The organism is Vibrio sp. 1159 (assembly GCF_033340395.1).
GTDB classification, from domain to species: Bacteria; Pseudomonadota; Gammaproteobacteria; order Enterobacterales; family Vibrionaceae; genus Vibrio; species Vibrio alginolyticus.
This window is the reverse complement of sequence record NZ_JAWOWL010000017.1, coordinates 57,672-104,140: the sequence shown is the minus strand read 5'-3', so window position 1 is coordinate 104,140 and position 46,469 is coordinate 57,672. Positions and strand designations below refer to the sequence as shown.

Annotated in this window: 44 protein-coding genes (1 of these 44 only partly in view); 27 read left to right on the top strand and 17 right to left on the bottom strand. The window is 45.0% G+C overall.

The features are described from left to right. Positions 1-148: 148 nt before the first annotated feature. Positions 149-559 (top strand): hypothetical protein, encoded by a 411-nt coding sequence (locus R7127_RS14790; RefSeq protein WP_017633710.1) that lies wholly within the window; start codon positions 149-151, stop codon positions 557-559. 114 nt (positions 560-673) lie between these two features. Here R7127_RS14790 and R7127_RS14785 read toward each other — a convergent pair whose 3' ends face one another. Next, on the bottom strand, positions 674-1,810 hold the full coding sequence (locus R7127_RS14785; protein ID WP_172563747.1) for a multidrug effflux MFS transporter: 1,137 nt from the start codon (positions 1,808-1,810) through the stop codon (positions 674-676). Positions 1,811-1,909: 99 nt separating this feature from the next. Here R7127_RS14785 and R7127_RS14780 point away from each other — a divergent pair, with 99 nt between their 5' ends. Continuing rightward, on the top strand, positions 1,910-2,683 hold the full coding sequence (locus tag R7127_RS14780; protein WP_017820362.1) for an AraC family transcriptional regulator: 774 nt from the start codon (positions 1,910-1,912) through the stop codon (positions 2,681-2,683). 90 nt (positions 2,684-2,773) lie between these two features. Here the strand turns inward: R7127_RS14780 and R7127_RS14775 are convergent, their stop codons facing one another. Continuing rightward, complete coding sequence (locus R7127_RS14775) at positions 2,774-3,682, bottom strand: LysR family transcriptional regulator (RefSeq protein WP_005373334.1); 909 nt, start codon at positions 3,680-3,682, stop codon at positions 2,774-2,776. A 135-nt stretch (positions 3,683-3,817) separates the two neighbouring features. On the opposite strand from R7127_RS14775, the gene R7127_RS14770 reads away from it, so the two are divergent. The 9 genes from R7127_RS14770 (at position 3,818) to mnhG (ending at position 11,884) form a co-directional block, all read left to right on the top strand. Further along, complete coding sequence (locus tag R7127_RS14770; RefSeq protein WP_005373333.1) at positions 3,818-4,537, top strand: SDR family oxidoreductase; 720 nt, start codon at positions 3,818-3,820, stop codon at positions 4,535-4,537. A gap of 393 nt (positions 4,538-4,930) precedes the next feature. Continuing rightward, entirely contained in the window at positions 4,931-5,866 is a 936-nt protein-coding gene (locus R7127_RS14765) for a universal stress protein (protein ID WP_318141984.1), read from the top strand. 109 nt (positions 5,867-5,975) lie between these two features. Beyond that, a complete protein-coding gene (locus tag R7127_RS14760; protein WP_005373328.1) occupies positions 5,976-6,167 on the top strand; it encodes a hypothetical protein in 192 nt (63 codons plus the stop codon). 164 nt (positions 6,168-6,331) lie between these two features. Next, positions 6,332-9,001, top strand: a complete 2,670-nt coding sequence (gene mbhE / locus R7127_RS14755) for a hydrogen gas-evolving membrane-bound hydrogenase subunit E (protein ID WP_172563748.1) — start codon at positions 6,332-6,334, stop codon at positions 8,999-9,001. Continuing rightward, positions 9,001-9,354, top strand: coding sequence for a Na+/H+ antiporter subunit C (locus tag R7127_RS14750; RefSeq protein WP_017633704.1), 354 nt, complete (start codon positions 9,001-9,003; stop codon positions 9,352-9,354). Before mbhE ends, R7127_RS14750 begins: the two co-directional genes overlap by 1 nt. Then, positions 9,351-10,847, top strand: coding sequence for a Na+/H+ antiporter subunit D (locus tag R7127_RS14745; protein WP_172563749.1), 1,497 nt, complete (start codon positions 9,351-9,353; stop codon positions 10,845-10,847). The genes R7127_RS14750 and R7127_RS14745 overlap by 4 nt, the downstream gene beginning before the upstream one ends. Then, a complete protein-coding gene (locus R7127_RS14740) occupies positions 10,844-11,320 on the top strand; it encodes a Na+/H+ antiporter subunit E (protein ID WP_104976188.1) in 477 nt (158 codons plus the stop codon). The genes R7127_RS14745 and R7127_RS14740 overlap by 4 nt, the downstream gene beginning before the upstream one ends. Then, positions 11,313-11,591, top strand: a complete 279-nt coding sequence (locus tag R7127_RS14735; protein WP_005373317.1) for a cation:proton antiporter — start codon at positions 11,313-11,315, stop codon at positions 11,589-11,591. Before R7127_RS14740 ends, R7127_RS14735 begins: the two co-directional genes overlap by 8 nt. Then, positions 11,591-11,884, top strand: coding sequence for a monovalent cation/H(+) antiporter subunit G (gene mnhG / locus R7127_RS14730; protein ID WP_005373314.1), 294 nt, complete (start codon positions 11,591-11,593; stop codon positions 11,882-11,884). Before R7127_RS14735 ends, mnhG begins: the two co-directional genes overlap by 1 nt. Before the next feature lie 19 nt (positions 11,885-11,903). On the opposite strand, the gene R7127_RS14725 is transcribed toward mnhG, so the two are convergent. Continuing rightward, a complete protein-coding gene (locus R7127_RS14725; protein ID WP_172563750.1) occupies positions 11,904-12,611 on the bottom strand; it encodes a GntR family transcriptional regulator in 708 nt (235 codons plus the stop codon). Positions 12,612-12,791: 180 nt separating this feature from the next. Here R7127_RS14725 and R7127_RS14720 point away from each other — a divergent pair, with 180 nt between their 5' ends. Both R7127_RS14720 and R7127_RS14715 read left to right on the top strand, forming a co-directional pair. Further along, the gene (locus tag R7127_RS14720) at positions 12,792-14,120 is read left to right on the top strand and encodes a 6-phospho-alpha-glucosidase (RefSeq protein WP_005373308.1); all 1,329 of its coding nucleotides are present in this window, start codon (positions 12,792-12,794) and stop codon (positions 14,118-14,120) included. A gap of 55 nt (positions 14,121-14,175) precedes the next feature. Then, complete coding sequence (locus R7127_RS14715) at positions 14,176-15,726, top strand: alpha-glucoside-specific PTS transporter subunit IIBC (protein ID WP_064376650.1); 1,551 nt, start codon at positions 14,176-14,178, stop codon at positions 15,724-15,726. A 177-nt stretch (positions 15,727-15,903) separates the two neighbouring features. On the opposite strand, the gene R7127_RS14710 is transcribed toward R7127_RS14715, so the two are convergent. The 3 genes from R7127_RS14710 to R7127_RS14700 form a co-directional block, all read right to left on the bottom strand. Continuing rightward, the gene (locus tag R7127_RS14710) at positions 15,904-17,931 is read right to left on the bottom strand and encodes an acetoacetate--CoA ligase (RefSeq protein ID WP_064376642.1); all 2,028 of its coding nucleotides are present in this window, start codon (positions 17,929-17,931) and stop codon (positions 15,904-15,906) included. Positions 17,932-18,017: 86 nt separating this feature from the next. Next, positions 18,018-18,944 (bottom strand): electron transfer flavoprotein subunit alpha/FixB family protein, encoded by a 927-nt coding sequence (locus tag R7127_RS14705; RefSeq protein ID WP_053349217.1) that lies wholly within the window; start codon positions 18,942-18,944, stop codon positions 18,018-18,020. After that, the gene (locus tag R7127_RS14700) at positions 18,941-19,693 is read right to left on the bottom strand and encodes an electron transfer flavoprotein subunit beta/FixA family protein (RefSeq protein WP_042523555.1); all 753 of its coding nucleotides are present in this window, start codon (positions 19,691-19,693) and stop codon (positions 18,941-18,943) included. The genes R7127_RS14705 and R7127_RS14700 overlap by 4 nt, the downstream gene beginning before the upstream one ends. A gap of 155 nt (positions 19,694-19,848) precedes the next feature. Between R7127_RS14700 and R7127_RS14695 the strand changes: the two genes are divergently transcribed. The 9 genes from R7127_RS14695 (at position 19,849) to R7127_RS14655 (ending at position 30,589) form a co-directional block, all read left to right on the top strand. Next, positions 19,849-21,486: an electron transfer flavoprotein-ubiquinone oxidoreductase gene (locus R7127_RS14695; RefSeq protein WP_033906429.1), complete on the top strand. Its 1,638-nt coding sequence runs from the start codon at positions 19,849-19,851 to the stop codon at positions 21,484-21,486. A gap of 241 nt (positions 21,487-21,727) precedes the next feature. After that, positions 21,728-22,528: an ABC transporter ATP-binding protein gene (locus R7127_RS14690; RefSeq protein ID WP_005373297.1), complete on the top strand. Its 801-nt coding sequence runs from the start codon at positions 21,728-21,730 to the stop codon at positions 22,526-22,528. Continuing rightward, positions 22,528-24,480 (top strand): long-chain fatty acid--CoA ligase, encoded by a 1,953-nt coding sequence (locus tag R7127_RS14685; protein ID WP_005373296.1) that lies wholly within the window; start codon positions 22,528-22,530, stop codon positions 24,478-24,480. The genes R7127_RS14690 and R7127_RS14685 overlap by 1 nt, the downstream gene beginning before the upstream one ends. Next, on the top strand, positions 24,480-25,373 hold the full coding sequence (locus R7127_RS14680) for a branched-chain amino acid ABC transporter permease (RefSeq protein ID WP_005373295.1): 894 nt from the start codon (positions 24,480-24,482) through the stop codon (positions 25,371-25,373). Before R7127_RS14685 ends, R7127_RS14680 begins: the two co-directional genes overlap by 1 nt. Positions 25,374-25,384: 11 nt before the next feature. Beyond that, positions 25,385-26,452, top strand: a complete 1,068-nt coding sequence (locus R7127_RS14675) for a branched-chain amino acid ABC transporter permease (RefSeq protein ID WP_005382737.1) — start codon at positions 25,385-25,387, stop codon at positions 26,450-26,452. A 45-nt stretch (positions 26,453-26,497) separates the two neighbouring features. Then, positions 26,498-27,742, top strand: a complete 1,245-nt coding sequence (locus tag R7127_RS14670) for an ABC transporter substrate-binding protein (RefSeq protein WP_033906430.1) — start codon at positions 26,498-26,500, stop codon at positions 27,740-27,742. A gap of 80 nt (positions 27,743-27,822) precedes the next feature. Then, positions 27,823-28,644 (top strand): ABC transporter ATP-binding protein, encoded by an 822-nt coding sequence (locus R7127_RS14665; RefSeq protein WP_005373283.1) that lies wholly within the window; start codon positions 27,823-27,825, stop codon positions 28,642-28,644. A 9-nt stretch (positions 28,645-28,653) separates the two neighbouring features. Continuing rightward, positions 28,654-29,856 (top strand): phenylacetate--CoA ligase family protein, encoded by a 1,203-nt coding sequence (locus tag R7127_RS14660; RefSeq protein WP_033906431.1) that lies wholly within the window; start codon positions 28,654-28,656, stop codon positions 29,854-29,856. 136 nt (positions 29,857-29,992) lie between these two features. Further along, positions 29,993-30,589, top strand: a complete 597-nt coding sequence (locus tag R7127_RS14655) for a methyltransferase domain-containing protein (protein ID WP_033906432.1) — start codon at positions 29,993-29,995, stop codon at positions 30,587-30,589. Positions 30,590-30,877: 288 nt separating this feature from the next. Here the strand turns inward: R7127_RS14655 and R7127_RS14650 are convergent, their stop codons facing one another. The 3 genes from R7127_RS14650 to budA are packed head-to-tail and all read right to left on the bottom strand — an operon-like array spanning position 30,878 to position 34,151. Continuing rightward, complete coding sequence (locus R7127_RS14650) at positions 30,878-31,636, bottom strand: SDR family NAD(P)-dependent oxidoreductase (RefSeq protein ID WP_033906433.1); 759 nt, start codon at positions 31,634-31,636, stop codon at positions 30,878-30,880. Further along, positions 31,633-33,336 carry an acetolactate synthase AlsS gene (gene alsS, locus R7127_RS14645; protein WP_053349211.1) on the bottom strand — a complete coding sequence of 568 codons (1,704 nt, stop codon included), beginning with the start codon at positions 33,334-33,336 and terminating at the stop codon, positions 31,633-31,635. Before alsS ends, R7127_RS14650 begins: the two co-directional genes overlap by 4 nt. A gap of 29 nt (positions 33,337-33,365) precedes the next feature. After that, positions 33,366-34,151, bottom strand: a complete 786-nt coding sequence (gene budA, locus R7127_RS14640) for an acetolactate decarboxylase (RefSeq protein ID WP_005382707.1) — start codon at positions 34,149-34,151, stop codon at positions 33,366-33,368. Positions 34,152-34,248: 97 nt separating this feature from the next. Here budA and R7127_RS14635 point away from each other — a divergent pair, with 97 nt between their 5' ends. The 3 genes from R7127_RS14635 to R7127_RS14625 all read left to right on the top strand — a co-directional run bounded on the left by R7127_RS14635 (position 34,249) and on the right by R7127_RS14625 (position 36,484). After that, positions 34,249-35,130: a LysR family transcriptional regulator gene (locus R7127_RS14635; protein ID WP_033906435.1), complete on the top strand. Its 882-nt coding sequence runs from the start codon at positions 34,249-34,251 to the stop codon at positions 35,128-35,130. Between the two features lie 129 nt (positions 35,131-35,259). Further along, complete coding sequence (hxpB, locus tag R7127_RS14630) at positions 35,260-35,985, top strand: hexitol phosphatase HxpB (protein ID WP_033906436.1); 726 nt, start codon at positions 35,260-35,262, stop codon at positions 35,983-35,985. Beyond that, a complete protein-coding gene (locus tag R7127_RS14625) occupies positions 35,978-36,484 on the top strand; it encodes a hypothetical protein (RefSeq protein ID WP_235213037.1) in 507 nt (168 codons plus the stop codon). The genes hxpB and R7127_RS14625 overlap by 8 nt, the downstream gene beginning before the upstream one ends. Positions 36,485-36,617: 133 nt before the next feature. Here the strand turns inward: R7127_RS14625 and R7127_RS14620 are convergent, their stop codons facing one another. From R7127_RS14620 to R7127_RS14610, 3 genes are read right to left on the bottom strand one after another with little or no spacing between them, the layout of a single operon-like run. Next, positions 36,618-36,746, bottom strand: a complete 129-nt coding sequence (locus R7127_RS14620) for a DUF2474 domain-containing protein (RefSeq protein WP_017447407.1) — start codon at positions 36,744-36,746, stop codon at positions 36,618-36,620. A 20-nt stretch (positions 36,747-36,766) separates the two neighbouring features. Further along, complete coding sequence (cydB, locus tag R7127_RS14615; protein WP_033906439.1) at positions 36,767-37,774, bottom strand: cytochrome d ubiquinol oxidase subunit II; 1,008 nt, start codon at positions 37,772-37,774, stop codon at positions 36,767-36,769. Between the two features lie 28 nt (positions 37,775-37,802). Further along, positions 37,803-39,167, bottom strand: coding sequence for a cytochrome ubiquinol oxidase subunit I (locus tag R7127_RS14610; RefSeq protein WP_005477080.1), 1,365 nt, complete (start codon positions 39,165-39,167; stop codon positions 37,803-37,805). Between the two features lie 136 nt (positions 39,168-39,303). Between R7127_RS14610 and R7127_RS14605 the strand changes: the two genes are divergently transcribed. Continuing rightward, positions 39,304-40,737, top strand: a complete 1,434-nt coding sequence (locus tag R7127_RS14605; RefSeq protein WP_081107495.1) for a PLP-dependent aminotransferase family protein — start codon at positions 39,304-39,306, stop codon at positions 40,735-40,737. A gap of 9 nt (positions 40,738-40,746) precedes the next feature. Here R7127_RS14605 and R7127_RS14600 read toward each other — a convergent pair whose 3' ends face one another. Next, on the bottom strand, positions 40,747-41,295 hold the full coding sequence (locus R7127_RS14600) for a sugar O-acetyltransferase (protein ID WP_033906440.1): 549 nt from the start codon (positions 41,293-41,295) through the stop codon (positions 40,747-40,749). A gap of 338 nt (positions 41,296-41,633) precedes the next feature. Here R7127_RS14600 and R7127_RS14595 point away from each other — a divergent pair, with 338 nt between their 5' ends. After that, positions 41,634-42,500 (top strand): mechanosensitive ion channel family protein, encoded by an 867-nt coding sequence (locus R7127_RS14595; protein ID WP_005463614.1) that lies wholly within the window; start codon positions 41,634-41,636, stop codon positions 42,498-42,500. Positions 42,501-42,598: 98 nt separating this feature from the next. Here the strand turns inward: R7127_RS14595 and R7127_RS14590 are convergent, their stop codons facing one another. The 4 genes from R7127_RS14590 to R7127_RS14575 form a co-directional block, all read right to left on the bottom strand. Further along, positions 42,599-42,919 (bottom strand): DUF1840 domain-containing protein, encoded by a 321-nt coding sequence (locus tag R7127_RS14590; protein WP_005373256.1) that lies wholly within the window; start codon positions 42,917-42,919, stop codon positions 42,599-42,601. Positions 42,920-43,092: 173 nt separating this feature from the next. After that, complete coding sequence (locus R7127_RS14585) at positions 43,093-43,995, bottom strand: hydroxymethylglutaryl-CoA lyase (protein ID WP_172563751.1); 903 nt, start codon at positions 43,993-43,995, stop codon at positions 43,093-43,095. After that, the gene (locus R7127_RS14580; protein ID WP_170893168.1) at positions 43,976-46,024 is read right to left on the bottom strand and encodes an acetyl/propionyl/methylcrotonyl-CoA carboxylase subunit alpha; all 2,049 of its coding nucleotides are present in this window, start codon (positions 46,022-46,024) and stop codon (positions 43,976-43,978) included. The genes R7127_RS14585 and R7127_RS14580 overlap by 20 nt, the downstream gene beginning before the upstream one ends. Continuing rightward, a protein-coding gene (locus R7127_RS14575) for an enoyl-CoA hydratase-related protein (RefSeq protein ID WP_054702315.1) crosses the window boundary here: on the bottom strand, positions 46,017-46,469 show its 3' portion. 330 nt of this gene lie beyond the right edge of the window; only the last 453 of its 783 coding nucleotides appear in the window; its start codon lies off the right edge, out of view; the stop codon is at positions 46,017-46,019. The genes R7127_RS14580 and R7127_RS14575 overlap by 8 nt, the downstream gene beginning before the upstream one ends.

Below are 46,469 nucleotides of genomic sequence, written 5' to 3'. Positions count from 1 at the left end.
GGCGCTGGACTAAACAAAGGCCCCCTTTTAGGGGGCTCACACAAAGCCACCTTCTTTAGAAGGTGGTAATTTACTTTCTTTAAAATAAAGTATGGTCTCCCTCCTTTTAAAGTGGTAAGTGTTGAATAATTCAACAGTGGTTAGGTAAATGAATAAAATAACTAAACTCGCTTTGACTTTGTCCGTATTGACATCTGTTGTTGGGTGTCAACTGGTCTCAAATACGCCGATGCAATCGACAGCAACGAACGAAATAATTGAAAAAGCAAAGGCAGAGTTTGATGGACAACGTTTTTATAAGTTGAATGAATATGATGAAGAAATCAACGTTTCAGATGACGGGGTCATTACCTTCAAGTCTTACTTACCACGCAGCGGCGGCTATGAATGGGTACCAATTGTGATACGCGATACTAGTTTTCGTGTTTCTTGCGATTATTTCAGTGAATATGTTGAAGCTGGAATGGTTGTTCAGGTTCAGTTTGTAGGTAAACGCGGGCGCATTGAAAATTACGACAAGCAACGTTGTGAAGAGTTTGGCGAGCCAACATGGCAATAAGATCTATGGATAATTAAAGCGCCGACAGGCGCTTTTTATTTACGTTTGAGTTAACCGTTAGAAAAGATGTAGACCAATCTTCGGAAGATTAGGCAAGCAATGCGTAGTATCTGGTCACAAGTTGGTATGAACTTGCCTTTTAGAAAACGCTAATAAAATCGCTAAACAGCTACATGCTAATAGAACGACACCTAAGTTTTGTGCTGTTCCAGCCATCGCTAATCCTGTCCCGATCATGATGTAGTACATGAGCCCAAATAAAGCGCCTGCGCTACCTACCTGTTGTTTATAATCAACGAGTGCGTCACTGAGTATATTGGGTATCGCAATCCCATAAGACATGACGACTAACACCATTGGAGCAACAAACCAGATTGATTGGCTCAGAATCAACACACCGACTGATCCCAAACTAAGCAATACTGCTGAGAGCCAAAGTAGTTGGCTTTTTCGAACATTTTTAGACACTAGGGATTTGTTTAAATAACTCCCAAGCAGAGTGCCTAACCCCAGTACCATGCCACTGTATCCAAATTGTTCGGAGTTATACCCAAGTGCTGAGAAAGTAAATGCGCCAAGCTGGTAATAAGAAAATAGAGCAATGTTATACAAAGCAACCAGTAATCCTGAGCGCCAAATTCGCGCGTCTCTTACCATTTTCCAGCTAAGTTGATGCAACCGTACTGGTGTCTGTTCCTTCTGTGTTTCAGGAAGCTTAATAACGTTATAAGCGAACAATACTAACGCGATTAAAAACAAGGCAAAAAATACATAACGGTATCCACCAAGCGCTGTAAGCTGCCCGCCTAATAGCATGCCAACTACCGGGCTGATTGATATACCCATCCCCATTAAGCTGAAGACTTTACTCAGTTCTTGACCGTCAAACGCGTCACGAAGCATGGTCTGTGTGACAACGGATCCTACCGCGATACCAAATGCGCTTAGGGCTCGCGCGGCCATGACAACAGCAAAGCTTTCGGTTTGAGTTGCGAGTAAAGATGCGCAACCATAGATAAAGAGCCCAATAAGCATGGTGGGCCTTCTTCCCAGTTTATCTGCGAGAACTCCCCAAACTACAACGCCAATGGCAAAAGCTAGGAAGTAAATCGACAATGTTTGGGCTGCTTGTGCGTGGTTTACATCAAATGATAGAGCGATTGAGCTCAACGCTGGGCTATAGATGGTTTCTACAATTTGCGGAAACATCAACATAACCAGCATGAGCCATAAAGAGGGCTTAGTATTCATATTGTTACCCATCGTTAATGAAGTTGGCGGGCAGTATAAATGAGGCTATGATTGATCTAATAACAACATAAAAACAAAATACATCAATATTCGGACAAAATGGCGCTTATTAACGAAAAAACACAATTTGATGCAGACAAGATTACTAATTATGTAGTGGGAATTGCTGCGGATATTGGCAAGCACGACTCAGGTATGCATATGCACAAGAAAGGGCAGTTATTGTACGCACCTCAAGGTTGTATGAGTTTTGCTCTGGAAGACTCGATTTGTATTTTGCCACCGACAAAGGCGGTTTGGATCCCACCTAATACGCCGCATCGTGCACTAATGACGAATGTGGTGGCGTATCGATCTTTGTATTTTGATTGTGAGGAGTTTGCCTGTCCGAGTAAGATCGCGATGATAGAAGTGAATAATTTACTCCAAGCTCTTATTGATAAAATGTCATTTTGGGAGTGGGATAAGCCTAGCAGCGAGATGGTAAATACGACGGCGCTTTTTTGGGAGGAGTTTTATGCTGCGAAACGTTATTCGTTTCAGTTGCCTTTGCCATCGCATCGGCGCTTAACAACGTTTCGTCGAGAGTTGGTTGAACCTTCATTTCTAGCTCCTTCGCTTACTACTCTTGCAAGCAAAGTTGGGGCAAGCACCAAGACGGTAACACGATTATTTAAGTCGGAAACGGGTATGAATTATCAAGATTGGCGGCAACAGTGGAGGCTTTTAAAAGCAGTTGAATTGTTATCAACGGGCATGCCAGTCAGCGCAGTTGCCGATTGGCTGGAGTTTTCGTCAGACAGTGCATTTATTGCATTTTTCAAAAAGCAAACTGGACAAACACCTCTGACGTTTATGAAAACCAAGCCTTAAGAGTCAAAATGCTCACACTCTTTCTAGAACAACCCCCAGGTTCACAGGCTCAGCCTATAAAGCATACATAGACAGGTACCAACGTGCAGGTTACTTGTCTTTACTCTGCAGTTTGCGAAAGTATTGCGTGGTAAAATCAACAAAGGCTCGGATGCGTTTTGGTTGATGTCGGTCGTGATGATAAAGGAGTGAAAATTCCACACTCGGAATGCTCCAATTGGTAAACACTTCTTTTAGCTTGCCTGTCTGGAGTTCTTGTTGACAATAAAGTGCTGGCACACGGATGATGCCATTTCCCGCCAAGGCTGCTTTTATCATTACTCTGCCACTCTTACATCGTAACTGTCCACGTATCTGGTGTTCCGTTGACTGCTTTGTATTCGTGTTCTCAAATGCCCACCGTGTCACACTACCTGTCAAACAAACGTGTTTTTCTAAGTCCTTTGGATGCGAAGGATAGCCATATGTTTCTAAATAGTTTGGGCTTGCGTATGTCCCCATTTCCACATCGATCAGTTTGCGAGCGATAAAGTTGGAGTCGTCTAACTTTCCCATTCGAAAAGCGATATCGAATTCATCCGCGATTAAATCGACACGATGGCTACTAAAATCTAAGTTAATGCTCACTTGTGGGTGTTGGATTAGAAACTGAGCAACGATATCTGCGACAACGTCTTCTCCTAAATAGCCCCCCACACAGTTGATACGAATGTCACCTCTTAAGTCTTCTACATCATCAACCACTGCCATAACAGCTTGATCAATATTGTGAAGGGCAGTTTCACACTGTTTATACAGAACCTTGCCTGCTTCGGTGAGGTTCAGTGTTCGAGTGGTCCTTTGTAGCAAAGTGACACCAATCTGTTGCTCCAGATTTGTTATTTGACGTGAAACGTGTGAGCGAGAAACGCCAAGTTGCTCTGCTGCTTTCGTGAAGTTTCCTAGTTGAGCGATTAGGACGAAAGAGCGAATATCCGCAAGGTTGATGTGTGTTTGCATGATGACTTCTTCATAATTCAAAAAAGTATTGTTGCAGTATAACAACAGTGTTTCAACTAGGTCGGTATATATCAACAAACAAAGTTTTCTTAAACTTACCGCCACTGATGTAAACCGTTCGATTAAGGATTCAAAATGAAAAAGTTAATTGTTATTACAGGCGCTAGTTCAGGCATTGGTGAAGCGATTGCACGTCACTTCAGTGAACAGGGCCATGCTCTTCTTTTGTTAGCAAGACGTGTAGAACGTTTGGAAGCATTAAACTTACCAAATACGCTTTGTGAAAAGGTAGATGTGACCGACAAAGCTTCTTTTGAGGCTGCAATTGAGAAAGCTGAAGCGTTGTATGGTCCGGTAGATGCACTTGTAAATAACGCAGGCGTTATGCTTCTAGGTCAGATAGATACTCAGGAAGCATCGGAGTGGAAGCGCATGTTTGATGTGAACGTAATTGGTTTGCTCAATGGCATGCAGTCCGTCCTAGCACCTATGAAAGCACGTAACAGTGGTACGATCATTAACATCAGCTCTATCGCGGGCAAGAAAACATTCCCTGATCATGCTGCTTATTGCGGTACCAAATTTGCGGTTCATGCTATTTCTGAAAACGTACGTGAAGAAGTTGCGTCATCGAATGTTCGCGTTACGACGATTGCACCTGGTGCAGTGGAAACGGAATTACTTTCACATACAACGTCTCAAGATATTAAAGATGGTTATGACGCTTGGAAGGTGGATATGGGCGGCGTGTTGGCCGCAGATGACATCGCACGCGCAGTGCTGTTTGCTTATCAGCAACCGCAAGGTGTATGTGTTCGTGAAATTGCTTTGGCACCGACAAAACAACAACCTTAACATTGAGTTACGGCGATTTTAGGTCACTAAAGCCGTAAAACTTTGCATATCGATTCGTGATTGAGATGGCATCTTTAAACTAAGTTGCGTGAAAATTTAGGCCATCTATTTAAATCCGGACAATAAGTGTGTTATTGCTTATACCCAAGTTACTTAAGGTGAGAAAAAACTTTGAGTAATTTGGGTTTTTATTTGGTCTTAACTTTAGGTAGCGGAATTTATTTAGGTCGAAGGCGATAGTTGTGAAGAAAGGAGAGTGTGACGTAAAACAAAATGAAGCAATATCCGTCTCTTAATGAGAATTGATTTCATCAACGTCACAAGCCGTTACAATTATCCGTTAGGTATTATACTTTGTGGGTGGTTAATATTTAACCAAACAAGGAGGTGTGTATGAAACGATTCGCAAACATACTTTTTGCAACACAAGGATTGCCAGGCCATAGTGACGCCCTCGAACAAGCGATGAGGATTGCATCTAGCAACAAAGTGCCTGTCTCAGGGCTAATAGCGTGTCCTGATTTCCCAACAGACATGATCCAGTATCAGCAAAGTTATGAGCAATCGCTGCAAGACTCCCTCAAACAAAGTATTCACGAATATAGACAGAAGCTGGGACTCTCTGAAGAGGATCTCGCATTTCCTCTTACTGTGAAAAGCAGTGAAAAGCCCGCTGTCTGTATTATTCAAGCAGCATTAGCTGATAACAAAGATCTCATCATCAAAGAAGCTGAACCGCTCGGTGAAGGTGCTGAGGGTTTCAAAGCTATTGATATGACTCTGTTACGAAAATGCCCTTGTCCGCTTTGGTTGCACCGACCAATTGATAAGCCAAGAGATAAGCGACGTGTTGCTGTGGCTATCGACCCATTAACGGCAAGCGATGAACAGCACTCATTAGCCGTGCGTTTACTCGAATTATCGCGTTCGATTGCCGACACCTGCGATAGTCGTTTACACGTGATTTCTTGCTGGGAGTATTACTTAGAAAACTACCTAAATGGTAACGCTTGGATTCAAGTCGATGATGCTGAGTTGAAACATGAACTCGACAAAGCAAAAGCCGATCATAAACAAGCTCTGCAACAGCTGTTGGAGGAGTCTGGGATTACAGGTGAAATTGTGATTCACCACCTGCATGGAAAACCCGACGAAAAGATTCCAGATTACGTAGAGAGTATTGAGGTAGACGTGCTGGTAATGGGAACCTTAGCGAGAACTGGTATATCTGGCTATGTCATTGGTAATACGGCTGAAAATATTTTGCAATCGATTAACTGTAGTTTGGTCGCTCTTAAGCCCGATGGTTTTGTCTCACCGATTCAGTAATTGGGGTGTAACAAAGTTGGGTTTAAGTGATGTTTTAGGTAAAGGAGGGAGATGGATCTCTAGAACATGGAATTATCAATGTATCAATAAGTTATCAGAGGAGAGTGACATGAAAAACCTATGCCCGAAATGCCACACAGAAATGATAGAACGTTCGAATGTTTATGTTTGTCCGAGAAATGATATCGGTGACTGCACCTACGATGCATTCGAGTTAGCTGATGACGATAATCCATATACATTCAGCCAAGAACACGTAAGTAGTGACCTACGTTCTTATGCCGTAGCAGACAGCAAATAGCGGTTTGTATCGGCGTTCCTCTAAGTAGCACTCAGTGATTACTGTTTGCTACTTTTCCCTTGGTTTCATGATCGTTTTTGAAGCGCTTGGGCTAAAACAATACAGTGGAGTTTGTCATTTGCGCCGAATAGGGCGTACCTTCTTATAATAACGAATGGGCTGCGATGTTGAATAACATAACGGGTAAAGAAAACCTGCCGAAAAACCTAGATAATCAGTTGGTCTTACTGATTTTCCCTGCGCTGCCAGTTTTAATCTTCTCTTTTCTCTTCTACATCTATACTCCTGCAGGCGTGAGCTGGAATGCGGAATGGATACCAAGCCTCGATATCAACCTTAGCTTTAGACTAGATGGCCTTTCATTTCTTTTTGCGGGACTGATCAGTGGGATTGGCGCACTGATTCAAATCTACGCTTTGGCTTATTTACGAGAAAGTGATAGCCGGTTTTCCTTTCATTTGTATCTAACCCTATTCATGCTTGCCATGCTAGGGATTGTGATGAGCGATAACATTCTGTTGTTATTTGTTTTCTGGGAACTCACCACCATCACTTCTTATTTACTGATCGGGTTTAATCACGAAAATAAAACGTCTCGGAAAAACGCCTTGCAGTCGCTGATTGTTACTGGTGCTGGTGGACTAGCGTTGCTAGCTGGTCTTATCTTGCTGGGAGCAATGGCAGGGAGTTATGAGCTAAATACCATTATCGAGCAGGCAGACACTATTGCGCAGCATGAATGGTTTATCCCATCTCTAGTACTCATACTACTCGGTGCATTTACTAAATCTGCGCAATTCCCGTTTCATTTTTGGCTACCTAACGCGATGGCAGCTCCCACTCCGGTCAGTGCGTATTTACACTCGGCAACAATGGTAAAGGCAGGCATTTACCTATTAGCACGTTTATCGCCAGTTTATGCCCACAGCGAGATCTGGTTTTATGCTTTAGTCATCACTGGGAGTATCACGGCCATTTGGTGCACATTTGTCGCATTAAAACAAACTGACTTGAAGCTGATGCTAGCCTACAGCACGAATGTTGCTTTGGGTAAATTAACATTATTACTAGGTATGGGCACAGATTTGGCCGTTAGTGCAGTATTGATGTTTATTCTCGCTCACTCTTTCTATAAAGCTGCGCTGTTTATGGTGGTGGGTAATATCGACAAAGCGACAGGAACACGAGATATTGATCAATTGTACGGCCTGAAGTCAGTTCTCGTCATCAGCATGGTTGCGGGGAGTTTGGCTGCATTGTCTAAAGCGGGGTTCCCGCCGTTGTTAGGCTTTTTGAGCAAAGAATACATGTACAAGTCCGCAGTAGAGCTCAATAACTGGATCGCCTTTGTACTTTTAATCGTGAATATACTGATGGTCGCGCTAACCATTATGCTTATTGCGAGACCATTCTTTGCTCGCCGTGATCTCGTGCCGATTGAAACTAAGCCAGTTGAGACAAAAAAAGCCATGTGGATCTCGCCTTTGCTCTTGGCAGTTGGCAGCCTCCTAGTTCCGTTATTCGGTTTGAATTGGTTAGATCGCAATATTATTTTTCCGGGCTCTACTGACATTCTGCCCACAGCAACTCTTAAAGAGACATCACTATGGCATGGCGTGAATGTACCGTTAGTGTTAAGCGTTATTACGCTAGCGTTGGGGTATGTGGTGTACCGTGTTTATCCTACTGTGTCTGCATTTTTTCAGCGGCTACATCTATTCGTCCCCAAAGCGGAGAATATTTTTGAACGACTATTAGATGGCATGATGACAGTGGCGAAGTGGCAAACGGCGCGGTTACAGCAAAAGAAATTGAGTCGCTATGTCCTATTATTTTTCACGGTACTTGCCGTTGCGTTACTGAGTCAGGTAGCGCTTATTCCTCTGCCTTTGGTTGGCGAACTTTCAAGTGTCACTTTCTATGAGATTGGTATTGCCTTATTGTTGATTGGTGCTGCGCTCGTATGTACGTTGTCCCACGCAAGACTTCTTGCGATTTCTGCGCTTGGTATGATTGGCTTCATGACCACGCTTGTTTTTATGATTTATAGCGCCCCGGACGTTGCGAAGACTTTACTGTTAGTGGAAACATTAATGGTGGTCTTTCTTGCATTGTTAATGCGTCATATGCCACGTCTAACCACCGTGCCTAAGCATTCAATAAAACGTAAAGTAGCGAATATTTGCATAGCAGGTGTGATAGGTGTTTCGGTTACTTTACTTTTGTTAGGAATCACGTCTCAGCCGATGGACTCTTCGGTGTCAGATTTCTTTGCAGAAAACAGTGTCCCGGGTGGACATGGGCGAAACATTGTTAACGTTATTCTGGTCGACTTTCGCGCATTTGATACATTGGGAGAAGTTGTTGTCGTTGTTATTGCAGGGATTGCTGCAGTGAGTTTGCTTAAGACAAGAGCGAAAAAGCAAAATCGTATCCAATCATTAATTTTTGCAACCACGGCACACATTGTTTCGGCACTCATGCTCGTATTTTCAGTGTATCTGTTGTTACGTGGTCATAACGAACCGGGTGGTGGCTTTATTGGTGCGTTGATTGCCGTTATTGGTTTATCACTTCTCATGTTCGCGGAATCACCGAAATACGTTCGTTCTAGGTTGTATTTCAAACCGTTTCTCATTGCGTTATCTGGCATCGCATTGAGCTTAGTTTCTGGTGCTTTGAGCTTTGCGTTTGATAAACCGTTTTTGACCGGACTGTGGTGGAAAGACGTGATACCACTAGGGACGCCATTGGTTTTTGATGTTGGTGTTTACCTTGCCGTTATAGGTGGCGTGATGGGTATGCTGCTTCGTATTAATGAGGAGCTAGAGTGATGGAAATAGTCTGGAGTGTTGTCGTTGGAGTATTTGTCGCAGCAGGTGTTTATTTAATGCTTGAAAAGCATATCTTGCGCCTTTTGTTCGGCATCATGTTACTCAGTAGTGCGGTTAACCTTGCTATTTTTACCGCTGGAAGGCTGACGCCCGGAGAGCCGCCATTGATTGGCGATAATGCTCTTTTACCACCAGATAGCGCGGCAAATCCTTTACCTCAAGCGCTTATCTTAACTGCGATAGTCATCGGTTTTGGACTACTTATTTTTGCTTTAATGCTGTTCTATCGAGCTTATAAAGACACTGGAACTGCAAACGTCGATGAAATGCAACGTTCTGAGGAGGGTCAATGAGTTCGATTTTGCTTACGTTACCGGTTGTTCTCTCGCTGAGTACGGCGTTGACTATCTTCTTCGTCCGTCGCTCAACAAAAAGTGTTGAGTGGTTGAGCGGTGTAAGTGCGATTTCGACCCTTTTCGTTGCGGGCTTTCTCACAGAAAACATCATAAGTAATGGTATTCAAGCCGTTGCTTTTGGTCAGTGGAGTGCGCCATTTGGTATCGTGTTTGTCGCAGATTACCTCAGCGTTGCTATGGTGATGATAACGGCGGTGATTGGTGCGATATGTGTTTTCTACGCGATGGCGGACCTTCACCGAAAGCCCTCCTATAGCAATTACCATGCGCTAATGCACGTGTTGCTTGCTGGCGTTTATGGCGCTTTCCTGACTGGAGATATTTTTAATCTGTATGTTTGGTTTGAGGTCATGCTCATTTCATCATTTGGTTTAATGGTGTTAGATGCAACGAAAACTCAAGTTGATGGTGCAGTAAAGTACGTGATGTTGAACCTGATTTCGACGCTGGTATTTTTGCTTGCTATCGGTTTATTGTATGGCGCAACGGGCACCTTGAACTTGGCCGATCTCTACACCAAAGTAGGGGAAAATGAATTGAGCATCAACATGATGCTGTCCGCGCTATTTTTGTTTGCCTTTTCTATTAAAGCGGCACTCTTTCCTTTATTTGCTTGGTTGCCAGCTTCTTATCACACGTTACCAAGCGGTGTGGTGGCACTGTTTGCCGCGTTGCTTACTAAAGTCGGTGTATACGCGTTGATAAGAGTCTTTACCTTGGTATTTCCGCTCGCCGAGAGTGGTTGGCAACCGACGTTAATTTGGGTCGCAGGGCTAACCATGTTAACGGGCGTTTTAGGAGCGGCTAGCCAATTCGACATTAAGAAAATTCTTTCTTTTCATATTATTAGCCAAATAGGCTATATGCTCATGGGGTTGGCTATTTACACTCCCTTAGCTTTAGCCGGTGCCATTTTCTACATTGTTCATCACATCATTGTAAAAGCGAATTTGTTCTTAATAGGTGGATTCATCGAGCGCAAATATGGCTCTAGTCAACTTGAACATTTGGGTGGGGTATACAAAGCTATGCCTTGGTTGGCGTTCTTGTTTCTTGTCCCTGCGTTTTCTCTGGCCGGTTTTCCACCGCTATCGGGTTTCTGGGGAAAGCTATTGGTCATCAAGTCGAGCATACAGGCTGAATATTACTGGTTAGCAGGTACCGCGTTATTGGTGGGGTTGCTTACCGTCTACTCGATGACGAAAATTTGGAGTGAGGCATTTTGGAAAAAGCCATTTAGAGAGAAGCCAGAACAGACTCTGCAGGCCAAAGTACATTGGTTGTACTGCGTTCCAATTATTGTATTGACAACGTTGACGCTAATCATTGGCTTAGTGGCGGAGCCTCTTTATCAATTTTCCGTTCAAGCTGCAGAACAACTGTTAAATCCGACTGAATACATCAGAGTGGTGTTAGGAGGAAATACATGATCTATCTATTCCTCAATTTTTTCTTAGCGTTAGCGTGGATGATGCTTAATGGCAGCTATTCGAGTCTGAATTTTGTTGTCGGATTTACGGTCGGTTTTTTTGCTTTAAGGTTGAGTCAACCATTTGGATTGAAAACGAGCTATTTTCAACGTTTTGCATCTGCATTGAAGTTATTGATGTACTTCGCTTATGAAATGGTTATATCGGTTGCGAAAGTGGTGTGGGACGTCGTGACACCTACTCATTTGAGCCAGCCTGATATCGTTTATGTCCCTCTGGAGGTCGATTCTGATCTAGAAATCACATTACTGGCGAACATGGTTTCTTTAACACCGGGCACGCTTAGTTTGGATGTTACGGCTGATAAAAAGTATCTTATCGTTCATGCCATGTTTGCACCTGAACATGAAGAGGTTATTCGCGGAATTAAAGATGGGTTAGAGCATCGAATTTTGGAGGTGACGCGTGGATAGTTGGCTGCAAATAACGGTCACTTTTGCCTATTCTGGGCTACTACTCAGCTTTGTTATGGCTTTTGCTCGTTTAATTCTAGGACCAACGCTAGCTGATCGAGTTGTGGCGTTAGATCTGATTTCATTTATCACTATCGGATTTATTACGGTTTACACCTTAGACAGCGGTGAGGACGCTCTGTTAGACATCGCCATTACATTAGGTTTGGTCGCATTTCTCGGCACGATCGCATTTGCACGTTTGATCGTTAAAAGAAAGGAGAAAGAATAATGGACGTGTTGATTGGACTATTTTTATGCTTAGGAACATTGTTGACCTTGGTTGCAAGTCTAGGTGTCCTGAGGCTTCCTGATTTGTATACCCGAATGCATGCAGCGACCAAAGCTGGAACTGTCGGAGTGAGCTGCTTGTTATTAGCGGTCGCTTTCTCACTCCCTGAAGTTACCGTGATCTCTCGGGTTATCGGTACGATGTTGTTTATCGTTCTCACTGCGCCAGTCGCCTCCCACCTGCTCGGCAGAGCAATGCGAGAGGTCGGATATAAGATTTGGCGCAATGATTAACCATTAGCGTCGAATAGTACTACGCCCTAGTTGAAATAAACTCGAAGCTGTATTGATGAAGTCGGAAGTAATTGACGGTATATTCAAATGCACGACCATCTTCTAGGTAACCAGTGGACTCAACTTTTAGAATAGGGGAAGCTTCTGTTTCATTCAGGTATGAGGCCGTCTCTGCATCTAACAAATACGGTTTGACAGACTGACAGCTTTTCGCAATTTTCAATCTTTTGCTATTTTCAATGTACTCATATTTAGAACCATTCATTATGGCTATGCTCAAGTCTGGAAATAACATTGCTGGCATATGAGTGACTTCGTAAATTTCAGGCTCATCATTAATACATCTGAGTCTATGTATTTCATATGTATCATCATTGGGCGAGAGATTTAACTGCTTAGCAACCTGCTCATTCGGCTTTTTAAGTTCGAACTTTATGACTTGAGAGCTAGGCGTTTTCCCCTGTTTACTGACTTCCTCGATAAAACCCAGCAAATGTAAGGCATCATGTTGGGTTTTTAGATCGTTTACATAAGTTCCACTACCTCTTGTCCGACTAATTAAATTATTGTCGACCAGAATTTGTAAGCTTTTTCTGATGGTTACGCGGCTTACGGAAAACTCTTCTTGCAAATCACTCTCTTTTGGAAGCATCGATTTAGGTTGTAGTTCCCCATCTTTGATCTTTTTTTCTAATCGTTCCGCAATGTCTATGTATTTGGGTTTCATAATACCTCGCTAAGTCTTGGATCATGATAGCAAGAATGTGATCTGAGATGTAGTTAATACTTTTCCTTAGGATCTTTGTGTGATTTTTATCTCGTATCTTTGTGCTTACACTTTAAATGTATCATAAAAGTATTAATACTTATTTTATACATTTTCAGGATAAACATTTGAGGTAGCGAAATGAAACGTCAAAAATTAACGATTGTTGGTGCTGGCAGTACATACACACTTGGTATGATGAACAGCCTTATTGCCGAAAAAGATAACTTTCCACTCGCAAAAGTCGTGTTTTACGACATAGATGAGAAACGCCAAGAATCGAATGCATTAGCTACTGAAATTCTATTGCGAGAACACTATCCAGAAGTTGAAGAGTTTGTTTATACAACGGATAAATCTGTCGCATTCGCAGATTCGGACTTTTTCTTTATCCAGATCCGCACTGGTGGGTTGGCCATGCGCGAGCGCGATGAACAAATCCCGCTATCCAACTCTTGTGTTGGGCAAGAGACATGTGGCGCGGGAGGAATGGCATATGGACTTCGCTCTATCGGCGACATGATCCAGCTAGTGAATGAGATCCGACAAACGTGTCCAGATGCGTGGATTCTTAATTACACCAACCCGGCGGCAATTGTCGCTGAAGCTTTAAATCGTGAATTTCCGCATGATAAGCGAATTCTAAATATCTGTGATATGCCAGCAGCGATTATGGTCAGCTATGCGCAATTGTTAGGATGTGAAATTTGGGACTTCGTTCCTGAATATTTTGGGCTTAATCACTATGGCTGGTTTACCAAAATTCGTAACAAACAGGGTGAAGACTTAACGGACAAAATTAAAAATATCATCCTAAAAGAAGGGATCAGTGCGGTTGATGCGGAAATAGCGGATGACCCATCGTGGCAAGCCACATTCAAAAACATGAGAACAATGCTTGCTGATAATCCAGAGTTTTTGCCGAATACGTATCTTCAATACTATTTGTACCCTGAAAAAATGGTGGCGAAAGAGGATATCAATAATACTCGCGCAAGGCAGGTAATTAACGGCCGTGAGAAACGAGTGTTCGAATTGAACGCAAGAATAATTGAAGCGGGCACCACGAAGCACGAAACACTGCATGCCGATATCCATGGTCGATACATGGTGAGAGTCGCGGCTTCGCTAGCCTACAATTTGAGCGATGTATATCTCGTCATCGTACCGAATAATGGTGCTATTACAAATTTACAAAATGACGCCATGGTAGAAGTTCCAGCTGCGCTAACTAGTGATGGACCGAAAGCTTTTACTGTAGGAAAAATCCCAACCTTCCAAAAAGCCATGATTGAGAGCCAACTTGGTTACGAGAAATTAGTCGTGGATGCTTGGTACGAAGGAAGTCAGCAAAAGCTGATTAATGCACTCACACTTAACCGTACCGTGGTTAATGTGCCAAAAGCTAAAGAAATAACAAAACAATTACTAGAAGAAAATAAAGCCTACCTTCCTCAATTTTTTCAATAACAACTGGACGTTCGGGGCCTACTTGTAGGCTCCGTGAATGAAACAAGAGGTTTATATGAAAGACATTATTCAAAGGTTCGGGGCCGCGATGTTTGTACCCGTTCTATTATTTCCAGCAGCGGGCATGTTATTGGGTTTCTCTGTTGTGCTGTTAAATCAAGAAGTGTTCCCTTGGGCACTAGAGGGGAGTGCTTGGGTTAAAGTCTCGACGATCATTTTACAGGCATCTCTCGCTGTATTTAAAAATATGGCACTTATTTTTGCCGTTGGGTTACCTATCGCTTTAGCTAAAAAAGCATCTGGTCGCGCTGTACTTGCAACACTTGTTTCCTACATTACGTATAACTACGTTATTGGTGGAATCCTTCAATTTTGGGGGCCAGAACTGGGCGTTAACTATACGGAAGGTGAGCGAGGTTTGACTGAAGTTGGTGGCATTCTAACGCTTGATACCAACTTGCTAGGTGCCATTTTAATTGCAAGTCTCTCTGTTTGGGTTCACAACCGATTCTTTGATAAAAAGCTACCGGATTGGGCGGCTGTATTTGGCGGAACGCCATTGGTTGTGATCATTAGTTTCCCCATTATGGTCGTGATGGCAATTCTAACTTGTTTGACTTGGCCAAGTATTCAGCATGGTATTAACAATCTGCAATCATTTTTGGTTTCTGCTGGATCGTTAGGGGTATGGCTATTTACGTTTTTAGAGCGAATCATGATACCAACGGGATTGCATCATTTCGTATATGGTCCCGTTTTTTATGGGCCAGTTGCAGTCGATGGCGGGACGGTTGCCTATTGGATTCAAAATATACAGACATTCGCCCAGAGCTCGGAAAGTTTAACGACACAATTTCCTCAGGGTGGTTTGATGTTGACGGGAATGGGTAAAGTGTTTGGTTGTACGGGTATCGCACTAGCACTCTATTCAGTTGCGAAAAAAGAAAATAAAAAGATGGTGATGGGGTTAGTGCTCGGAGCCGCAATCACAGCAATTCTTACAGGGATCACCGAACCAATAGAGTTTACATTCTTATTTATCGCACCTGCGCTGTTTGCTTTGCATGCGTTGTTATCTGCGACAATGGCAACGATCGCCTTTATGTTTGGTGTTTCCGGTAACTTTCAGACTGGCTTGATAGACTTCATTTTCCAAAACTGGTTGCCTTTGGCTGGTAACCATGCAGGAACATACGTGATTCAGATTATTATTGGTCTCATGTTTACTGGTGTTTACTTTGTTACGTTTCGCGCGCTTATTTTAAAATACAACATACTTACTCCGGGACGTGAAGGTGCAGATAGTAAGTTGTATTCCAAAGCTGACTACAAAGAAGCGAAAGAGGTCCATAACAGTAGCGCAAGTCCGTCACAAGCTAGTGCCTTTATTGAAGGTTTGGGTGGAAAAGAAAACATTGACTTGTTAACTAATTGCGCGACGCGTCTGCGTGTTAAAGTTAAAGATGTCTCTCTAGTAAAGGAGAACGCATTTTTCACACAGCACGGAGCGGTGAATATTGTTAGAAATCAAGAGAGCCTTCAAATCATCGTTGGTTTAACGGTGCCACAAGTTCGCGAAGATATGAGCCAACTGATAAAAGCTTAACCCCCAAACTAATGCTCCAGCTCATATGGCTCAAAGGTGAGATAGAATTATCTCACCTTTTTTGTGTACATGAAGCATATTTCGCTCAGTTTCCACGAAAGTGGGGAGGAGTTATCGAGCGAGCTAAAATATAGTTAGGTTATACCCGTCTGTATTGTGGGAAGACTTGTTGGGTCTCTAAGTGACGGTGGCGCCTTCTATGTTGAAAAGCGTTTTAATTTCTTCCAGCACTTCTGGGTTAGCAATAGCACCAATGTTTTTTACAGCTTGTCCGTTTACCAATTGTTTCACTGCTAGCTCAACCAATTTGCCTGAGCGCGTTTTAGGAATATCACTGATAGCAAAAATTTGTCGTGGGACATGGCGTGGTGAACATTTTGTTTTCAATGTTTGGCGAATTGAATCGGTGAGTTGTTGGGTTAACTCGACGTTGTGAGCGAGTTTTACTAGTAACCAGATTTCTTCAGACTGCTGGTTTAACTTGCCGACAGCGATGGAGTCTTCAACCTCGGGTAGCACGTTCACTTGTTGGTAGATTTCAGCGGTACCGATTCGTACGCCGCCTGGATTTAAGGTTGCGTCACTACGGCCATAAAAAATAAAGCCGCCATGTTCGGTTTGCATCACATCGTCGCCATGGTGCCAGATATCGGTAAACTTGCTCCAATAAGCGTTGTGATAACGTTCGCCGTTGTCGTTCCAGAAGCCAATAGGGAAGTTAGGTAGCGAGTTATTGCAAGTCAGTTCGCCGCGTTTTTGCGTAATAGTATGTCCACCATCCTCTAGAACACGTGCGTCGATTCCCAGCCCTGCGCCTTGGCATTCACCTTTGTAAACTGGTGAAATAGGGTTTCCAAGTACAAAGCATCCGCAAATATCCGTGCCGCCAGCGATAGAAGCGAGATGCAAGTCCTGCTTGATGTGCTGATAGACATAATTAAATTGTTCTGGGTAAAGCACCGAACCAGTTGAGCACAGAGTTTTGAGTGACTTCAGGTTATGTTCTAGTTTTGGAGAGCAGTTCGCCTGCTCCAGTGCCTCTAAGTATTTCGCTGAAGTACCAAACAGCGACACGTTATGTTCTTCAGCTAATCGCCATAAGACGGAGTGATCAGGGTAAACCGGACTACCGTCGTAAATCACTAAGGCTGCACCACTCGCAAGAGCGGAAACATGCCAGTTCCACATCATCCAACCACATGTTGTGTAGTAAAAAACCTTGTCTTGCGATTTGATGTCGCAATGCAGTTGATGTTCTTTGAGGTGATTGAGCAAGGTACCGCCTGCGGAATGGACAATACACTTAGGTTGACCTGTTGTACCAGAAGAATACAAAATGAATAACGGGTCATTAAACAGTACTGATTGATATTGAATTGATTGTGGAGAAAAGTCGTGAGTAATATCGGACCAAGAAACAAACTCAGAAGTGCTAGCACTTTCAGCGTTTTGTAAATATTCGATTTGGCATACGCTAATAGTAGTCTCTTCGGAGGCACTGCTTAACTTACTACTAAGAGTGGTGTTCTTGTCCGTCATATCGAAAGCTTTGCCTCCGAACTGGTAGCCATCACAGCAAAAAAGAACTTTCGGCTTGACCTGACCAAAACGCTCTACGACACTATCGATACCAAAATCAGGAGAGGTTGAAGTCCAAATGGCACCAAGACTGGTGGTGGCCAGCATGGCAATAACGGTTTCAGGAAGGTAGGGCAAATAACCCGCAACGACATCGCCTTTACCGACACCACAATTGAGTAGCCATTGTTGAATGGCGGAAACTTGTTCAAGCAACTGTTTACCGGTGAGTTGTCGGTGTTCACCGCTTTCATTGCTAAAAACAATAAACTCACGCTCTGGTGCTTGTTCAGCCTGAGATAGGAGGTTCTCTGCGTAGTTCAGCGTGGCGTCAGCAAACCATACTGTGTCTCTATTTACATGGTGATGACTAGAACCTGTTTGTGTCCATTTGGGACTGCCAAGGCTCTTGATTTGCGAACCCATATCTCCGATTACGTTGCAAAACTGCCAAGTATGTCGCCAAAATTCATCATTGTGCTCAATGGACCAATGGTGTAGAGACGGGTAATTGTTGATTACGGCACCTTCGGCTTTGTCTTTATTAACCTTTTCAATGAACCGTAATAAGTTGCTATTGCTGACGCGCTCAGCAGATGGTGACCAAATAGGTGTAGAATTTGGCATAGGTCCCTCTAATTTCAATTCTTTTGAATATGACCAAAACAAAATAAAGGGGCGAACATAGCAGTGTTCGCCCCTTATCTGATCGTTTAAAGTTGTTCGGCAAGCTGAGGTAGTACCTCAAATAAATCACCAACCAATCCATAGTCGGCAACTTCAAAGATAGGAGATTCTGGATCTTTGTTGATCGCGACAATCACTTTGGATTCCTTCATTCCTGCAAGATGCTGGATGGCACCGGAAATCCCAACCGCTATATAAAGCTTAGGTGCAACGATTTTACCGGTTTGACCCACTTGTAAGTCGTTGGCAACAAACCCGGCATCAACCGCCGCGCGAGAAGCGCCAATGGCAGCACCTAGTTTATCGGCCACTTGTTCGATCAACGCGAAGTTCTCTTTGCTACCGACCCCGCGTCCACCTGACACAACCACCTCTGCCGCGCTTAATTCAGGACGTTCTGACACGGTTTTATCGACAGAAACCAATTCAACCATTGGAGCTGAGATAGTGACCTGCTGATGCTTAATATCAGCTTGGTTGCGACAAGTAACCGGCTCAAACGCAGACGCGCGCACGGTGATGACGCGAACCTTGTCGCTGGTGGTCACTTTGGCAAATGCGTTTCCTGCGTAAATAGGGCGGATAAAAGTGTTTTCATCGATAACTTGGACAATATCGGAAATTTGCCCAACGCCGAACTTCGCTGCTACTCGAGGTGCAAGGTCTTTCCCTTTTGATGATGAGCTAGCCCAGATTGCGTCAAAACCTTCAGCAATACTCACTACAATAGGTGCGATACTCTCGGCAAATTGATGCTTAAGTTGCTCATCATCGACACAAATTACGTTTGATATACCATCAACGCGACAAGCTTGCTGAGCGACTTCTTCACACTGGTGGCCCACTACGATCAAAACATTGTCTTGGCTGACTTGTTTTGCTGCATTAACCACTTTGAGTGTGTCCGCATGCAATTGGTTATTGTCATGCTCTGCTATGATTAAGTTCTTCATGAAATCACCTTCGCTTCGTTACGCAGCTTATCGAGAAGCTCTGAGACAGATTCAACCTTGATGCCACCTTTTCTTTGCGCTGGCGGTGTGATTTCTTGAATGGTTTGGCTAAATACCACTTCAACACCCAGACTGTCAGGTGTGATGGTATCTAACGGCTTGCGCTTAGCTTTCATGATATTAGGCAAAGAGGCAAAACGCGGTTCATTCAGGCGTAAGTCAGTACTGATCACCGCAGGTAAGTTCATCGCGACCGTCATCAAGCCGCCGTCCACTTCTCTCACGACCTGAACTTTTTGATCTTCAATCTTCACGTCGGAAGCGAAAGTTGCTTGAGGCCAGTCAAGTAGGGCGGCCAGCATCTGAGCCACTTGGTTGTTGTCCGTATCAATGGATTGTTTACCCGTAATCACAAGCTGTGCTTGTTCTTGCTCAACTAGAGCTTTGAGCAGCTTAGCAACAACTAATGGCTCTATTTTGTCTTCAGTATCGACATGAATAGCGCGATCGGCGCCTAATGCAAGCGCGGTACGTAGTTGCTCCTGACACTGGCTACCGCCAGCACTGACAACGATGACTTCATCTGCAATACCTTGCTCCTTTAGTCGTACGGCTTCTTCAACGGCTATTTCGCAAAATGGATTAATCGTCATCTTGACGTTATTGGTTTCAACATCGCTATGGTCCGCTTTCACGCGAACTTTAACGTAGGGATCAATGACCCTTTTGATTGGCACTAGTATTTTCACGTTAGATTCCTTTTACAGTGAAGACTATGTGTTTACAGTGAAGACGATGTGATGACGTCTTTAAAATGATGTTAATTTACCTTTACGTTTGCGTCAACTTTAAATATATTGTTGATTAACAAGTTGGCAACATGCAAAGAAAAAGGAATGCAATCATGGAAAGAGACTGCATGGAATTTGATGTTCTGATTGTAGGCGCTGGTCCCGCAGGTTTGTCTGCGGCATGCCGAATCAAACAATTAGCAGCAGAAAAAAAACAAGACCTCTCTGTTTGCGTGGTAGAAAAAGGTTCTGAAGTTGGAGCGCATATTTTATCGGGTGCGGTGTTTGAAACGCGGAGTTTGGATGAGCTTTTTCCCGACTGGGAAGAGAAAGGCGCTCCGCTCAATACCAAAGTAAACCAAGATAAAACCTACTATCTAGGCAATGACATCAATGGTCATGAACTGCCTTCTTGGGCGGTGCCTAATACGTTACATAACAAAGGTAATTACATCATAAGTTTGGGCAGTCTATGCCGATGGATGGCGTTGCAGGCTGAGAACTTGGGGGTGGAGGTCTACCCAGGTTTTACCGCCAGTCAAGCGATCATCGATGAAGATAGTCGTGTTTGTGGCGTGATCACGGGCGATATGGGATTAGATAAAAATGGTGAACAAAAAGAAAATTTCGAACCTGGTATTGAACTGCGAGCGAAGTTTACTTTATTTGCTGAAGGCGCACGGGGGCATATTGGTAAGCAGTTGATTAACCGATTTAATCTTGCTGAAGAGAAAACGCCTCAACACTACGCTATCGGTTTTAAAGAGCTGTGGGAAATCCCATCAGAGCAGCATCAGCAAGGTTTAGTAGTGCACGGATTAGGTTGGCCGTTATCAAATGAAGCTACAGGTGGCAGTTATCTCTACCATTTAGAGGGAAACCAAGTTGCCGTCGGGTTGATTGTTGACTTGAATTATAAGAATCCGCACTTGAGTCCATTTGATGAGTTTCAACGTTTTAAACACCACCCGTTGATTGAGCAATACCTCAAAAATGGGAAGCGTATTAGCTATGGCGCGAGAGCGATTACCAAGGGCGGCTTTCATTCGCTTCCCACGCAGCAGTTTGCTGGTGGCTTGTTAATTGGCTGTGATGCAGGAACACTTAACGGCGCTAAAATCAAAGGCACACACACCGCAATAAAATCTGGAATGCTTGCCGCTGAAGCAGTATGTGAAGCCCTTGAGAGTCAGTCAGTTACTGCTGATTATCAAAAGCATTTCAAACAGTCTTGGCTGTATGAAGAGCTTTATCAAGCACGTAACTTCTCAAGTGGAATCCACCGCTTTGGATCGTGGCTGGGCGGTGGTTTAGCGCTGCTGGAACATAACGTGTTAAAAGGTAAAGCTAAGTGGCATATCCGCTGTGATAAGCCTGATCATCAGTCTCTGTTATTGGCGGAAAACAGCAATGAAATTGTCTATCCGAAGCCTGATGGCGTGTTAAGTTTCGATCGCCTCTCTTCCGTTTATCTATCCAATATCTTCCATGAGGAAGATCAACCATGCCACTTACGACTGGAGAACCAGCGGATCCCTATTGAGCAGAACCTTGAATTATATGCAGAGCCAGCACAGCGCTATTGTCCGGCTGGCGTGTATGAAATCGTACAGGGGGAGCAGCAGCCAGAGCTGCAAATAAATGCGGCCAACTGTATCCACTGTAAGACGTGCGACATCAAAGATCCAAGTCAAAATATTACCTGGACTCCGCCAGAAGGTGGTGGTGGTCCTAACTATCCAAATATGTAAGCGTTTGAGAATAATTTTTATTAACAATTTATTTACTTAAAGTTTGCGTTAGTTCAAATCTTTCTCGATGAACTCGATTGCAACTTAATCTTTCAGGCACTATTCTGATTTTAAATTGACGTTTACGTAAACTGAATACAAAGTTGATGCATAGGTGTAAAAGCGGTTACCAGTATCAAAGTTAGGTTTGATCAAATAGTGCTCAATGGAACGCACTTAAATAACGAAAGGGAGATCAACTATGGTATCGGAATCGCCTCTGTTGCAGGTAAACGATATTTCATTGGCTTTTGGTGGGGTGAAAGCTTTAACTGACGTGAGCTTCCATGTGAATGAAAAGGAAATTTTTTCAATCATTGGTCCAAACGGTGCAGGTAAAACCTCAATGCTCAATTGCATCTCTGGTCGATACACACCAAACAAAGGCTCTGTAATCTTCGCTGGAGATGACGTAACTAAACGTACACCAAGCCAACGAGCTGAGTTAGGGCTGGGAAGAACCTTCCAAAACTTAGCGCTCTTTTCTCATATGTCGGTACTGGACAACATCATGGTTGGCCGACACCACCTACTGAAAAATAACTTCGTCACGGGGCCACTCTATTGGTTCTCCAATGCGCAGAAAGAAGAGATGGCGCACCGCAAATATGTGGAAGACGTGATCGATTTTCTAGAAATCCAGCACATCCGAAAAGCGACTGCAGGCACGCTATCTTACGGCTTACGTAAGCGTGTAGAGCTTGCTCGTGCCATTGCCTTAAAACCTAAGTTACTGCTGCTTGATGAACCAATGGCAGGTATGAACTTGGAAGAAAAGGAAGACATGGCACGTTACATCATGGATCTGAATGAAGAATTAGATATCACGATCATCATGATTGAGCACGACATGGGCGTGGTCATGGACATCTCTAATCGCGTTTTGGTTTTGGATTTCGGTAAACACATTGCTACGGGTGAGCCTGAAGAAGTGATGGCCAACCCACATGTGAAACAAGCGTACTTAGGCGAAGAGTTACCGACATTAGAGGAGAGTGCATAATGGCACAGCAACATAATGATTGGGCAGATATAACCCGCTTAGATACCTTTCCAAAAGTGTTGCAACACAATGCCAAGAACTGGCCCGAACAAGTCGCAATGCGTGAAAAGGAGTTTGGTATATGGCGAGAGTTCACTTGGAAAGATTATGAAAACCGCGTCAAGTGGATGGCACTGGCACTACGAGATTTGGGTATTGGTGAGCAAGATGTCGTTGGTTTGCTAGGTGATAACCGCCCGGAATGGGTATGGGGCGAGTTAGCGGCACATGCGATCAAAGGTTTCTCGCTGGGCATCTATCAAGATTCTATGCACGAAGAGGTGGCGTACCTTATCAACTATGCCAAAGCAAAAGTCGTGATTGCCGAAGATGAAGAGCAATGCGACAAGCTGCTTGAGCTTGGTGATGAAATTCCTAGCGTTGAATACATTATTTACTGCGATCCTCGTGGAATGCGTAAATACGATGATCCAAGATTGATTGATGTTGAACAGGTCTACAAAAAAGGTCAGCTGATTGATAAAGCGGACCCAGACAAATATCTCAATATGGTTGTTGAAACCAAAGGCAGCGATCTTTCAATTCTTTGTACAACGTCGGGTACGACTTCTAAACCAAAATTGGCTCAGCTACACAGTGGCACGTTCTTGGATCACTGTGCGGCTTACTTGCGTGCAGACCCTCGTTCCCCAGGCGACAACTACGTTTCTGTTCTGCCTTTGCCTTGGATTATGGAGCAGGTTTACGTGGTTGGTCAGGCGTTGATTTCTCGTCAAATCGTTAACTTTGTGGAAGAACAAGAAACCATGATGTCCGACTTGCGTGAAATCGGTCCAAACTTTGTGCTGTTAGCGCCGCGAGTGTGGGAAAACATTGTGGCAGACGTGTCTGCACGAATGATGGATTCGACACCGTTTAAGCAAAAGATGTACAAACTGGGCATGAGCTTAGCCAACAAAGCGTTAGAGCAGGGCAAACGTTCTAAACTCGCCGAATGGATTCTTTTGCGTGCTTTGCGAGACCGTTTAGGCTTTTCGAACCTAACATCTGCTGCAACGGGCGGCGCGGCGATGGGGCCTGACACTTTCCGTTACTTGCAAGCGATCGGTGTACCACTCAAGCAGCTTTACGGTCAAACCGAAATGTGTGGTGCGTACACCGTCCACCAAGCCGATGACGTGGACTATGATTCGGTTGGCGTTGCGTTTGATAATGCAGAAGTGAAAGTCATCAACCCAGACAGCAATGGCGTTGGTGAAATCATCGCGAAAAGTACAGGCATGTTTACTGGCTACTTAAACAACCAAGCAGCATATGATGAAGATGTTCAAGATGGTTGGATGCACACAGGCGATGCGGGCTATTTTAAAGATTCCGGTCACTTGGTGGTGATTGATCGTCTGAAAGATATGTCGGAAACCAGCCACGGCGACCGCTACTCTCCGCAGTTCATTGAAAACAAACTCAAGTTCTCGCCGTTTATTGCAGAAGCCGTGGTGGTAGGTAAAGGTCGACCTTGGCTGTCTGCCATCATCTGTATTCGCTATGCGATCGTCGCGAAGTGGGCAGAGCAACGCGGCTTGGCATTTACCAACTACACCAACTTATCTGCTCAACCAGAAGTGTACCAAGCGATTCGTGAAGAAGTTCAAAAAGTGAACGAATCCCTACCGGATGCACAGAAGATCAGCAAATTCATTCTACTTTACAAAGAGCTGGATGCCGACGATGGCGAGTTAACTCGTACGCGTAAAGTGCGTCGTGGTGTGGTTGCAGAGAAATACGGAGACATCATCGAAACCATCTACAGCGACGATCCAAAAGTCGATGTCGATACAGTGATCACTTATCAAGATGGCACTAAAACACGCATTCAAACGTCGCTAGTTATTGAAACGCTTATTGAGCATGAGCCAACACTAGTGGATAGCGAACAACGGAGGATCGCATAGTGAATACGGATTTATTACTGCAACTCGTCATTAATGGCGTGATCGTTGGCATGTTGTATGGCGTTGTCGCCATGTGCTTTGTATTGATTTACAAATCGACCCAGGTGGTCAATTTTGCTCAGGGTGAGTTCTTGTTGATTGGCGCGTGGGTATGTTGGGCGGCATTGGTGCACCTACAGTTACCGTTCTTTATTGGCTTTTTACTCACGCTCGCGTTCATGATGATTTTTGGTATCGCCGTGCAAACCATTGTGCTCAGACCGTTGATTGGTGAACCGATTATTTCTGTGATCATGGTGACCATCGGTCTATCGATGTTTTTCCAAGCGCTGATGAAGTGGATATTTGGCGTCTCTGCTGTGTCGTACCCGCAAGTGTTTGAAACCAACGTGGTGAATATCGGAGGTTTGAATGTTGAGTTTGCTTACATTCTGAGTTTGATCTTCTCAATGCTCATCATGGGCGCGTTTTACTGGTTCTTCAAATTCAGCAAAATGGGTCTGGCAATGCGCGCAACGGCATTTAACCAGCAAGTAGCCCAGAGTCTTGGCATTTCCATCAAGAAAGTGTTCGCCATCAGTTGGGCCATTTCGGCAATGGTATCTGCAACAGCAGGGATTGTTATCGGTATCGTTAACGGCGTATCTGACGCGCTATCCATTATTGGTATCAAAGTTTTCCCAGCCGTTATTTTAGGTGGCTTAGATTCGGTAGTCGGCGCAATTGTCGGTGGTATCACCATCGGGGTGCTAGAAAACTTGGCTGAGTTTTTTGATAGCCAATACCTGCAAGTGGGTAACCTGTACAACATCGCACCATTCTATGTGCTGTTAATCATTCTTGCCTTCAAGCCATATGGCCTGTTTGGTACCAAAGATATTGAGCGTATTTAAGGAGAAATAACATGGCTCAACTTAGCATGCGCCCATGTGGGGATTTTCGAACCACATACAAAAGCGATACGCCAATTTTTGAAACCAAAACCATCAGAAGCCTTGCGATTGCTGGTGTCATCGCCATGCTGGCAGCACCGCTGGTCTTGGATATTTACTTCCTAAACCTGTTTATTCAGATTGCATACCTCGGTATCGCGGCATTGGGCTTAAACATTCTGGTTGGTTTTACCGGACAAATCTCGCTAGGTCACGGTGCGTTCTTTGGCTTTGGCGCCTTTGCATCGGCTTGGTTAAATAACCAGTTTAACATTCCAGTCGTGTTTGCGATTCCGCTCGCGGGTTACTTAACCATGATTGTGGGGATGCTGTTTGGTCTGCCAGCGGCTCGAATTAAAGGTTTATACCTAGCTATCGCAACGTTGGCGGCGCAGTTTATTCTAGAGGACTTCTTTGCTCGCGCAGATTGGTTCAGTGGCGGCTCATACGGTGCTAGCGCGAACCCAATTAATTTGTTTGGCTTTGAGTTTACGACTGACGAAAGCTTTTTCTATATCGCTCTGTTTGCGCTGATCTTCATGTATATGTGGGCATCAAACTTAATCCGTTCTCGTGACGGTCGCGCGTTTGTCTCAGTACGAGATCACTATCTGTCAGCAGAGATCATGGGCATCAACCTAACTAAGTATCGTCTGCTCTCATTTGGAGTGTGTGCATTCTATGCTGGCATCGGGGGCGCACTCTACGGACATTATCTAGGGTTTGTATCAGCAGAAGGCTTCACCATCATGATGTCTATCCAGTTCTTGGCAATGATCATCATTGGTGGCTTAGGCTCAGTCAAAGGTACGCTGATGGGGACGATATTTATCGTACTGCTGCCTGAAGTTTTAGAGTTTGGCGTAACGGGGCTTTCAGCGTTTGGTGATACCACCGCTTTCACTGATGGTCTGGCTTACTTCAAAGAAATGGCGATTGGTTTAGTCATCATGCTGTTCCTCATTTTCGAACCTCAAGGATTATCGCATCGCTGGCAACAGATTCGAGCATATTGGAAACACTATCCGTTCTCATATTAACGTGGAATTAAGTGGAATATACCTCAATAACAAGGACAACGAGTTATGAACAAAGGACATTTAGCGACAACGTTGGTGCTGTCATCTGCACTGTTTACTACCACAACTTGGGCAAAAGATTCTGTGTTTGTCGGGCAATTAGTCGACTTTTCTGGACCAACTGCCTATGTGAGCAAGCCTTATGGTTCTGGCGTGCGAGACGCATTGCGTTGGATTAACCAAAACGGTGGCATTAACGGTACCGAGCTCGAATTTGAAACAGTAGACATGGCGTACAAAGTACCAGTGGCGATTTCTAACTATAAACGTTGGGTGGCGCGTAAAGACATGGTTGCGCTGCAAGGTTGGGGTACGGCGGATACCGAAGCACTTATTTCGTTTGTCACCAAAGACAAAGTGCCGGTGTTCTCTGCTTCTTACTCTGGTCACTTAACTGACCCAACTGGCAAAAACCCAAAAACCGCGAAACCAGCGCCTTATAATTTCTTTTATGGTGCGTCGTACTCAGATGCGTGCCGTGCGCTAGTTAAGTGGGCGAAAGAAGATTGGGAATCTAAGGGCAATCAAGGTGCGCCGAAATTTACGCACATTGGCGATAACCATCCATTCCCGAATGCGCCAAAAGAAGCGTGTGCAGAGTACGCTAAAGAGCTTGGTTTTGATGTGCAAAACCCAGTCGTTGTGTCACTAAAACCAGGGGACTTCAAAGCGCAATGTTTGTCGCTGAAAGAGTCAGGCACCAACTATGGTTACATTGCTAATATCGGTAGCTCGGTTATCTCACTAGTGAAGTCTTGTAACACGGTTGGGACAGAGTTCCAGTACATGGCAAACATTTGGGGCGGCGACAAGCCAGTGCTTGAAGCAGCAGGCGATGGCCTTAAAGATTACGTTTTCCCGGGTATGACGGCGTTTTGGGGAGATGATAATGAGGGCATGAAGCTGGTTCGTGAGATTTCTAAGCAGTCTGAATCAGAGCCGGGCGAATTCAGAACTCACCATTACATTCGCGGTATTTGTTCTGCGTTCTATATGAAAGAAGCAATGGAGTGGGCGAAAGACAACGGTGGTATCACAGGTGAAAACATCAAGAAGGGCATGTATGTCCATGACAACTGGGTACCACAAGGCTTAGAAGGTGTTTGTGTCCCTGCGAACTGGAAACCGGAAGATCACCGAGGCACAACAACCGTGAACGTCTTTATGGGCAACAACGATGGCGGCGCAGTTGATATTAAGAAAGTATCTCAGGTGACATTGTCACGTCGTGACGATTGGCTAGGTTACTAATCTACGACTTATTAATAACAAAGCTTACTGAAAATAAGGATGGGTGAGAGAACACTCTCACCCTAGCAAGGAGTAGCTTGATGGCTGAATTAGCAACGAATATCGAACCGGCAGAAATACTGCTTTCAGTGAACAACATTGAAGTCGTCTACGACGAAGTAATACTAGTACTTCGCGGTGTGAGTTTAGAAGTTCCAAAAGGGCAGATTGTGACCTTACTGGGCGCCAACGGTGCGGGTAAATCCACAACGTTGAAAGCCATTTCTGGTTTATTGAAAACCGAAGATGGTGAAGTGACGCGCGGCGAAATCAACTTCATGGGCGAGCGTATAGACAACAAAAGCCCGGAAGAGATCGTCCGTTCGGGCATCTTCCAAGTTATGGAAGGGCGCCGAATTGTTGAAGATATGACGGTAATAGAAAATCTTCGCTTAGGCGCTTATACACGCACTGACAACGAAGTTGAACAAGACATCGAAATGGTGTTTGACTATTTCCCGCGACTCAAAGAGCGCACTGGCCTGGCGGGCTATTTGTCTGGCGGTGAGCAACAAATGTTAGCGATTGGCCGAGCGTTAATGGCTCGACCGAAGATGATTTTGTTGGACGAACCGTCTATGGGGCTTTCTCCGCTGCTAGTTAAAGAAGTATTCAGCATTATTAACAAGATCAACAAAGAGCAAGGCATTACCATGCTTTTGGTTGAACAGAATGCCAACTTCGCTCTTCAAGCGGCCGATTACGGTTACATCATGGAATCAGGCAAAATCGTACTAGATGGCAGCAAGCACGAATTGCTAAACAATGAAGACGTAAAAGAATTCTACCTTGGCGGCGGCGATGAAGATCGCAAGAGCTTTAAGAATCTGAAATCTTACAAACGTCGTAAGCGTTGGTTGTAAGGAGCAAGGATGAACGAACTATTTGATGCGAAAGAATCGTTGTCTCTACAGGCGCGAGAAGAGTCGCTGTTTCAACGTTTGCCAGCACTGATTGAGAATTCGAAAGCCAATAGCGAACATTACGCAGCGCATTTTTCTGAGTTAGATCCTACATTGGCAAACAATCGTGAAGGGCTTGCTCAGTTCCCGATTACACGTAAGTTCAATGTACCTAATCAGCAGCAACTTAAACCGCCGTTTGGTGGCTTAAATAGCGTTGCCATTGGTCAAATGGCGCGCGTATTCCAATCTCCTGGGCCGTTGTATGAGGCTCAAACGGATGAGGCCGATTTCTGGCGTATGGGGCGCGCGTTTCACGCTGCTGGGTTCTGTGCGGGTGATTTAGTGCATAACACGCTCTCTTACCATTTCTCTCCTGGCGGATTTATTATGGATGGTGGCGCAAGGGCTTGTGGCTGTGCGGTATTTCCGGCTGGAGTAGGCAATACCGAAGCGCAAATAGAGGCAATTAAACAGCTTCAACCTAATGGTTACACTGGCACACCTTCGTATTTGCTGACGTTGCTACAAAAGTACCAAGAGAAATACAATGAGCTGCCTAGCTTTGAGAAAGCTCTGGTCTCTGGTGAAGCGGTTACAGCAGACATGGAACAGATGTTTGAGGAAAAAGGCATTGCAGTCTTTCAAGCCTACGCAAGTGCAGAGCTTGGTTTGATTGCTTATCAAGTGTCTGGTGAACAAGGATTAGTGATTGCCGAAGATATTATTGTTGAAATCGTTGATCCTGATGGTGTTCCTGTACAACCGGGAGAAGTCGGTGAAGTCGTTGTAACCTCGCTTGATGAGAAGTTCCCGCTGATTCGCTACGCAACGGGAGATTTATCGGCATATCTAGAGACAAGTTCTGATTCTTCACGCACGAATGCACGAATTAAGGGCTGGATGGGACGAGCAGACTCCGCGGTGAAAGTAAAAGGGCTGTTTGTTTATCCGCATCAGATCCAAGAAGTCTGTCGTCGCCACGATATTAAAGGCTCCTTGAAAATTGAGCGCGATGGCTTCAACGATGCCATTACTTTCTGTTGTCATGATGTGCATGTATCAGCAGAGGACATTCAAGCAACACTCCAGTCTGTCACTAAACTGAAAGGCAATGTCCAGTTTGTACCGAACCAAGCGGAGCAGCCGTTAATCAATGATCTTCGCAGTTAACTCATTGGTGGCATAAGTGCAGTAGAAAGTGGTTGTCATAAAAAACTAACAACGTCAGACAAAAGGCTAGAAAAGGGATATCACATTGCGCTGCGTATCCCTTTATTTTTTACTACCGCAATCAGGGAGCGGGTAAATGAAACAGGCACCAATGATTAACACACAATTCTGGGATGATTTGTTTATCCGAGGCACTATGCCTTGGGATGCCCAATCGACACCTCAAGAACTCAAGGATTATCTCGACAATTCACTTCATGTAGGCCAGTCAGTGTTTATTCCTGGGTGTGGTGCCGCTTATGAACTGAGCACTTTTATTCAATATGGGCATGACGTGATCGCGATGGATTACAGCCAAGAAGCGGTAAAAATGGCGCAATCAACGTTAGGTAACTACAAAGATAAAGTCGTATTGGGTGATGTATTTAATGCCGATTTTTCTCACTCGTTTGATGTCATTTACGAGCGGGCCTTTCTCGCAGCACTACCGAGAGATATGTGGTCAGAATACTTTTCGATGGTGGATAAATTATTGCCAAGCGGAGGTTTTCTAATTGGTTTTTTCGTCATTGATGATAATTACCTATCACGCTTCCCTCCATTTTGTTTGCGAAGTGGGGAGTTGGCAGCTTTTCTAGAGCCCACGTTTGAACTTGTGAAGTCCTCAGTGGTGGCAAACAGTGTTGAGGTTTTTAAAGGCAGAGAGCAATGGATGGTGTGGCAGAAGTGTTAGTCGCTTTTAATCTTTTTGAAGAAGTATTCGCGGAAACTTTCTGGTTCTTTGTGAATCGCTGATATATAAGTCTTCACTCTATGCCTGATGGAATGCTCACATAGTTTGTCGGTTTGTGTGAAAAATTAATTTCTCGTTGCTGGTTTTAAGTTGTTGAGATATCTCTAACAGCGGTTGAGTGGTTGAGTTTATTGCTGGCACGGGTTATGTGCTCAGAGCGTAAAGCGACAGATCAGCATCGATCCGAAAGGTAGTAGAACGTCTCTTACTGATCTGTCTATTTCATGCTTATACTATTTTAGGTTGACCATCTGATGCGGTGGCACCGCCGTCTACAGGTAGGTTTGCGCCATTAATGAAAGATGCGTCATCACTTGCCAAGAAAGTCACGACAGACGCAATTTCTTCAGGTTCGGCTGCTCGGCCAAGCGCAATGCGCTCATTGAATTTATCGCGGATGTCCTGCGGCCAGCCGTTCGTCATGTTGGTTTTTACTAAGCTTGGGCATACGGCGTTAATTCTTACCCCATCCGCACCATGGTCCAATGCCATCGCTCGGGTAAGGTTCACCACTGCGCCTTTACTCGCGCAATAGAATGCGGCACCCCAGTCACCACCCAAACCGGAAACGGACGCGGTATTTACCATACAACCTTTCGTTTTTAAGAGTTCAGGTAACGCAAACTTCGCGCAATAAACGACGCCGTCAATGTTTACACCAGAGATCTTCTTCCAGTCTTCCACACTACCTTCAATCACGGTACCAGGGACATGTACGCCTGCATTGTTTACTAAAATATCCAGTTTACCGAAACGGGTAACAACATCAGAAATCAGTGCTGCGACTTTGTCTGGATCAGAAACATCAATGGAATGTGCCGACACACGCTGTTTATCAAAGCCCTCAACGGCGTTTGCCAATTGCTCTTCATTCCAATCGGCAAGAGCGACGTTTGCGCCTTCTTCATACAAACGTTTTGCGATGGCCAAACCAATGCCATTGGCAGAGCCAGTCACGAGTGCGACTTTATTTTTTAATCCTCTCATGCGATTTCTCCTTCGAAACTTACAAAAACGGGATCTTGATTTTTCTCTGTGCGCGGCAACATCAGTTTGTCGTTGTCGCTGTAATCTACGGGGATAGCCACCACTGCTGGTCCTTCAACATCCATGGCTTTATTCAATGTCGGTAGCAATTCGTGTTGACTAGTCACTGCGAAGCCTTTCGCGCCAAATGATTCGGCGTACGCCTTGAAATCAATTGGTCCAAATTTCACACCAGAGCAGCGCTGATATTTGTTGATCTCTTGCATTTCTACCATGTTGTAGGCGTTATCAACCCACACAATATGGACGATATTGCAGTTCAGTCTAACCGCGGTTTCTAACTCCATGCTCGATTGCATAAAACCGCCGTCTCCTGATATCGATACCACTTTGCTACCAGGTTTTAGTAGGCTGGCACCAATGGCCCATGGCAGTGCAACGCCCATCGTTTGTTGGCCGTTAGACACCAGCATTTGGCGAGCTCGAAAACAGCTTAAGTAACGAGCGATCCAGATGTGGAAGCTCCCCATATCAAGGCATAGCGTGGTATCTGGTGTGATGATAGATTGCATGGCTTTAATTAGCGCCAGTGGATGAAACCCTTGCTTGTGATAGACATTGGGATAGGTCTTGATCACTTGCCGTTGCAGTGCTACCTCTTCCAGTACTGAAAGTGCCGTTGGGGAAAGGCGAGCATATTCAGAGATATAGCTGCCCATCTTGTCTAATGACTGCGCAATGTTTCCGACGATTTCAACACAAGGTTGATAATTAAGTTGGTATTCTGCCGGTTCAATATCGAGGTGAATCACTGGGTTGCGGTGGCTGTTCCAAAGCTCAGGGTCATACTCTATTGGGCTAAAGCCGATGGTGAGAATTAAATCGGCATCACGCAGTAAAACATCGCCGGGTTGGTTGTTAAATAAACCGACACGCCCAGCAAAGTGATGATAGTAATTGATATCTACCGTGCCGGCGGCCTGGTAAGTGCCGACAACGGGTAGCTGCGTATTTTGAAGAAATCGGGCGATAGCAGCAGCGTTTTGACTGCGGCTCGCGTGAAGGCCAAGTAAAACCACACAGCGCTTTGCTTTACTGATTCGACTGACCGCATCTTCGATTGCTGCGATGTCAGCGCAACCAGGCTGTGTGTAAGGCGAGGGGACAATAATGTCCGTTTGGGTTTGCTCGGATAAAACATCTTGGGGGAGACTCAAAAAGCAAGCCCCAGGACGACCTGACTCTGCGATACGAAATGCGTTCGCCATGATCTCGCTTGCGGCGTCCACATGCTGCACTTCAGCACTGAACTTAGTTATAGAGCGAAAAATACTGACGGTATCCATGCTCTGGTGTGTTTGTTTTTGCTGGTCAGTTCGTTTCACCGCACCACCGATAGCAATCAGCGGATCGCCTTCGGAGTTTGCTGTTGCCACCCCCGTAACTAGATTTCCACAGCCAGGGCCTGACGTAACCATGGTGACGCCTGCTTTGCCGGTTAGTCTTCCCATAACGCCCGCCATAAATGCGCCGTTAGCTTCGTGGCGTACCGGAATCATTTGGATGTTAGTGTCTTCAATCGCATCGAACAGTCGATCGATTTTTGCACCGGGAATACCGAAAATGTACTTAATGCCGAGAGACTCTAGCTGTTGAGCGATCAACTGAGCTCCATTTTTATTTGAAGGTTTGGATTGCATTTGTTGTCCTTATTATTTGCCTGACTTTGTTACTTTTCCGCCTTTTCTATGGCGGTATTTATATCTTCCGGAGCCAAATTGGCGTTGAGGAAGTCTGTCGATACCGGGGTATCAATCACTAGCCGCGAGACTTTGCCAATCTGGAGGAACCCTGACGAAATGCTGTAATCCTGGATATGACCACCTCCTTGGCGGTCATCGGTAATAAAGTGTTCGTGATAGCCGGGCACATTAATGCCAGTCGTGTATTTAGGACTGCGAAAGCCGGCGACCACGCCTTGCTTATGCGTGAAGCGGAATGTTGGTTGTTCTTTGACCACTTCAAGCATTGGCCGATAAGGGCGTGTTTGTTTAGGTACGGTACGAGTACGAACTGAATCGAAAACGCCATCAATGCGCACTGCGCAAAATAGGTTATCGCTTGGAACCATGTCGTCTATGAGGTTATGGACTTCATGACGTGACATGCGCGATGTCAGTGGCAGCTCGATATCAGGTTTAAAAAAAGTCATGACAGCAAAGGGCGTTTTTTGCGCCAGGTCTGCCGGGTTTGCGGAGCCATCCGACTTGAGTTGAAAAACTTCCTTATCAAAAGCAATCAACTCACCATCCAATTCATTGAACGTACCTAAACCAAAATCCCCATGTTTCAGCAGTTCTTCTATGGTTGTTGAACCTTCGTAAACTCCAGCGATCAAAGCACTCATTAACGAAGTCTGATAAATCTCACCATCTCCGGTAACGTGATGGTATTCAGAAAATTCTTTCGCTACTTCAAGCGAACAAGCACATAGAGGGTTATAAAATCCACGCATGAGTAAGACCAGTTATGCAATGAAGAGTATATTTAGATTGACTTCTACACGGTGCTAAATCCAATATAAAAAAGATTTATTTTGATATGGAAAATATATGGAATTTCGCTACCTGAAGTATTTTGTCTCGGTCGCCGAGACTCGTCACTTTACCCGAGCAGCTGAACAGTTAGGGATTGCGCAACCTCCTTTGAGTCAACAAATCAAAAAGCTAGAGCACGAGCTTGGCGTGGACTTATTTAAGCGCTTGTCTAGAGGAGTAGAGCTGACCCGTGCAGGGCAAGTCTTTTATACGGATGCGGTAAATATTCTTGCTGATGTGGAACGCGCTAAAGCAAAAGCTCGTCAGATTGCTCGTGGTGAAAATACGCAGGTTAAAATTGGGTTCGCGACGTCAACATCAACCTGCATTAAGGTATTGGAGAGGATTGGGCGTATTCAAGAGAATGGGGTTCATTTACAGACGGCGGAACTATCAATGCCAGAGCTTGCCACTCAGTTAAAAAGCAAACAACTTGATCTCGCAATCATGCGGCTACCCTGTTACGCCAGTGAGCCTTTTGAGCACAAGGTGTTGTTTAACGACCCGTTTGTCGCAGTGATTCCGGCGGGCCACGAACTGGCAAAATATCCCTGTATCCAGATGAAACAGTTGAGAGGCCATAAAATTTTACTGTTTCCACGAGAGACTGGACCCGCATTGTTTGATGGCATGAGCACACTTTTTGCCGACGCAGGAGTAAGGCTCGAACCACAGTTCGCAGCACCGCAACTTCGTACGACGATTGCCATGGCGCAGGCCGGGTTAGGTATTGCTCTCGTTCCGCGCTCACTGGCTGAACATCTCGATGATTCCGCGACAGTCGCTGAGATTGATGATATCCCTCTCATTAGTCGTGTTGTTGTTGCTTGGGAAGCATCTAATCTCAATAAACAAGCGCTAAAAGTAGCCATGCACATCGGTCATGTTGAGGCTTAAAGATGAGTCATCGAATTGGCTCTGATAGCCACAGGCAAATGTGATACTCTCACTCGTTATATGCAAAGCTATGCTTTGGTTGAATAGACAAATCTTACTCAACGAATAGAACTTACTGAGGATGTACCAATGATATACGCTGCGGTCTTTGATATGGACGGGTTGCTGATTGATTCAGAACCTTTGTGGAAGGAAGCGGAAAAGCAGGTGTTTTCATCAGTTGGTGTCCAAGTGACCGAAGTGCTGTCAAAGCAGACTGCAACGATGACGACAGGTGAAGTAACAAGGTTTTGGTATGAACGTAATCCTTGGCAAGAAAAGAGCCTAGAGGAAGTAGAGAATGCTGTTGTGGATAAAGTGGAGGCATTAATAATTGAAAAAGGATGCGAATTAGAGGGTGTTACAGAAACACTCAAATTGCTTAAGGAAAAAGGGTTTAAGATAGGGTTGTCTACTAATTCACCTTATCAACTCATTCCCATCATTTTGAACAAACTCGGTATTGCCAGTTACTTTGACGCGATATCATCGTCAGACGATGTAGAGCAGGGTAAGCCAGAGCCAAATGTCTACCTTTTAACAATCAATAAACTAGGTGTAGATTCAAGTAACTGTATTGCCTTTGAAGACTCTTATTCGGGTATGCTTGCGGCAACACGAGCAAACATAAAAACAGTCGTGATACCTCAACCTGATAAGTTCTACCAAGAGTTTAATGAAGCCAGCCTAAAGCTGCAAAAGCTATCAGAGTTTAATGAAAGCCATTTGGCGAGTTTAATGGACTTGAATTTGAAAGCAACAATTGCACCAACACCGCATGAAAGTTTTTTAGAAGAAGGACTTGATTGTGAATAGTCGGTCGCTGAAAAAATACCTACTGCCAATGTTCTTATTGGTTTTACCTATAGAATCATTCGCAAAAGATACGACTATGTTGGACGAGCTCAATAATCGATTTGTTACATTTGAAAGGCGATTTGATGATTGTATCAACTCTTCTTCTCAAAATGATGTGAGTGAAAACATTGTCGATAAGATTCAAGCGCTTAATATTGATTTTGAAATTTCGGTTGGCTATTTATACAAACAATCACTTTATTTATGCTCTGATAATGAATTCAGTGATTTAGCAAGAATTATCATGATAATTGAAACCTCCGATAATGATGGATTGCAATTATCAAAGGCAAAAGCTAGTCAAATTAGAAAGCTACTTTTTAGCAAAGTGGATTTACGTTTAGAGTCGAAGTTTCAAAGTTTACCGCAAGATAAAAAGGAAGCATTACTGAGCATTGCGAAAAAGCTTGAACCTTTTGATCTCGTAAGCATGCATGAACGACTTCAGGCAATGTAGACTTATGAAAGAATGTTTTGAGTAGATTCTTAACGCTTGGCTTTTTCATTAAGATTGAGTATTAGGTTCAACGCCTCTAGCTCTTACACAAGATCTAGAGGCATCCATTTTTTATTGACTTAAAAATGCCGCGCTAAGATTTTAACCCTGCAGCGGTCATCATGACGCGAAATAACATAGACACTAACCCTAATGCAGCGACGCTAACGACCCAAATTCCAACCATCCACGCCCATTGGCGGCACCAATTTTTGACTTTCATACTCACTCCTTATCAACTCGTTAATGGTACGCTTCGTCTTCTTTCACTTTTCCAGAGAAGACATAATAACTCCAAAAGGTGTAAGCCAGAATGATCGGGATGATGATCACCGCTCCAACGAGCATAAAGCGCTGACTGCTTGCAGGAGCCGCTGCTTCCCATATTGATATGCTAGGAGGAATGATATTTGGCCAGATACTGATGCCAAGCCCTGCGAACCCGAGAATCACGATCACTAGCGCCATCACGAAAGGGCTGCGCTCTTTACGCTTTTTAACGGAGTCAGCAATCTTCAAACATACCAGTCCAGTAATGACTGGTACGGGCAGTAAGTAGAACAAATTCGGCAGAGAAAACCATCTTTCCGCAATGGTAGGGTAAGCAAGTGGAGTCCAAGCGCTCACAATGACTAATGCGGAGATCATCGCCAGTAGTGTTTTATTAGTGAAGCGGTACATCGTGTTTTGCAGTGCACCTTCCGTCTTCATGATGAGCCATGTGCTACCGAGCAGCGCGTACGTTGCGACTAAACCCAAACCGCAAAAGATGGGAAAAGGGGTAAGCCAGTCTAGTTGGCTACCTACGAAGACGCGGTTTTCCACCGCAAAGCCTTGAATTACCGCGCCAACAACGATGCCTTGGAAAAACGTGGTTAAAATCGATCCGACCATAAAAGAGCGATCCCAGAACTTTAAGTGGCTTTCCAATGCTTTAAAGCGAAACTCAAATGCGACTCCACGAAAGATCAAAGCAATCAACATCAACGTTAAAGGGATGGTTAGCGCTTCAATAATCACCGCGTAAGCCATCGGAAAAGCGCCAAATAGAGATGCGCCTCCAAGCACAATCCAAGTTTCGTTACCGTCCCAAACTGGCGCGACACTGTTGACCATGACGTCTTTTTGTTTTTCATCCTTGATGAAGGGCATCAGTATTCCAATACCCAAATCGAAGCCGTCCATGATGATGTACATCAAAGTGGCAAAAACGATGATCGCGAACCAAATAACGGATAAATCAAAATGCATATTCTCTACCTTAACTTTGTGACAAATTCTAGATGCGACCTGAAACGGTCGTCATGTCGTGCTCATCGTGTTCGATTGCATCGGGGCCTTTCTTGATTTGGTGGATCATGTAGTAATAACCAAAACCAAATACCAAGCTGTATACAACAAGGAAACACAGCAGGCTGATGCTCATTTGTAGGTCTCCGTGTGCAGAAACCGCATCACGCGTTTTTTGTACGCCATACACGACCCAAGGTTGCCGACCAACCTCTGTCGTAAACCAGCCAGCGAGTATTGCGATAAGGCCAGATGGCCCCATAAATAATGAAAATTTGAGGAACCAACGCGAGGTATAAAGCGTGTTCTTTTTTCGTAACCACATGCTGTAGAAGCTTTGAAAAATCATCAGAAGTCCTAGCCCGACCATGATTCGAAATGACCAAAAGACGATAGGTGAGTTCGGTCGTTCCTCTTTCGGGAAGTCTTTCAGCGCCGGGATTGGCTCAGTTAAACTGTGGCGTAGGATCAAACTTCCTAGAACAGGAATTTCTAAGGCATAGTCTGTGCGTTCTTGTTCCATGTTTGGCATGCCGAACAAAATCAATGGGGTTGGTTTGCCATCACTGTTATCCCAATGTCCTTCGATGGCAGCGATTTTGGCGGGCTGGTGTTCCAGAGTGTTTAGCCCATGCACATCGCCAATCACGGCTTGGAGTGGCGCAAGGAACACTAAGATCCCGAGCGACATCGAAAACATGGTTTTTACCGCAGTCGATTGATTGCCTCTCAATAAATGCCAAGCGGCTGACGCGCCTACAAAGAGTGCTGAACTGACAAAAGCTGCGACGCTCATGTGAGCCAAACGATAAGGAAATGAAGGATTGAAAACGATAGCAAACCAGTCGGTTGGCACCACACGTCCGTCGACAATTTCATAGCCTTGTGGCGTTTGCATCCAACTGTTGGAGGCGAGAATCCAGAAGGTCGAAATGATCGTGCCTAACGCCACCATCGAGGTTGCAAAAAAGTGCAGCTTTTCGCCGACGCGACGCCAACCAAACAGCATCACGCCAAGAAATCCGGCTTCGAGAAAGAAAGCCGTTAACACTTCATAAGTCAGTAATGGGCCAGTGATAGAACCAGCGAAGTCGGAGAAACCACTCCAGTTGGTGCCGAATTGATAGGCCATGACAAGGCCAGATACAACGCCCATCCCAAAGTTAACCGCAAAAATTTTCGACCAGAAGTGATAGAGCTTTTGGTAATCGGGATTACGTGTTTTTAGCCATAAGCCTTCCAGCACGGCGAGATAGGTGGCCAAACCTATGGTGATAGCGGGGAAAATAATATGAAAGGATACCGTGAAGGCGAACTGTATCCGTGCAAGCATAAATGCGTCGAGGCCAAACATTAAACTTCCTTTGATCTTTTAAGTTTTATGAGAGAGCTATTTTAAAAGGAGCGGAATGAGGGAAGTAGGTACAGACAGTGACTATAAACCTATAACAGATTAAATATTGAAGTGTTATTATTTTGAATTCAGCTTTATGGAGGGGGATTTGCGTTTGGCGAAGTATCAAGAGTTAGTGGAACAGCTTAAAAGGCAGATAAAATCGGGGATATGGCATCCGGGTGACAAGCTGACTTCTCTGCGTCGCCAATCTGAACACTCGGGTTTAAGCTTGATGACGGTGTTGCATGCCTATCAAATTCTGGAATCTCAAGGCTGGGTCACCTCACAGCCGCGCTCTGGCTATCGAGTCGCTCCCAATATTAAGAGTTCAAATGAACCCCAAGCGCCAGCCGCGGTTTCGTGGACAGAACAGGTAGACATCAATGAATTTATCTTTGATGTGCTGCAAGCGAGTAAAAATCCATCCATGATCAATTTTGGCTTTGCCTATCCAGATCCAAGTTTGTACCCACGCTATCACGTGAATCGGGCGATGAGCGCAGCCGCTCGCAATATGCCGATTTCTACCGCCTTTGATAACTTACCGCCGGGAAACGAACAATTACGCACCATCATCGCGAAGCGTTATGCTGCGAAAGGCATTGAAATTTCACCCGATGAAATTGTTATTACGGCAGGCGCGCTGGAGGCGTTAACGCTCAGTTTGCAAGCCTGCACAAGACCGGGAGATTGGGTGGTTGTGGAGTCGCCTGCATTCTACGGTGCATTGCAATCCTTAGAGCGGTTAGGTTTGAAAGCGCTCTCAGTAAGAACAGACCCAGTCACGGGCATTGACCTAGACTCATTGGAACGAGCGCTGCAAACACACGATGTGAAAGCATGTTGGCTGATGTCGAACTTCCAAAATCCTCTGGGTTTTACGCTCACCAACGAGAAAAAACAAAAGCTGATTGAGCTGACACAGCGATATAACGTACCAGTGATTGAAGATGATGTGTACAGCGAACTGCATGCAGGGAATGACTCGGTCTACCCACTAAGAATGTTTGATGACACGGGCAATGCCATGTTGTGCTCCTCGTTTTCAAAATCATTAATCGCAGGGCTACGTATTGGTTGGGTTGCGGCGGGAAAGCGGGCGCTAGAGGTACAAAAGTTACAGCTAATGAGTACATTAGCGACGAGTGCACCAGTGCAAATGACATTGGTGCATTATTTAACAAGCCGCAATTATGAATCGCATTTGAAGCAGTTACGGAAAAAGCTGTTTGAACGTAAAAGTAAGATGACGGATCTGCTTAGTGAGCTGTTACCTGAAGCAGTCAAAGTGTTAAGCCAAAGCGGCGGGTACTTTATTTGGTTAGAGCTTCCCAAGCATATCGACGCCTTGCAGATATATCGAGAAGCGCTAAAAGATAATATCAGCATCGCACCGGGAAAGATGTTCAGCCTGACAGAACAATACGATCACTGTATTCGTCTTAACGCTTCTTTTGAGCTCAATGACAAATACGTCCATGCTCTCAATCTGCTTGCCAACATTATTCGCTGTCATTTGGCGAAATAGCGACTTTCTTCAGTTTTTTGGTTTAATAGAGCGCGCGGGATTTCCAGCAACTCGATCGCCCGGCGCAACGTCTTTGGTTATGACAGAGCCAGCGCCGACGACGGCCTCATCGCCAATGGTCACGCCTGGCAGTATGATAGCGCCCCCACCAATCCAAACGTTATTGCCGATTTTTACCGGTTTGGCGATCTCATCTCCGGCTAAGCGTCTTTGTGTATCGAGTGAATGAGCGGCTGTGTAAATTTGCACTCTAGGCCCAATCATGACGTCCGCGCCAATCTTAACCTGCCCATTGTCCAGAATAATGGCATCCCAGTTGATGTAGGAGTTTTCCCCGATGGACAAGTGACAACCGTAGGTAAGTTGAAGCGGTGGCTCTATACAGGCGCTGTTTTCTAATTGGACGCCCATTTCCGCCAATAGTTGTCTACGGATACTTGGGTTTGGCTCGTGGTTAAATTGGAAGACAAGCTGCGCGGTTTTGGCGCGCATCAGCTTTAGTTCTTCATCCAGACAATTATAGGTTTCTCCAGAGCGCATCCGAGTCAGTTCTGACATAACAATCATTCCATCAATGTTGTTTGCAATAAGGTGCATAATAATAAATGAAGGTGATTCGAAGTGAAAATTTGATGCTTAAAAATCAGAAAGTTATCACTGATTTGCCTTGCGTATTCAGTCGGTTGATTGGCTCGTTGAGTACACAAAGACGTACTCCTTAAATGGCTTAATCGTGTTGAAGCCAAAGCGGGAAACCACTCGAAGCGTTTTACGTAGATTACAATATAGTTAATAAGTAGAACTTAATTGAGTCGCTTGCGCTATCGATTGACCTAAAAATTTAAGACTTATGCGCTCTGGCTTGCTGGCAACGATGAATCAAGAGTGAGCACTTTATGTTCGAACGGGTCATTTCATTTTTAGAAACAACGCTGTTTACCTTTAACGAACAACCTATCACGTTGTGGGCGATATTGATGGTGCCGACATGGGTGATTGTCGCTTTATGGTTGTCCAAAATTTTAATCAAAACCGTTACGTCAAGAATGTCCTCATCGGGGAAAGATCCAAACGTCATTCATTTGGTTAAACGGATATTATTTGTCATCGCTCTCGCCATTATTTTTATGACCACACTTTCGATGATCAATGTGCCAATCACCGCGTTCGCCTTTCTGTCTGGTGCCATCGCTATCGGCTTCGGTTTTGGTGCACAAAACATCATTAACAACTTCATAAGTGGCTGGATTTTGATTGGTGAAAAGCCAATCCGAATTGGGGACTTTTTAGAGGTCGAGGGAGCCAAAGGCATTGTCGAGCAAATAAATACGCGTTCAACGCGAATCAGGCGAACCGATGGCGTTCACATGCTCATTCCCAACAGTCAATTGATTGAGAACGTGGTGATCAACTGGACGTTATGCGACAGATTAGTCCGTGGCTCGGTCGTCGTCGGCGTCGCGTATGGGAGCGATGTCAAACAGGTTGCTGCCTTAATGGCGGAGGTGACTTCGCAGCAAGCGCAAGTTCTGAGTTCGCCAGCTCCAGACGTGTTTTTTCAAGACTTTGGCGATAATGCTTTGATCTTCGAATCTTATTTTTGGATTAACTCAACGGTTGAAGGCGGGATTCGATCGGTCGCAAGTGCCATACGTTTTGAAATCTATGAAGCTTTCGAAAAGCACGGTATTGAAATCGCGTTTCCACAACGAGATGTGCACATTGATGGGGAAATCAAGTTGTCTAGGGAGAGAAACGGATAGGGCGATAAGCGGTGTAGGTGCCCTTATCTTGGCTTCGAGTAGTGATAGCGAGGCGGTCACAATATGGATTCACCTCGCTAGAAACCAGTTTGAAGGCGTTATTGGTTGTCCCACATGACTTCGCATTCTTCTTTGATTGCTGATTTTAGCAACTCAATCAGTGGAAACGCTCTGCGTCCTAGGCTTACCGCGGGCTCTGCTTGTTCTTCCTCTTCGTCTACATCAGTAGGGAGGTTTTCTTCAGCTGCATTTTTCGCAGATAGAGCAGAAGTTAATCTTGATAGCGCGTCAGGAACATCTTGAGCGGAAATTGATCCCGGCACCGTGCCGCTGTGACCCATCATTTTGAGCATATCTAATGCAATATCACCAAACATTGTGACGTTTGAGTGGCTTCGACAACGAAATGTTATGAGCATTTACCTTATCCTGTTTTATATGTTCGGTTTGAAACTAAATTGTAGCTGAAATCAGACACTAATTAATGTGATGAAGACCGTTGAGCGTTAAGGTTTTTATGAGTAACAACAAAAAACGGGCACGTACGTCTGCATGCCCGTTGAAATACATTACCTGATTGGTTGTTGATGATTTACAAGCTATACGGATCGCCTAGAGCCAATGCGACCCTAGAAGCAGGAGACTTTCCTAACGCACGGCAAATTTGCCAACCCGCTTCATTGATGACGCCAAGGTCAACGCCTGTTTCAATCCCAAGTTGCTCACACAGATAAAGTACATCTTCCGTTGCAACATTGCCACTGGCTCCTTTCGCGTAAGGGCAGCCGCCGAGCCCCGCTACTGCGCTATCAATGGTGTTGATGCCCATTAACAAGGCTTGGTAGATATTGGCTAATGCTTGTCCATAAGTGTCATGAAAATGTACTGCGAGCGCGTCTTTTGGCAGTAGCGTTAACAACGAATCCAGCATGGCGATAACGCGATTAGGCGTTGCTTTACCGACAGTATCACCGAGCGAAATCTCATAACATCCCATATCAAACAACGTATTGGCGACCTTGGTAGTTTGCTCTGGCTTGATTACTCCCTCATATGGACACACCATGGTACAAGACAAGTACCCGCGTACAGGAATGTTGTGCTGGTTCGCCAATTCGATAACGGGTTCAAATCGAGCGAGACTTTCGGTAATGCTGCAGTTGATGTTCTTCTGGCTGAACGTTTCTGAAGCGGAGCCAAACACCGCAATTCGCTTTACACCGTTTTCCAGCGCACGTTCTAACCCTGCGAGATTTGGTGTGAGCGCGCTATAAACCACGTCAGGCTTTTTTGAGATACCAGCAAACACCTGATCGGAATCGGCCATTTGAGGCACCCACCTTGGAGAGACGAAAGATCCAGCCTCAATATGCTTTAAGCCACTGCTGCTTAGTTGGTTAATCAAACGGATTTTATCAACCAGCGTCACTGCCGTTTCATTTTGCAGACCATCACGAGCGCCGACTTCGACGATATTAACCTTCGCTGGTAGCATATTCGCGCTCCTTATCTTCACTGACGTTATCCGATATCAAAGACAAATTCAGCAGGATGGAACCGTGCTGTACTTGGTCCCCGTGCTGATAAAACAATTCGTCGACTTTTGCTGCTACCGGAGCCGTGATGGTGTATTCCATTTTCATTGCTTCGAGTACCAAAAGCGGATCGCCCGCCGCCACTTCGTCACCTTTAGCCACCATAACTGCTGAAATTATGCCGTTGAGTGGTGCGGTTGGACTTAGTTCATCATCTACATCTTTTGCAGAGTCAAAGTTAGGTTGATGAGCGAACGTGCGCTGCTGACCAAGATAAAATAGTGTTGTCTTTTGTTCGTTGCTAAGTGCATTAAAGGTGTAACGCACATTATCAATATCGACGATAAACTGGTTGTCACTTTCAAGCAGGATGACCTGATGCAGCTCCTCACCACATCGGACAGTGAAGTGAGTTCCTGTATCTTGCGATGATTGTTGCAAACGTACCTGATGGTTGGCATTGGCATCCGTGAAGTTAAATCGGTAAACGTTGTCAACTGACAGTCTAAAACCTCGTCTGGTTGGCGCGGGTAACGTTGAGCTGTCTGATTTTGAAATGAGATCATTCCAGCGAGCAACCGCCGCCAATGTAAGCCAGATTGAATCCGACACGTCTTGCTGCTCATTTATGCCTTGTTGATGTGTGACGATGAAACCTGTATCGAGCTCAATCTCGGCAAAGGCTGGCTGCGAAATAATACTGTGCAGATAACCAATGTTTGTCGTTACTCCACGTACGTGATATTGAGTTAACGCCTGCTTAATCTGCTTTAGAGCGATATCACGAGTTTGCCCCCAGACGATCAGTTTGCTGATCATTGGATCGTAATATTCGCTGATGCTATCGCCTTGGGTAACACCACTATCAACGCGTACGCACGCTAGGCGCACACTACTGTCTGATACGGGTTCTTTTAAGTAATCAATGCGGCCAGTCGACGGCATAAAGTCATTGTCTGTATCTTCTGCGTAAATTCGCAGCTCAATTGAATGACCGTTGTGGGTGATTTCAGATTGCGAAATAGGTAAATGCTCGCCAGCTGCGACTTTTAATTGCCACTCCACCAAATCAACGCCGGTGATCAATTCAGTAACAGGGTGTTCAACTTGCAGACGAGTATTCATTTCCATGAAGTAAAACTCACCGCGGCTATCGAGCAAGAACTCCACCGTGCCCGCGCCAACATAGTCGATCGCTTGAGCGGCCTGAACCGCAGCTTCACCCATTTGTTTACGCAGTTCATCACTAAGACCGGGAGCTGGTGCTTCTTCGACTACTTTTTGGTGACGGCGTTGAATGGAGCAATCGCGATCAGAAAGATAGACACAGTTGCCATGTTGGTCAGCAAATACCTGAACTTCAACGTGGCGAGGCTGCAATATACATTTTTCGATTAGAAGCTGCTTATCGCCAAAGCTTGAAAGTGCTTCACGCTGCGCACCGTCGATGGCCAGAGGCATTTCGGCTGCGCTATTGACCACTCGCATGCCTTTACCGCCGCCCCCTTGGGTTGCTTTAAGCATCACTGGGTAACCGATTTTTTCAGCTTCCGCTAATAAGTGCTCTACGCTGTTGTCTGTGCCGTGATAGCCGGGAACCAAGGGCACGTTCGCCTCTGACATGATTGCCTTGGCTTGAGATTTAGAACCCATTGCCTCAATTGCGCTGGTGGAAGGGCCAATAAAGGCGATGCCATTTTCGCTGCACGTTTTCGCCAGTTTCGGGTTCTCGGAAAGAAAACCATACCCAGGGTGGATAGCATCGGCTTGCCATTTTTTCGCAGCACCGATAATCGCATCGATATCGAGATACGATTCACTCGCCGGAGCGGGGCCAATGAATTCAGCGAAATCCGCTTGTTTAACATGTAAGCTGCTGCGATCCGCTTCGGAATAGACGGCAACCGTCTCGATAGCCATGGCTTTTGCGGTTTTAATGATTCGGCAGGCAATTTCACCGCGGTTTGCGATCAGTATTCTTTTAAACATGATTCCTCCAATTGGCGGCGCGCTTTTCAAAAAATGCAGCTAGTCCTTCTTGTCCTTCTGCGGACACGCGGGCGGTTGCAATAGCTTGGCTGGTGTATTCAATTAATGAATGCTCGATAGGTTGATTGTCACAACGTAAGCAGAGCGTTTTTGCTGCCTGCATGGCTTGTGGACCGTTGTTGAGCAGGTGATCAATGGTGCGATTGACGGCTTCACGTGGTTGAGCGTCTATCTGATGAAGAATACTCATCGATAGAGCGGTTTCGGCATCGATCATTTCCGCAGTCAAAAAGTAGCGTCGGCTTTGGCGTTGTCCAATCGCTCGAATTACGTAGGGTCCGATGGTCGCGGGCAATAAGCCGAGTTTCACTTCACTCAAACAGAAGCGGCTTTCAGGTGTGCCGATAGCGATATCGCAGCAGCAGATAAGCCCAAGTGCGCCACC

Coding starts and splice junctions, on each gene's coding strand:
- R7127_RS14650 (WP_033906433.1), bottom strand. CDS start 31,636: ATGAGAGGATTAAAAAATAAAGTCGCACTCGTGACTGGCTCTGCCAAT.
- R7127_RS14675 (WP_005382737.1), top strand. CDS start 25,385: ATGGCTCAACTTAGCATGCGCCCATGTGGGGATTTTCGAACCACATAC.
- hxpB (WP_033906436.1), top strand. CDS start 35,260: ATGATATACGCTGCGGTCTTTGATATGGACGGGTTGCTGATTGATTCA.
- R7127_RS14585 (WP_172563751.1), bottom strand. CDS start 43,995: ATGCTACCAGCGAAGGTTAATATCGTCGAAGTCGGCGCTCGTGATGGT.
- mbhE (WP_172563748.1), top strand. CDS start 6,332: ATGTTGAATAACATAACGGGTAAAGAAAACCTGCCGAAAAACCTAGAT.
- R7127_RS14670 (WP_033906430.1), top strand. CDS start 26,498: ATGAACAAAGGACATTTAGCGACAACGTTGGTGCTGTCATCTGCACTG.
- R7127_RS14765 (WP_318141984.1), top strand. CDS start 4,931: ATGAAACGATTCGCAAACATACTTTTTGCAACACAAGGATTGCCAGGC.
- R7127_RS14750 (WP_017633704.1), top strand. CDS start 9,001: ATGGAAATAGTCTGGAGTGTTGTCGTTGGAGTATTTGTCGCAGCAGGT.
- R7127_RS14780 (WP_017820362.1), top strand. CDS start 1,910: ATGGCGCTTATTAACGAAAAAACACAATTTGATGCAGACAAGATTACT.
- R7127_RS14605 (WP_081107495.1), top strand. CDS start 39,304: ATGGAGGGGGATTTGCGTTTGGCGAAGTATCAAGAGTTAGTGGAACAG.
- R7127_RS14760 (WP_005373328.1), top strand. CDS start 5,976: ATGAAAAACCTATGCCCGAAATGCCACACAGAAATGATAGAACGTTCG.
- R7127_RS14740 (WP_104976188.1), top strand. CDS start 10,844: ATGATCTATCTATTCCTCAATTTTTTCTTAGCGTTAGCGTGGATGATG.
- R7127_RS14715 (WP_064376650.1), top strand. CDS start 14,176: ATGAAAGACATTATTCAAAGGTTCGGGGCCGCGATGTTTGTACCCGTT.
- R7127_RS14665 (WP_005373283.1), top strand. CDS start 27,823: ATGGCTGAATTAGCAACGAATATCGAACCGGCAGAAATACTGCTTTCA.
- R7127_RS14610 (WP_005477080.1), bottom strand. CDS start 39,167: ATGTTTGGCCTCGACGCATTTATGCTTGCACGGATACAGTTCGCCTTC.
- R7127_RS14720 (WP_005373308.1), top strand. CDS start 12,792: ATGAAACGTCAAAAATTAACGATTGTTGGTGCTGGCAGTACATACACA.
- R7127_RS14790 (WP_017633710.1), top strand. CDS start 149: ATGAATAAAATAACTAAACTCGCTTTGACTTTGTCCGTATTGACATCT.
- mnhG (WP_005373314.1), top strand. CDS start 11,591: ATGGACGTGTTGATTGGACTATTTTTATGCTTAGGAACATTGTTGACC.
- R7127_RS14785 (WP_172563747.1), bottom strand. CDS start 1,810: ATGAATACTAAGCCCTCTTTATGGCTCATGCTGGTTATGTTGATGTTT.
- R7127_RS14655 (WP_033906432.1), top strand. CDS start 29,993: ATGAAACAGGCACCAATGATTAACACACAATTCTGGGATGATTTGTTT.
- R7127_RS14695 (WP_033906429.1), top strand. CDS start 19,849: ATGGAAAGAGACTGCATGGAATTTGATGTTCTGATTGTAGGCGCTGGT.
- R7127_RS14710 (WP_064376642.1), bottom strand. CDS start 17,931: ATGCCAAATTCTACACCTATTTGGTCACCATCTGCTGAGCGCGTCAGC.
- R7127_RS14600 (WP_033906440.1), bottom strand. CDS start 41,295: ATGTCAGAACTGACTCGGATGCGCTCTGGAGAAACCTATAATTGTCTG.
- R7127_RS14580 (WP_170893168.1), bottom strand. CDS start 46,024: ATGTTTAAAAGAATACTGATCGCAAACCGCGGTGAAATTGCCTGCCGA.
- budA (WP_005382707.1), bottom strand. CDS start 34,151: ATGCGTGGATTTTATAACCCTCTATGTGCTTGTTCGCTTGAAGTAGCG.
- R7127_RS14590 (WP_005373256.1), bottom strand. CDS start 42,919: ATGCTCATAACATTTCGTTGTCGAAGCCACTCAAACGTCACAATGTTT.
- R7127_RS14595 (WP_005463614.1), top strand. CDS start 41,634: ATGTTCGAACGGGTCATTTCATTTTTAGAAACAACGCTGTTTACCTTT.
- R7127_RS14685 (WP_005373296.1), top strand. CDS start 22,528: ATGGCACAGCAACATAATGATTGGGCAGATATAACCCGCTTAGATACC.
- R7127_RS14660 (WP_033906431.1), top strand. CDS start 28,654: ATGAACGAACTATTTGATGCGAAAGAATCGTTGTCTCTACAGGCGCGA.
- alsS (WP_053349211.1), bottom strand. CDS start 33,336: ATGCAATCCAAACCTTCAAATAAAAATGGAGCTCAGTTGATCGCTCAA.
- R7127_RS14705 (WP_053349217.1), bottom strand. CDS start 18,944: ATGAAGAACTTAATCATAGCAGAGCATGACAATAACCAATTGCATGCG.
- R7127_RS14745 (WP_172563749.1), top strand. CDS start 9,351: ATGAGTTCGATTTTGCTTACGTTACCGGTTGTTCTCTCGCTGAGTACG.
- R7127_RS14770 (WP_005373333.1), top strand. CDS start 3,818: ATGAAAAAGTTAATTGTTATTACAGGCGCTAGTTCAGGCATTGGTGAA.
- R7127_RS14725 (WP_172563750.1), bottom strand. CDS start 12,611: ATGAAACCCAAATACATAGACATTGCGGAACGATTAGAAAAAAAGATC.
- R7127_RS14635 (WP_033906435.1), top strand. CDS start 34,249: ATGGAATTTCGCTACCTGAAGTATTTTGTCTCGGTCGCCGAGACTCGT.
- R7127_RS14620 (WP_017447407.1), bottom strand. CDS start 36,746: ATGAAAGTCAAAAATTGGTGCCGCCAATGGGCGTGGATGGTTGGAATT.
- R7127_RS14775 (WP_005373334.1), bottom strand. CDS start 3,682: ATGCAAACACACATCAACCTTGCGGATATTCGCTCTTTCGTCCTAATC.
- cydB (WP_033906439.1), bottom strand. CDS start 37,774: ATGCATTTTGATTTATCCGTTATTTGGTTCGCGATCATCGTTTTTGCC.
- R7127_RS14690 (WP_005373297.1), top strand. CDS start 21,728: ATGGTATCGGAATCGCCTCTGTTGCAGGTAAACGATATTTCATTGGCT.